General features: G+C 69.6%; 54 protein-coding genes, 1 pseudogene and 1 other annotated feature (2 of these 56 only partly in view). Of the genes and pseudogenes, 25 read left to right on the plus strand and 30 right to left on the minus strand.

The genetic code is table 11. The features are described from left to right. The 5 genes from ACWPN5_RS07645 to ACWPN5_RS07665 all read right to left on the minus strand — a co-directional run. Positions 1-8, minus strand: the start of a protein-coding gene (locus tag ACWPN5_RS07645; RefSeq protein ID WP_492295086.1) for a tripartite tricarboxylate transporter permease. It extends 1525 nt beyond the left edge of the window; only the first 8 of its 1533 coding nucleotides appear in the window; it begins with the start codon at positions 6-8; its stop codon lies beyond the left edge, outside the window. Between the two features lie 27 nt (positions 9-35). Further along, positions 36-524, minus strand: a complete 489-nt coding sequence (locus tag ACWPN5_RS07650; RefSeq protein ID WP_040138208.1) for a tripartite tricarboxylate transporter TctB family protein — start codon at positions 522-524, stop codon at positions 36-38. Positions 525-593: 69 nt separating this feature from the next. Beyond that, entirely contained in the window at positions 594-1571 is a 978-nt protein-coding gene (locus ACWPN5_RS07655; protein WP_247888387.1) for a Bug family tripartite tricarboxylate transporter substrate binding protein, read from the minus strand. Positions 1572-1641: 70 nt separating this feature from the next. Then, entirely contained in the window at positions 1642-2613 is a 972-nt protein-coding gene (locus tag ACWPN5_RS07660) for a Bug family tripartite tricarboxylate transporter substrate binding protein (RefSeq protein ID WP_492295087.1), read from the minus strand. Positions 2614-3141: 528 nt separating this feature from the next. Further along, the gene (locus ACWPN5_RS07665; RefSeq protein ID WP_247888987.1) at positions 3142-3894 is read right to left on the minus strand and encodes a TSUP family transporter; all 753 of its coding nucleotides are present in this window, start codon (positions 3892-3894) and stop codon (positions 3142-3144) included. Positions 3895-4018: 124 nt separating this feature from the next. On the opposite strand from ACWPN5_RS07665, the gene gcvA reads away from it, so the two are divergent. After that, the gene (gene gcvA, locus ACWPN5_RS07670) at positions 4019-4933 is read left to right on the plus strand and encodes a transcriptional regulator GcvA (RefSeq protein ID WP_145687344.1); all 915 of its coding nucleotides are present in this window, start codon (positions 4019-4021) and stop codon (positions 4931-4933) included. A gap of 128 nt (positions 4934-5061) precedes the next feature. On the opposite strand, the gene ACWPN5_RS07675 is transcribed toward gcvA, so the two are convergent. From ACWPN5_RS07675 to ACWPN5_RS07685, 3 genes are all read right to left on the minus strand, one after another. Continuing rightward, entirely contained in the window at positions 5062-6585 is a 1524-nt protein-coding gene (locus tag ACWPN5_RS07675) for a UxaA family hydrolase (RefSeq protein ID WP_145687342.1), read from the minus strand. A 152-nt stretch (positions 6586-6737) separates the two neighbouring features. Next, complete coding sequence (gene uxaC / locus ACWPN5_RS07680) at positions 6738-8141, minus strand: glucuronate isomerase (RefSeq protein ID WP_492295088.1); 1404 nt, start codon at positions 8139-8141, stop codon at positions 6738-6740. Positions 8142-8350: 209 nt separating this feature from the next. Next, positions 8351-8785, minus strand: a complete 435-nt coding sequence (locus ACWPN5_RS07685) for a methylglyoxal synthase (protein ID WP_145687336.1) — start codon at positions 8783-8785, stop codon at positions 8351-8353. A gap of 261 nt (positions 8786-9046) precedes the next feature. Between ACWPN5_RS07685 and ACWPN5_RS07690 the strand changes: the two genes are divergently transcribed. The 6 genes from ACWPN5_RS07690 to ACWPN5_RS07715 all read left to right on the plus strand — a co-directional run bounded on the left by ACWPN5_RS07690 (position 9047) and on the right by ACWPN5_RS07715 (position 15575). Then, positions 9047-9838, plus strand: a complete 792-nt coding sequence (locus ACWPN5_RS07690; RefSeq protein WP_145687334.1) for a GntR family transcriptional regulator — start codon at positions 9047-9049, stop codon at positions 9836-9838. A gap of 94 nt (positions 9839-9932) precedes the next feature. After that, entirely contained in the window at positions 9933-10973 is a 1041-nt protein-coding gene (gene mgrA / locus ACWPN5_RS07695) for an L-glyceraldehyde 3-phosphate reductase (protein WP_200479081.1), read from the plus strand. Positions 10974-11426: 453 nt separating this feature from the next. Beyond that, complete coding sequence (locus ACWPN5_RS07700; protein ID WP_492295089.1) at positions 11427-13589, plus strand: TonB-dependent receptor; 2163 nt, start codon at positions 11427-11429, stop codon at positions 13587-13589. After that, positions 13579-13788, plus strand: a complete 210-nt coding sequence (locus ACWPN5_RS07705; protein WP_200479079.1) for a hypothetical protein — start codon at positions 13579-13581, stop codon at positions 13786-13788. The genes ACWPN5_RS07700 and ACWPN5_RS07705 overlap by 11 nt, the downstream gene beginning before the upstream one ends. Beyond that, the gene (locus ACWPN5_RS07710; RefSeq protein ID WP_492295090.1) at positions 13785-14027 is read left to right on the plus strand and encodes a hypothetical protein; all 243 of its coding nucleotides are present in this window, start codon (positions 13785-13787) and stop codon (positions 14025-14027) included. Before ACWPN5_RS07705 ends, ACWPN5_RS07710 begins: the two co-directional genes overlap by 4 nt. Before the next feature lie 9 nt (positions 14028-14036). Next, entirely contained in the window at positions 14037-15575 is a 1539-nt protein-coding gene (locus tag ACWPN5_RS07715; RefSeq protein WP_492295091.1) for a PepSY-associated TM helix domain-containing protein, read from the plus strand. On the opposite strand, the gene ACWPN5_RS07720 is transcribed toward ACWPN5_RS07715, so the two are convergent. The 6 genes from ACWPN5_RS07720 to ACWPN5_RS07745 all read right to left on the minus strand — a co-directional run bounded on the left by ACWPN5_RS07720 (position 15565) and on the right by ACWPN5_RS07745 (position 20515). Beyond that, positions 15565-16848 (minus strand): TRAP transporter large permease, encoded by a 1284-nt coding sequence (locus ACWPN5_RS07720; RefSeq protein ID WP_059399705.1) that lies wholly within the window; start codon positions 16846-16848, stop codon positions 15565-15567. The two genes, ACWPN5_RS07715 and ACWPN5_RS07720, sit on opposite strands and share 11 nt — an antisense overlap. Then, complete coding sequence (locus ACWPN5_RS07725; RefSeq protein WP_492295092.1) at positions 16839-17357, minus strand: TRAP transporter small permease; 519 nt, start codon at positions 17355-17357, stop codon at positions 16839-16841. The genes ACWPN5_RS07720 and ACWPN5_RS07725 overlap by 10 nt, the downstream gene beginning before the upstream one ends. A gap of 94 nt (positions 17358-17451) precedes the next feature. Then, positions 17452-18441: a TRAP transporter substrate-binding protein gene (locus ACWPN5_RS07730; RefSeq protein ID WP_145687318.1), complete on the minus strand. Its 990-nt coding sequence runs from the start codon at positions 18439-18441 to the stop codon at positions 17452-17454. Positions 18442-18566: 125 nt separating this feature from the next. Next, positions 18567-18902 carry a cupin domain-containing protein gene (locus ACWPN5_RS07735; RefSeq protein WP_137142896.1) on the minus strand — a complete coding sequence of 112 codons (336 nt, stop codon included), beginning with the start codon at positions 18900-18902 and terminating at the stop codon, positions 18567-18569. A gap of 33 nt (positions 18903-18935) precedes the next feature. After that, entirely contained in the window at positions 18936-19694 is a 759-nt protein-coding gene (kduD, locus tag ACWPN5_RS07740) for a 2-dehydro-3-deoxy-D-gluconate 5-dehydrogenase KduD (RefSeq protein WP_200479638.1), read from the minus strand. After that, on the minus strand, positions 19691-20515 hold the full coding sequence (locus tag ACWPN5_RS07745) for a GntR family transcriptional regulator (protein ID WP_145687314.1): 825 nt from the start codon (positions 20513-20515) through the stop codon (positions 19691-19693). Before ACWPN5_RS07745 ends, kduD begins: the two co-directional genes overlap by 4 nt. A gap of 254 nt (positions 20516-20769) precedes the next feature. Between ACWPN5_RS07745 and ACWPN5_RS07750 the strand changes: the two genes are divergently transcribed. Then, a complete protein-coding gene (locus tag ACWPN5_RS07750; protein WP_492295093.1) occupies positions 20770-21615 on the plus strand; it encodes a class I SAM-dependent methyltransferase in 846 nt (281 codons plus the stop codon). Positions 21616-21748: 133 nt separating this feature from the next. Here the strand turns inward: ACWPN5_RS07750 and ACWPN5_RS07755 are convergent, their stop codons facing one another. The 8 genes and pseudogenes from ACWPN5_RS07755 to ACWPN5_RS07790 form a co-directional block, all read right to left on the minus strand. Beyond that, positions 21749-22816 carry a dihydroxy-acid dehydratase domain-containing protein gene (locus ACWPN5_RS07755; RefSeq protein WP_492296367.1) on the minus strand — a complete coding sequence of 356 codons (1068 nt, stop codon included), beginning with the start codon at positions 22814-22816 and terminating at the stop codon, positions 21749-21751. Positions 22817-22825: 9 nt separating this feature from the next. Further along, positions 22826-24057, minus strand: a protein-coding gene (locus ACWPN5_RS07760) for an IS3 family transposase (RefSeq protein ID WP_492295000.1) whose coding sequence is annotated in 2 segments (ribosomal slippage) — positions 22826-23766 and positions 23766-24057 — 1233 coding nt in all. Because the reading frame shifts where the segments join, the coding sequence is not laid out codon by codon here. Next, positions 23657-23773: a sequence feature (AL1L pseudoknot), on the minus strand. Its footprint overlaps the gene before it by 117 nt. 53 nt (positions 24058-24110) lie before the next feature. Then, positions 24111-24902, minus strand: a pseudogene (locus ACWPN5_RS07765) (dihydroxy-acid dehydratase domain-containing protein); the annotation flags it as partial. A gap of 111 nt (positions 24903-25013) precedes the next feature. After that, a complete protein-coding gene (locus ACWPN5_RS07770; protein ID WP_492295094.1) occupies positions 25014-25982 on the minus strand; it encodes a Gfo/Idh/MocA family protein in 969 nt (322 codons plus the stop codon). An 8-nt stretch (positions 25983-25990) separates the two neighbouring features. After that, entirely contained in the window at positions 25991-27202 is a 1212-nt protein-coding gene (mmsB, locus tag ACWPN5_RS07775; protein WP_492295095.1) for a multiple monosaccharide ABC transporter permease, read from the minus strand. After that, positions 27199-28782 carry a multiple monosaccharide ABC transporter ATP-binding protein gene (gene mmsA / locus ACWPN5_RS07780; protein ID WP_492295096.1) on the minus strand — a complete coding sequence of 528 codons (1584 nt, stop codon included), beginning with the start codon at positions 28780-28782 and terminating at the stop codon, positions 27199-27201. Before mmsA ends, mmsB begins: the two co-directional genes overlap by 4 nt. Before the next feature lie 77 nt (positions 28783-28859). Next, positions 28860-29936: a multiple monosaccharide ABC transporter substrate-binding protein gene (gene chvE / locus ACWPN5_RS07785; protein WP_492295097.1), complete on the minus strand. Its 1077-nt coding sequence runs from the start codon at positions 29934-29936 to the stop codon at positions 28860-28862. Between the two features lie 115 nt (positions 29937-30051). Further along, a complete protein-coding gene (locus tag ACWPN5_RS07790; RefSeq protein ID WP_492295098.1) occupies positions 30052-31080 on the minus strand; it encodes a LysR family transcriptional regulator in 1029 nt (342 codons plus the stop codon). 151 nt (positions 31081-31231) lie between these two features. On the opposite strand from ACWPN5_RS07790, the gene ACWPN5_RS07795 reads away from it, so the two are divergent. From ACWPN5_RS07795 to ACWPN5_RS07875, 17 genes are all read left to right on the plus strand, one after another. Then, positions 31232-32131 carry an SMP-30/gluconolactonase/LRE family protein gene (locus ACWPN5_RS07795; RefSeq protein ID WP_492295099.1) on the plus strand — a complete coding sequence of 300 codons (900 nt, stop codon included), beginning with the start codon at positions 31232-31234 and terminating at the stop codon, positions 32129-32131. A gap of 41 nt (positions 32132-32172) precedes the next feature. Next, positions 32173-33099 carry a dihydrodipicolinate synthase family protein gene (locus tag ACWPN5_RS07800; protein ID WP_492295100.1) on the plus strand — a complete coding sequence of 309 codons (927 nt, stop codon included), beginning with the start codon at positions 32173-32175 and terminating at the stop codon, positions 33097-33099. Between the two features lie 37 nt (positions 33100-33136). Then, positions 33137-34720 carry an aldehyde dehydrogenase (NADP(+)) gene (locus ACWPN5_RS07805; protein WP_492295101.1) on the plus strand — a complete coding sequence of 528 codons (1584 nt, stop codon included), beginning with the start codon at positions 33137-33139 and terminating at the stop codon, positions 34718-34720. A gap of 176 nt (positions 34721-34896) precedes the next feature. Continuing rightward, the gene (gene ytfQ / locus ACWPN5_RS07810) at positions 34897-35862 is read left to right on the plus strand and encodes a galactofuranose ABC transporter, galactofuranose-binding protein YtfQ (RefSeq protein ID WP_145687290.1); all 966 of its coding nucleotides are present in this window, start codon (positions 34897-34899) and stop codon (positions 35860-35862) included. 38 nt (positions 35863-35900) lie between these two features. Next, positions 35901-37463, plus strand: a complete 1563-nt coding sequence (gene ytfR, locus ACWPN5_RS07815) for a galactofuranose ABC transporter, ATP-binding protein YtfR (RefSeq protein ID WP_492295102.1) — start codon at positions 35901-35903, stop codon at positions 37461-37463. After that, positions 37460-38524: an ABC transporter permease gene (locus ACWPN5_RS07820; RefSeq protein ID WP_492295103.1), complete on the plus strand. Its 1065-nt coding sequence runs from the start codon at positions 37460-37462 to the stop codon at positions 38522-38524. Before ytfR ends, ACWPN5_RS07820 begins: the two co-directional genes overlap by 4 nt. 4 nt (positions 38525-38528) lie before the next feature. Next, positions 38529-38705 carry a hypothetical protein gene (locus ACWPN5_RS07825; RefSeq protein ID WP_492295104.1) on the plus strand — a complete coding sequence of 59 codons (177 nt, stop codon included), beginning with the start codon at positions 38529-38531 and terminating at the stop codon, positions 38703-38705. Further along, positions 38639-38929: a hypothetical protein gene (locus ACWPN5_RS07830; RefSeq protein ID WP_492295105.1), complete on the plus strand. Its 291-nt coding sequence runs from the start codon at positions 38639-38641 to the stop codon at positions 38927-38929. The genes ACWPN5_RS07825 and ACWPN5_RS07830 overlap by 67 nt, the downstream gene beginning before the upstream one ends. A 4-nt stretch (positions 38930-38933) precedes the next feature. Then, positions 38934-39911, plus strand: a complete 978-nt coding sequence (gene yjfF, locus ACWPN5_RS07835; protein ID WP_492295106.1) for a galactofuranose ABC transporter, permease protein YjfF — start codon at positions 38934-38936, stop codon at positions 39909-39911. Between the two features lie 196 nt (positions 39912-40107). Then, positions 40108-41256 carry a PepSY-associated TM helix domain-containing protein gene (locus tag ACWPN5_RS07840; protein ID WP_492295107.1) on the plus strand — a complete coding sequence of 383 codons (1149 nt, stop codon included), beginning with the start codon at positions 40108-40110 and terminating at the stop codon, positions 41254-41256. Beyond that, positions 41249-41722, plus strand: a complete 474-nt coding sequence (locus ACWPN5_RS07845; protein WP_247888384.1) for a PA2404 family protein — start codon at positions 41249-41251, stop codon at positions 41720-41722. Before ACWPN5_RS07840 ends, ACWPN5_RS07845 begins: the two co-directional genes overlap by 8 nt. Then, complete coding sequence (locus ACWPN5_RS07850) at positions 41719-42036, plus strand: hypothetical protein (RefSeq protein ID WP_035681963.1); 318 nt, start codon at positions 41719-41721, stop codon at positions 42034-42036. The genes ACWPN5_RS07845 and ACWPN5_RS07850 overlap by 4 nt, the downstream gene beginning before the upstream one ends. A 22-nt stretch (positions 42037-42058) precedes the next feature. Next, positions 42059-42622 carry a DUF6162 family protein gene (locus ACWPN5_RS07855; protein WP_492295108.1) on the plus strand — a complete coding sequence of 188 codons (564 nt, stop codon included), beginning with the start codon at positions 42059-42061 and terminating at the stop codon, positions 42620-42622. Next, positions 42619-43557: a metal ABC transporter solute-binding protein, Zn/Mn family gene (locus ACWPN5_RS07860; RefSeq protein WP_492295109.1), complete on the plus strand. Its 939-nt coding sequence runs from the start codon at positions 42619-42621 to the stop codon at positions 43555-43557. Before ACWPN5_RS07855 ends, ACWPN5_RS07860 begins: the two co-directional genes overlap by 4 nt. Beyond that, entirely contained in the window at positions 43554-44282 is a 729-nt protein-coding gene (locus ACWPN5_RS07865; RefSeq protein WP_145687275.1) for a metal ABC transporter ATP-binding protein, read from the plus strand. Before ACWPN5_RS07860 ends, ACWPN5_RS07865 begins: the two co-directional genes overlap by 4 nt. Further along, positions 44279-45169: a metal ABC transporter permease gene (locus ACWPN5_RS07870; RefSeq protein ID WP_114859267.1), complete on the plus strand. Its 891-nt coding sequence runs from the start codon at positions 44279-44281 to the stop codon at positions 45167-45169. Before ACWPN5_RS07865 ends, ACWPN5_RS07870 begins: the two co-directional genes overlap by 4 nt. Next, positions 45166-46035 carry a metal ABC transporter substrate-binding protein gene (locus tag ACWPN5_RS07875; protein ID WP_492295110.1) on the plus strand — a complete coding sequence of 290 codons (870 nt, stop codon included), beginning with the start codon at positions 45166-45168 and terminating at the stop codon, positions 46033-46035. Before ACWPN5_RS07870 ends, ACWPN5_RS07875 begins: the two co-directional genes overlap by 4 nt. 107 nt (positions 46036-46142) lie before the next feature. On the opposite strand, the gene ACWPN5_RS07880 is transcribed toward ACWPN5_RS07875, so the two are convergent. The 8 genes from ACWPN5_RS07880 to ACWPN5_RS07915 all read right to left on the minus strand — a co-directional run. Continuing rightward, a complete protein-coding gene (locus ACWPN5_RS07880) occupies positions 46143-48080 on the minus strand; it encodes a MacB family efflux pump subunit (protein WP_492295111.1) in 1938 nt (645 codons plus the stop codon). Continuing rightward, positions 48077-49297, minus strand: a complete 1221-nt coding sequence (locus tag ACWPN5_RS07885) for an efflux RND transporter periplasmic adaptor subunit (RefSeq protein WP_492295112.1) — start codon at positions 49295-49297, stop codon at positions 48077-48079. Before ACWPN5_RS07885 ends, ACWPN5_RS07880 begins: the two co-directional genes overlap by 4 nt. Continuing rightward, positions 49297-51807, minus strand: coding sequence for a TonB-dependent siderophore receptor (locus ACWPN5_RS07890; RefSeq protein WP_492295113.1), 2511 nt, complete (start codon positions 51805-51807; stop codon positions 49297-49299). The genes ACWPN5_RS07885 and ACWPN5_RS07890 overlap by 1 nt, the downstream gene beginning before the upstream one ends. A 111-nt stretch (positions 51808-51918) precedes the next feature. Beyond that, a complete protein-coding gene (locus ACWPN5_RS07895) occupies positions 51919-52866 on the minus strand; it encodes a FecR family protein (protein WP_200478170.1) in 948 nt (315 codons plus the stop codon). Continuing rightward, positions 52866-53372 (minus strand): sigma-70 family RNA polymerase sigma factor, encoded by a 507-nt coding sequence (locus ACWPN5_RS07900; protein ID WP_145687261.1) that lies wholly within the window; start codon positions 53370-53372, stop codon positions 52866-52868. The genes ACWPN5_RS07895 and ACWPN5_RS07900 overlap by 1 nt, the downstream gene beginning before the upstream one ends. A gap of 230 nt (positions 53373-53602) precedes the next feature. Continuing rightward, complete coding sequence (pth, locus tag ACWPN5_RS07905; protein ID WP_145677923.1) at positions 53603-54172, minus strand: aminoacyl-tRNA hydrolase; 570 nt, start codon at positions 54170-54172, stop codon at positions 53603-53605. Between the two features lie 91 nt (positions 54173-54263). Beyond that, the gene (locus ACWPN5_RS07910) at positions 54264-54875 is read right to left on the minus strand and encodes a 50S ribosomal protein L25/general stress protein Ctc (protein ID WP_145677922.1); all 612 of its coding nucleotides are present in this window, start codon (positions 54873-54875) and stop codon (positions 54264-54266) included. Positions 54876-55064: 189 nt separating this feature from the next. After that, on the minus strand, positions 55065-55204 hold the 3' end of the coding sequence (locus ACWPN5_RS07915; RefSeq protein ID WP_014199935.1) for a ribose-phosphate pyrophosphokinase. It continues 796 nt past the right edge of the window; the window shows 140 of its 936 coding nt (coding positions 797-936); its start codon lies beyond the right edge, outside the window; it ends in the stop codon at positions 55065-55067.

Here is a 55204-nt window from a genome sequence, read left to right on the forward strand (position 1 = left end):
GTGTCCATTGTGCAGTTTCCTTCCCGAGGCGGGGCTTATTCGGCGTCGGCTGACGTGAGCCGTTCGACGATGCTGCCCTCGGGCAGGTTCAGGCCGAGCCCGTAATTGAAGGCCACGAAGGTGAAGGCGGCGAGCGCCAGCCCGATGGCGAGATTGACCACCAGCCGCCGGCCGCCGAAGGCGCGGGAGACCGCGGCGAACAGAATGGTGGTGGAGGGGATCCAGCCCAGCGTGTCGAGCAGCAGGAACTGGACGGCCAGCCCGGCCGCGACCAGCGCCACCGCCCAGAGGTCCAGCTCCAGCCCTTCGGCGTGGGCGACGGCCCCGGCGAAGGCCTCGCGCAGCAGGGACAGGCCGACCAGGACGAGGCCGCCCGAGATCAGGTAGGGGAACAGGGCGGGGCCGACCACCGCCCGGCCGACGCTCGGGGTCAGCATGGTTTCGACCGCGATCAAGCCCCCCAGGGCGATCAGCCCGCCGCCCAGCACCGCCTCTCCGGCGCGCATGCTCCGACCGGTGGTCATTGGTTCATCCTCCCAGACTGTTTTTTGCGGACCGGTGGGCGCGGCGACCGCGCCCACCCCTTGCGGTCCTTACTTCACGAGGCCGATGTCCTTCAGCGTGCCTTCGATCTGCGCGCGCTCCTGCTTCAGGAAGGAGGCGAACTCGGCGGAGGGCTGGTAGAGGTCGATCCAGCCGCGCTGCTTCACGGCCTGCTTCCACTCGTCGCTGGCGACGGCCTTGGCGACGGCCTCCTGGAGTTCCTTCAGCTCGGCCGGCTTGGCGGAGGACTGGGCGAAGACGCCGCGCCAGTTCACGAACTCCAGGTCGACGCCCTGCTCCTTGAGGGTCGGCGTGTCGGAGCCCGGAAGGCGTTGCGGAGCGGAGACGGCGATGGCGCGCAGCTTGCCCGCCTGGAACTGCGGGGCGAACTCGCTGTAGCCGCCCATGCCCAGCGTCACATGGCCGCCGAGCGCCGAGGCCAGCAGCTCGCCGCCGCCCGCGGTGGCGACGTAGTTGACCTTGTTGGGATCGACGCCGACCGCCTTGGCGATCAGCCCCGCCAGGATCTGGTCGCTGCCCCCCGCCGAGCCGCCGCCCCAGGAGACCGAGCCGGGGTCCGCCTTGAACTTCTTGATCAGGTCGTCGAAGGTCTTGATGGGCGAGTCCGGCGGGACGACGATGGCGGTGTACTCACCGGTCAGCCGGGCCAGCGGGGTCACCTGATCGAGCGTCACCGCCGACTTGTTGGTGACGATGGCGCCCAGCATGATCTGGCCGCCGACCAGGATCGTCGGCGAGCGCTTCTTGGCGGTGACGAACTGGGCGAGGCCGACCGTGCCGCCGGCGCCGGGGATGTTCACGACCTGGATGCCCGACGCCAGCTTCTGATCCTGCAGAACCTGCTGGAGGGTGCGGGCGTGCTGGTCCCAGCCGCCGCCAGGGCTGGCCGGGGCGATGATCTCCAGCCCCTTGATCTCGGCCAGCGACGGGGTGGCGGCGAGGGCGGCCGTGGCGAGGACGGCGGCGGTCAGGACGCCCTTCACGGCGCCCGGCATGCGGATGGTCATGACGCTTCGCTCCATGTGTGTGCTTATTGTTGCGGCGATAGAGGGCCGGCGGATCACCACCGGCTGTCGGTCACTTGACGAGGCCGAGGTCCGTCAGGACGCCTTCGATCCGGGTCTGCTCGTCCTTCACGAAGGCGGCGAACCGGTCGGGCGGCAGGTAGAGGTCGATCCAGCCGCGCTCCGCGGCGATGCGCTTCCACTCGTCGGTGCGGACCATGGCGCCGACCGCGTCGTCAAGAACCTGCTTCTCCGACGCCTTCAGGTTGCCCGGCGCCATCACGGCGCGCCAGTTCACCAGCTCGACATCCACGCCCTGCTCCTTGAAGGTCGGGACGTCGATGCCGGGAAGGCGCTGCGGGGCGGAGATCGCCAGCGCGCGCAGCTTTCCGGCCTGGAGCTGCGAGGCCATCTCGTTGTAGCCGCCGGTCGCCACGGTGATGTGGCCGCCCAGCACCGAGGCCATCATCTCGCCCCCCGCACCGGCGGCGATGTAGTTCATCTTGGAGACGTCGCCGCCGATCGCCTTGACCAGCAGGCCGTAGAGGATGTGGTCGGGGCTGCCGACGGCGAAGCCGCCCCAGGAGACCGAGCCGGGGTCGGCCTTGAACTTCTTCACGAGGTCGTCGAGCGTCTTCAGCGGCGAATCCGCGGCCACGACGATGGGCTGGTACTCGCCGGTCAGGCGGGCCAGCGGGGTCACCTGATCGAGCGACACCGGCGACTTGTTGATCAAGATCGCCCCGATCATGCCGAGGCCGGAGATCATCAGGCCGGGGTTGCGCTTCTTGGCGGTGACGAACTGGCTGAGGCCGATGGTGCCGCCGGCCCCCGGGATGTTGACCACCTGGACGCTGGAGGCCAGCTTGTGCTCCTGCAAAACCTGCTGCATGGCGCGCGCGTGCTGGTCATAGCCGCCGCCGGCGTTGGCGGGGGCGATGATTTCCAGATTTTTGATCTCCGCGGACGCGGGGGCGGCGAACAGGGCGGAAGCGGCCAACACGGCCGCCGCCAGCATCCCCTTGGCGGGGTTGCCGAGGCTCATGGTGTTTCCTCCGATTGGGCTTTTTTGCTTTTTGGACGGCGCTTGCTGCGCCTTACGGTGCCTTGGCGGTGGGGCGCTGCGGGCGCGCCTCGTAGAGGAGGACGGAGCCGCCGGCCCCCGCGCCGCAGGCGGCGCCATAAAAAAGCGGGGTTCGCTGGTCCGCCGATGCGGTCTTCGCCGTGGGTTCCGCCGGCTTTCGGGCTGCGGATTCGGTCGCCATGGTGGAGGTTCCGGAAACGGTGGTTGGTTGCTCCAACTGTTTAGCAGGCGAACCTGTCATGAACCTGTCAACCACCACCCAGGCACGCAAAATTTCGGCGCTCCACCCGGAAGAGGCGGAGACCGGTGCGGATGTTTTTCCCTCTCCCGCCCCGGGAGAGGGTGCCCGCGAAGCGGGCGGGTGAGGGTCGTACGAGGATCAAGACTTCTGATCCTTGGCCTTACCCTCACCCTCCCACCGCTTCGCGATGGGTCCCTCCCTCTCCCAGGGCGGGAGAGGGAATTTAAAGTGTGTCGACCCCCCGGAACCTACCGCACCACCAGCAGGAACAGGCCCTGGCCGAGATAGACGGTGCCGGTCAGGGCGACCAGACGCTGGCTCCAGCTGCGGAACTGGGCGTCGCTCATGGCGTCGAGCACGCGGCGCGACAGGTTTGTCCCCAGAACCGCCATGCCGATGCACAGGGCCGTCACCGTGATGTCCAGCGCCTCCGCCTCCGACGCCGCGACGAGGGAGCCGAAATAGACCGTCTTGAACAGGTGGCCGAAGACCTGCATCGTTGCCTTGGTCGCGACGACGCTCTGCCGCGACAGGCTGGACTTCACGAAGAAGACGTCGAGCAGCGGTCCCGAGATGCCGGCGATCAGCTGCACCCCCATGCACAGCAGGCCGGCCAGCGCGCTGTGGCCGCGCCGCGACACGTTCGGCGACCAGTGCGACGGAACCGCCATCGCCATGAAGGGCGACAGCCCCAGCAGGATCAGCGATTCCGCCTTGCCGGGCACGTAGCGGATCAGGGTGAAGACGCCGACCGCCACCGCCCCGCCCAGCAGGAACCGGGCGACGATGCCCCATTGCACATGCCGCCGCCACAGCCACGCCCGCCAGCCGTTGGCGGTCATCTGCGTGATCCCGTGCAGCAGCATCGCCGAGGACACCGGCAGCAGCACCAGCAGCAGCCCCATCAGCACCATGCCGCCGGCCATGCCGAACAGGCCCGACAGGAACGAGGTCACCAGCGCCGCAAGGCCGAGTCCGAGGGTCAGGGGAACCGTCAGCATCCCGCTCATCCGAAAGTTTTCTTTGGCTGTGGACGGCATGATGGCCCTGTCGGGCTTGCGCCGCAAACGGGATTGTCTGATGCTGACCCCCAGGAAATGTTGGGGTGCGTGAGGGAGGGATCGGATGCGGCGCCTGCCATCGCTGAACGCCTTGCGGGCGTTCGAAGCCGCGGCCCGGCACGGCAGCTTCACCGGAGCGGCGGGCGAGCTGAACGTCTCGCAGGCCGCGGTCAGCCGCATGGTGCGGCTGCTGGAGGAGCGGATGGGCTTCCCGCTGTTCGAGCGGCGGGCCAACGCGCTGGAGCTGACCGACCGCGGGCGGGCGTTGCAGCCCGGCCTGACCGGCGCCTTCGACGCGATCGCGGACAGTGTGGAACGGGTCGCCACCATGCGCGACGGCCCGGTGCTGACGCTCGGGGTGGGCGCCACCTTTGCGGTGCGCTGGCTGATCCCGCGCCTGTCGGCCTTCCACGAGAGCCACCCCGACGTGGAGGTGCGCATCGCCACCGGCGGCGCCGGTGCGCCGATCCGCGAGGACTGGACCTGCGCCCTGCTGCTGGGCGACGGGCATTGGCCGGGCTACGAGGTGGAGGAGCTGTTCACCGCCGACATGCTGCCGGTCTGCGCGCCGGCCCTGGCGCGGAGCCTGCGCCGTCCGGAGGATCTGCTGTCGGCGACGCTGCTCTCGGTGTCGCACTGGGCGGACGACTGGCCGCACTGGTTCGCCTCGGCCGGGCTGACGCCGCCGGCCGCGAAGGGGCTGTCCTTCGGCAGCTACGCCATGACCTTGCAGGCGGCGGCGGACGGGGTGGGGGTGGCGCTGGGGGCGCGGCTCTACATCGCCGACGATCTGGCGGCGGGCCGGCTGGTCACGCCCTTCGCGCTGGCCGTGCCGATGGGGCGGGCGTGGTATCTGGTCTCGCGGCCGGCGCGGCACCGGGAGCCAGGCTTCACCGTTTTCCGCGACTGGCTGCGCGCCGCCGCCGGATCGCCGGAGCCCGAAAAGAAAAGACCGCCGGAGCGTGCCCCGGCGGTCTGAAGTCGCACTTTGGAGAAACGTCACTCGGCGGAACCACGCGCATGGTGCGGCCTGCCAACTGGGTTTCAAAGGATAACCGAACGAAAACACTTATACTAGTATATCACTCAGAGCGCAAGCCCTTTCGCTCACATGACGGCGCCCATCTGCCAGGGTGTGAACTCGTCGGAGCCGAAGCCCAGCTCCTCGCTCTTGGTCTTCCGACCCGACGCGGTGTCGAGGATGAGCTGGAAGATCGCCCGCCCGACCTCCTCGATGGTGGCGTCGCCGGTGGCGATGGGGCCGCAGTCGATGTCCATGTCGTCGGGCATCTTGCGGAACAGCGCCGTGTTGGTGGCGAGCTTCAGCGACGGCGTCGGCTTGCAGCCGAAGACGGAGCCACGGCCCGTGGTGAAGCACAGCACGTTGGCGCCGCCCGCCACCTGTCCCGTGGCCGACACCGGGTCGTAGCCCGGCGTGTCCATGAAGACGAGGCCCGGCCCGGTGATCGGCTCGGCGTAGCGCACCACCTCGACGAGGTTGGTCGTGCCGGCCTTGGCGACGGCGCCCAGCGACTTCTCCAGGATGGTGGTCAGGCCGCCCTTCTTGTTGCCGGGGGACGGGTTGTTGTTCATCTCGCCGCCGGTGCGGCTGGTGTAGTCCTCCCACCAGCGGATGCGCTCGACCAGCGCCCCGCCGACCGCCGGGCTGACGGCGCGGCGGGTCAGCAGATGCTCGGCGCCATAGACCTCCGGCGTCTCGCTCAGCACCGCGGTGCCGCCGTTGCGGATCAGCAGGTCCACGGCGTGGCCCAGCGCCGGGTTGGCGGTGATTCCCGAATAGCCGTCCGACCCGCCGCATTGCAGGGCCAGGATCAGGTGGCTGGCCGGCACGGTCTCGCGCGTCACGTCGTTGACGCGGGGCAGCAGGGCGCGGATGCGCTCCACGCTCGCCCGCACGGTGGCGGCGGTGCCGCCGCTCTCCTGGATCGCCAGCGTCTGCAGCGTGTCGCCGACGGTCAGCCCCTCGACCTCGACCAGCTTGTCGATCTGGTTCACCTCGCAGCCGAGGCCGAGCACGAGCACGGCGGCGAAGTTGGGGTGGCGGGCGTAGCCGGCGATGGTCCGGCGCAGCGCGTCGATGGCGTCGCCCTGCGAGCCCATGCCGCAGCCGTAGGAATGGGTCAGCGCGACCACCCCGTCGATGTTGGGGTAGGCGGCCAGCGCGTCGCCGCGGAACTGGTCGGCGATCATCCGCGCGGCGGTGGCCGAGCAGTTCACCGTGGTCAGGATGCCGATGTAGTTGCGGGTCGCCACGCGCCCGTCCGGGCGGACGATGCCCTGGAAGGTGGCGCGCTCCGCCTCCGGCACGAGGTCGGTGGGATGGACGTCGGCGCCGAAGGCGTAGTCGCGCTCGAAGCTGTCGCCGATGCCGATGTTGTGGACATGGACATGGTCGCCCGGCGCGATGGGGGCGGTCGCGAAACCGATGACTTGGTTGTACTTGCGCACCGGCTCGCCGACCGCGATGGCCTGCACCGCGACCTTGTGGCCGGAGGGGATCGTGGTCCGGGCGACGACGTCGGTGTCGGGCAGGGGGGTGCCCTCCGGCAGGTCGGCGCCGGCAACGACGACGTTGTCCGCGGGGTGCAGGCGGATGGTCAGCGATGCCATGGTGATGGTCCTCTCATGGAGATTCCCTCTCCCCCCTGGGGAGAGGGGCAGGGTGAGGGGGATGCGCGTGGCGGGATGTCCGGCAAAAGCGCAACCCCCTCACCCGGCGCCGTTGGCGCCACCCTCTCCCCGGAGGGGAGAGGGGCTTCACGTCAGAGCTTGTAGGCCTTCTTCGCCAGCGTGTAGGCGAGATCCACCGCCACCTCCGCGGCCTCGTCCTCCTCCAGCCGGTGCTCGGCGACGAGGCGGGCCAGGAAGGCGCAGTCCACGCGGCGGGCCACATCGTGGCGGGCCGGGATGGAGCAGAAGGCGCGCGTGTCGTCGTTGAAGCCGACCGTGTTGTAGAAGCCGGCCGTCTCCGTGATCATCTCGCGGTAGCGGCGCATTCCCTCGGGGCTGTCGTGGAACCACCAGGCCGGGCCGACGCGCAGCGCCGGGTAATGGCCGGCCAGCGGCGCCAGCTCGCGGGCGTAGCTGGTCTCGTCCAGGGTGAACAGGATGATGGTCAGGTCGCGCTCGTTGCCGACGCGGTCCAGCAGCGGCTTCAGCGCCCGCACATACTCGGTGCCGGTCGGGATGTCGGCGCCCTTGTCGCGGCCGAAGCGCTCGAAGAGGTTCGGGTTGTGGTTGCGGAAGCTGCCGGGGTGGATCTGCATGACCAGCCCGTCGTCTAGGCTCATCTTGGCCATCTCGGTCAGCATCTGGCCGCGGAAGAGCTCCGCCTCGGCCGCCGTGATGGTGCCGCGCAGCGCCTTTTCGAAGAGCCGCTCGGCGTCGGCGTCCGACAGGTCCGCGGTGGTCGCCGTGGCGTGGCCGTGGTCGGTCGAGGTGGCGCCGCCGACCTCCTTGAAATACTGGCGGCGGTTGCGCAGGGCGGCGAGGTAGCCGGCCCAGGTGCCGGTGTTCTCACCGGACAGCGCGCCCAGCGTTTCCACATTGGCCTGGAAGCCCTCGAACTCCGGATCGACGACCGGGTCCGGGCGGAAGGCGGTGATGACGCGGCCCTTCCAGCCGCTCTCGCGGATGGCGCGGTGATGCTCCAGCGTGTCGAGCGGCGACTCCGTGGTCGCCAGCAGCTCGATGTTGAAGCGCTCGAACAGGGCGCGCGGCAGGAACTCCGGCTTCTGCAGGCAGGCGTCGATCTGGTCGAAGATGCGGTCGGCGCTGGCCCCGCTCAGCCGCTCCGTCACGCCGAACACCGTCTCAAAGGCGTGGTCGAGCCACATCCGCGTCGGGGTGCCGCGGAACAGGTGCCAGTTCTGGGCGAGCTGGCGCCAGATCTTGCGCGGGTCGCTCTCCACCACCCCGCCGTCCGTGCGCGGCACGCCCAGGCCTTCCAACGCCACGCCCTGGCTGTAGAGCATGCGGAAGGCGTAATGGTCGGGCACCACGAACAGCGACGCCGGGTTCGGGAACGCCTCGTTCTTGGCGAACCAGGACGGGTCCGTGTGGCCGTGCGGACTGATGATCGGCAGGTGGCCCACCTCCGCGTACAGCCGGCGCGCGATGTCGCGCTGCGTGGGATCGCTGGGGAAGAGGCGGTCGGGGTGGAGCATCGTTCATCTCCGGAAAGAGGGATGCCGGACGGGGGTCCGGTGCCCATTTGAATGGGTGGTTCGGGTGCGGCGCGTGGTGCTGCGCCGGTGGCGCCCCGCATGTCGGAATATATTAATATATCAGTTCCGAATGCAAGGACTTTGTGCGTCCCGCCCACAATTCAGTCGGCGCGCCGCGCAATTCAAGGGGGCCGGCTCGGCGGGGCCGGTCAGAGGCGGCGCGAATCGTGGGCGGCGAAGTCCACAGCCCGCGGGCGGTAGCCGCTGGTGAAGAGGGGGGAGGAGATCACCATGTCGGCGGTCGCCTCGTTGCAGGCCATCGGGATGTTGTAGAGCGTGGCGAGGCGGGTCAGCGCCTTCACGTCCACGTCGTGGGGCTGGGCGGTCATCGGGTCGACGAAGAAGACGAGCAGGTCGATCCGGCCCTCCGCGATCATCGCGCCGATCTGCTGGTCGCCGCCCAGCGGACCGCTCTTCAGCGAGGTGATGTCCAGCTGGGGATGGGCCTCCCGGACCAGCCGTCCGGTGGTGCCGGTGGACCAGAAGACGTTGCCCTCCAGCGCGCGGATGTTGGCGCCGAGCCAGCCGATCAGGTCGGGCTTGCGGGCGTCGTGGGCGACGAGGGCGATGCGTTTGCGGTCCACGGTGAAAGTCCTTGCGGCTGTGCGCTCCGCGGTGGAGCTTCTTTCAATATACTAGTATACTTCCGGACGGTGCAACGCGCTTCCCGGTGGGACAAACTGGCGCGGAACCGGGGCGCCCCGCCGGGCCAAGGCGTTTGACCCACCGCGCCGGGTATTAGTATATTGCGATGAAGGGCGGACCGTCTGCGGCGTGAACCAGCGGGTTCGGCGCCGGCATCCCGGAGCACCGGCGCCCTTGAATCGTCCTGGCAGGAGCGGGTGTTGAAAAAGGCGGCGCAGACATCGACGGCGGATTCGGAACAGGCGGCGGGCGTCAAGGCGCGGACCCGGCGCCGCACGGCGGCGGCGGTCGCCCGCCCGGCCCAGCGCGGCACCACCGTGGCCGCGACGATCTACCGCGACCTGCGCAACGAGATCGTCTCGCTCCGCCGCAAGCCGGGCGAGCCGGTCGCCGAGAAGGTGATCGCCCAGGACTACGGCGTCAGCCGCACCCCGGTGCGCGAGGCCGTGCTGCGTCTGGCGGACGAGGGGCTGATCGAGATCTTCCCGCAATCGGGCACCTTCGTCTCCCGCATCCCGCTGGGCGCCCTGCCGGAAGCCATCGCCATCCGCAAGGCACTGGAGGAGGCGACCGTCCGCTACGCCGCCAAGCGCGCCACCCGCAGCCAGATCGCCAAGCTGCGCGCCAATCTGGAACTCCAGCGCGAGATGGAGGCCGCCCAGAATTTCGAAGGCTTCCACCAGGCCGACGAGACCTTCCACGCGCTGCTGGCGGAAACCGCCGGCTATCCGGGATTCTGGAACCTGACGCAGCAGGTGAAGGTGCAGGTGGACCGCTACCGCCTGTTGACCCTGCCGGTTCTGGGGCGTGTGCCGGACGTGATCGCCGAGCATTCGGTCATCATTGAGGCCATCGCCAACAACGACCCGGAGGCGGCGGCCAAGGCCATCGACCTGCATCTGGACTATCTCCAGGTCACCATCGCCGACGCGCAGAAGGCCAACCCGCTCTACTTCACCGCCCCCTCGGAGGACGAGGCCGAGCCGGTCTGACGCCGTTGTGCGCTCTTGGCTTTGGATTGCGGCTGATTTCTAATATATCAGTCACGTTCCTCCCAACACCGCGCAAGACAGCCAGGAGACCGCGATGCAATCGCTCTACCGCGCCGATCCGGCCCGCTACACGGGCATGACCTACCGCCGCAGCGGGCGGAGCGGGCTCGACCTGCCGGCCATTTCGCTGGGGCTGTGGCAGAATTTCGGCGGCACCGACGTGTTCGAGACCGGGCGCGCCGTGCTGCGCCGGGCCTTCGACCGCGGCGTCACCCATTTCGACCTCGCCAACAACTATGGCCCGCCGCCCGGGTCGGCCGAGGAGAATTTCGGGCGCGTCCTGGCGACCGACTTCAAGGCCCACCGCGACGAGATGATCGTTTCCACCAAGGCCGGCTACGACATGTGGCCTGGCCCCTATGGAAGCTGGGGCTCGCGCAAGTACCTGACGGCCAGCCTGGACCAGAGCCTCACGCGCATGGGGCTCGACTATGTGGACATCTTCTACTCGCACCGCGTCGATCCGCGCACCCCGCTGGAGGAGACGATGGGGGCGCTCGACCACGCCGTGCGGCAGGGCAAGGCGCTCTATGTCGGCATCTCCTCCTACTCGCCGGAGATGACCCGGCGGGCGGCGGCGATCCTCAAGGAGCTGGGAACGCCCTGCCTGATCCACCAGCCGTCCTACTCGATGCTGAACCGCTGGATCGAGGGCGGGTTGCTCGACACGCTGGAGGAGACCGGAATCGGCTGCATCGCCTTCTCGCCGCTGGCGCAGGGCATGCTGACCACCAAGTATCTGAACGGCCAGCCCACCGACGCCCGCGCCGCCAAGGGCGGCACGCTGAAGGCGCATTTCCTGTCGCCGGAGAATCTGGAGCGCGTGCGCGCCCTGGACGCCATCGCCACACGGCGCGGCCAGACGCTGGCCCAGATGGCCATCGCCTGGGTGCTGCGCGACCCGCGGGTGACCTCCGCCCTGATCGGCGCCCGCAATGTGGAGCAGCTCGACAACTCGCTCGATGCGCTGAAGAACACCGCTTTCACGCCGGAGGAACTGGCCGAGATCGACCGCCACGCCGTCGATGGCGGTCTGAACCTGTGGCAGAACTCGTCGAACGCCGAAGCCGGCTGATCCATCGAAGGCAGACGTCATGAAAAAGGGCCGCGCCGGCATCCCGGCGCGGCCCTTTTTCATGACCCTCGGGACGTCGCTTCGCCGCATGGCGTGTCCGGTGTCGCCGATCCGGGGCCGTGCGGGCAACCTCGGCCCAGCCGTGGCGCGAGCCCTTAAAGCAAATGAGAATCATTTTCATTTTCAAAATTTGAGCGTGCCTGTGTATGTTCACAAACAACCTTCGCGCACCGCTTTTTGGGAGCTGGTCCCTTATCGGAGTCGTGAAGGCCGATGAGCGCAAGGACCGGTGGGGTGATAACCGCTCCGCCGACCGGGGGTCTTGGGCGCACAAAACGAGAATGACTATTAATATTATTTGATGCCTGCGATCGATGCGGCGTGCCTGTGGGGGGCTTTATGAAGACGTGGAGTGGGCAGGGGCGTGCATGCCCGGCGAATCGGGGGTCGGTCTTGGACGGATTGAAACACGGGGCATCGCGGGCCGTCCTGCTTTGGGCGATCGCCCTGGCCGGACCGGGAATGCTGGCCGGCGACGCCGTGGCCCAGGATAGGGCTCCGGAGGCGAGCCCGCCCAAGGCGGAAGGACCGGCCGTCCTCGACGCCCTGATGGTCGAGGGAACGCCGCAAGCCCGCTACGACAGCCGCCTGTCCGACGTCGGCAGCCGGCTGAACAACGACATCACCGAGATCCCCCGCACGATCGACGTGATCCCCGAGCAGCTGTTGCAGGACCAGCATGCCCGCGAGATGGAGGAGGTTTACCGGTACTTCCCCAACGTCGTGAACAACGATGGTTACGGCGGAACGCGCGAAGACTACATCATCCGCGGCTTTCGTCGCCGTGACGATGTCTACCGCAACGGCGTGCGTTTGAAGAGCAACAGCCGCATCGATCCCAGCACGATCGAAAGCATCCAGATCATCAAGGGGCCGGTGTCCGACATCGGCCAGATGACGCCGGGCGGTCTGGTCAACATCACCACGAAGAAGCCGAGCTGGACCGCGCGCAACCACCTGGAGACCAATTTCGATTCGTATGGCGAGCGGCAGGCCATGTTCGACAGCACGGGCCCGCTGTCGGAGTCCTTCGCGTACCGCATCGTCGGCAGCGCCGAATCGAGCGACAGCTTCCGTGACGACACGCTGGTCCAGCGCCAGTTCCTCGCCCCGACCCTGAGCTGGATCGGCGCCGACGGAGCCAGCGTGACGATGGGCTACGAGTTCAGCAAGGACAAGCGGCCGCTCGACCGCGGCTTCATCACCTATCCGACCGGCGGCGGCCGCCGCGCCGTCGCCGACGTCGCGCGCTCGACCCGCTACGACGCCGGCTTCACCAAGCGGGATTCCACCTACCATCAGGGCGAGGTCGACGTCGCGATCCCGCTGCGGTCCGACCGTTGGATGCTCGAAGGCAAGCTGTTCTACAACCATGAGCGCACCGACGAGATCCACACCGAGGTGCGCAGCATCCAGTCGAACGGGCTGCTGGTCCGCCGGGTCGAAGGCAACGACGACCGCAACCTGGACACGTTCTTCGGCCGGCTGCAGACCCGGGGCGAGTTCGAGGCCCTGCTGCCGGTCAAGGTCGCGACGGGCATCGAGTACCGCCGCCAGAAGGAAAGCTGGATCAATTACACCGGCGCCGACCAGGTGGGCGGGACCGTGGCCAACCCGGCGAGCTGGCGGCTGATCGACAACAGCGCGCGGCCGACGGCGCGGACGGCGCGCCGGGTCGAACAGACCGACTTCGGTCCCTTCGTCCAGGCCGACATCGCCCTGCTGCCGACGGTGACCCTGACGCTGGGCGGCCGTTACGAACTCTCCAAGGGCAGCGCGCGCGTCGAGAATCTGCTGGGCCGCGGCACCACGGTCGGCTCCTATCCGGTCGACCGCAACCTGACCAAGACCGCCGGGGTGATGTGGAAGGCGATGGAGGACGTCTCCTTCTTCGCCAACTACGCCGACACCTTCCAGCCGCACAATTTCTACAACGGCGACACCCAGGTCTTCCCGGCGGAGAAGGGGCGCCAGTACGAGGTCGGCTCCAAGATCAACCTGATGGGCGAGCGGCTGTTCATGACCGCGGCCCTGTTCGACATCAAGCAGAGCAACGTCGTCGAATCGTCCAACGGCGTCGCCGTGCTGACCGGGGGCCAAAGGTCGCGCGGCGCCGAACTGTCGGTGGTCGGCAACCCGGTCGAGGGCTGGAACATCCGCGCCGCCGTCGGCTATGTCGATGCCGAATTGGAGAGCGTCGACCGGACCATCGACGGCAACCGGCCGACCAACGTCCCGACCCACAACGCGAGCCTGTGGTCGAGCTACGAGTTCAAGGACCCGTCGAACCCGCTGGTCGGCCTTGGCCTGGGGGCAGGCGTGACGCTGGTCGGCAACCGTTACGGCGATGCCCAGCACAGCTTCGAACTGGGCAGCTACACGCTGGTCGACACCGGCGTCTGGTACTACATCCCGATCGGCGAGAAGAAGGTCCGCCTGGACCTCGGCGTCAAGAACCTCACCGACAAGTCCTACCTGACCGCGTCGGGCGGCACCTACCGGGTGTCGGCGGGGGCGCCGCGCACCGTCTATGGCGGCGTCAGCTTTGACTTCTAGGCGGCATCCGCTCGACCGGCGCGACCGCCGCCGGCTGTGGGGCGTCCTCTGGGCGCTCCAGGCCGTGCTGCTCGTCCTGGCGGTCGTCAGCCTGGGGTGGGAGGCCGGCCTGTTGCTCGGGGTGATGGAGGCGGGGCTGATCGGCAGCGCGCTGACCGCCCTCCTGCGCGAGCCGCCCCGGCCGGAGCGGCGGCGATGACACGGGATGCCCTCCGCGTCCTCCTGGTCTCGCTGGTCGGCCTGCTGGTCGGTCTGCCGTTGTCGCTGGCGGCCGTCTCCGGCCTGTGCGCCGCGGCCGGGGTCGCCGGGGTCGATCGTGTCCACATCGTGATGGTGGCCGGGCCCGTCGTCTGGACATGCCTATGGTTCGGCATGCTGTGGATTGCCGGTCCGCCGCCTGCCAAGCCGCAGGGCAGCCGCAAGGACGCCAGCCGTTAGGGAAGTTTCATGCTCAGCCAGTCAGCCTCCGCGCGCCTGTTGTCGATCCACCGCCTGATCAGCCTGCTGTTCTGCCTGTTGATCTCGTGGTCGCTGTGGACCGGGGTGCTGGCGTTCTACGCCGATTTCGTGCGTCCGTGGATGATGCCGGCTCTGGCGGAGGCCGCCGGACGGCCGCTTCCCACCGCGGCCGAGGCGTTGCGCGCGGTGGCGGCGCGCCACGCCGTCGGTCTCGACTGGACCATGATGGCACCGACGCCGTTGCGCGACTTCTTCATTTTTTCAGGCCGCTTCGGGGAGGGGGCGCCGCTGACGAACCTGATGGTGAATCCCGCCGCCGACGTCATGGCGCCGTGGAACGGCGTGCTGGCCGATTCCCTGTTCCGCCGCATCCACACCGACCTGCTGCTGCCCAAGCCCTACGGGCGCTTCCTGATGGGCGTGGCGGGCGTTCTGATCGTCCTGCTCGTCGGGACGGGCCTGTTCATCCACGGCAAGGTGATCGCCGAGGCGTGGAGCTGGCGCCGCCGGTCCCGCCTGATCGACCTCAGCGACGCGCACAAGCGGTTTGGTTTCTGGCTGATCCCGTACCTGTTCCTCATGGGATTGAGCGGCGGCATTCTCGGGCTGAAGGTGGCGAGCCAGCCGCTCGACGCGGTGCTGCAGGCCGGTGGAAGCCCGCAGGCGGCCCGCGCCCTGCTGAGCGATGACGGCGACGCTCCCGCAGCCCCGGGGCGAAGCGTGACCGACGTGGTGCCGGACGGGCTGGCTTTGTGCCTCGACGGTTTCGCGGAGCGCTTTCCCGACAGCCGCATCGGGCGCCTGCAGCGGCAGGGGGACCGGCTGATGGTCGAGGGCATCCCCCGTGGACGGCTCACCTGGGCGGGCGAGGGGGCCGGCAGCCTGCGCGCCATGTGCAGCCTTGCCGACGGGACGATCGGCACCGTGCGCGATTCCCGTGACGGCGGCTGGGGGGGCGTGGTGGAAAGCGCGCTGCGGCCACTGCACTACGCCCGCTTCGGCGGTGCCGGCACGGCGCTGATCTATTGCCTGCTCGGCGTTCTGTGCCTGTGGATCGTGGATTCCGGCATGAAGCTGCTCTGGTTGCGGGCGGCGAAGGAGGAACGGCGGCCGCAGGACCAACTCACCCTGTCCCGCCGCTTGTTCAATGCCAACAACGCGCTCTATCTGCTGCTGCCGTTGCTGCTGCTGGCCGACAATCTGCTGACCGGCGCGACCCATGGCGGAATTCTGTTCGCCGCGTCGGCGTCGGTGATCCTGTTTTATCTGCTGCCCTGGCTGGATCGCCGGCGCGCGTCGCTGGAGCGGGTGGCCCTGCCCATGCTCGCCCTGGCCTACGCCGGTTTGCCGCTTTTGCGGCTGGGGCTCTCTCCGGCCGCACCCTGGTTCGGGGTGACGGCGGTGATGGTAGTGGATGGGACGGCCCTGCTGATCGGAGCCTGGCTTGCCGCCGTCGCCTTCCGGCGACAGCGGCAGGGAAGCGTCCTTCCAGAGCGGGAGCGGGCGGACCGTCGCCTCAGCGCATGAGGAGATGGGGGAGCCAGAGGGAGAAGGCCGGGACGTAGGTGACGAGGAGGAGGGTGACGAACAGGGCGCCGTAGAAGGGGAGGATGGAGCGCATGACCTGCCCGACGGAGATCTCGCCGATGGCGCAGCCGATGAACTGGGTGGTGCCGACCGGCGGCGTGTTGAGGCCGAGCGCGCAGTTGATCAGCATGACGATGCCGAACTGCACCGGGTCCATGCCGTACTGCATGGCGATGGGCAGGAAGATCGGCGTGCAGATCAGGATCGTGCTCGCCATGTCCATGAAGGTGCCGAGCAGGAACAGGATGATGTTGATCAGCAGGAAGATGACCAGCGGGTTGGTCGAGATGCCGGCCATCAGCTCGCCGGTGATCTCGGCCACCTGATACAGCCCCATGATGTACTGGAACATCGTCGAGACGCCGATCAGCAGCAGGACCACGCCGGTCGTTTTGACCGTCTTGGCGGCCGCCGCCAGGAAATGGTCCCAGGTCAGCGTGCGGTAGACGAAGGTGGTGAGCAGCAGCGCGTAGATCACCGCGATGGAGGCGGACTCGGTGGCGGTGAAGACGCCCGACGTGATGCCGGCCAGGATGATGACGACGATGAGCAGGCCCGGCGCGGCGGCGGCGAAGGAGCGGCCCAGGATGGACCAGCCGGGGAAGGTGCCGGGGGGATAGCCGCGCTTGACCGCGACGTAGTAGGCGGCACCCAGGTTGCAGACCATCAGCAGCAGGGCGGGGACGATGCCAGCCGCGATCAGCGCGCCGATGGAGGCTTTGCCGCCGGCGGCCAGGGCGTAGATGATCATGTTGTGGCTGGTCGGCATCAGCGCGCCGACGAGAGCGGCGTGGGTGGTGACGTTGACGGCGTAGTCGGCGTGGTAGCCCTCGCGCTTCATCATCGGGATCATCACCGCGCCCATGGCCGAGACGTCGGCGACGGGGGAGCCGGCGACGCCGCCGAACAGCGTGCAGGCGACGACGTTGGACATGCCCAGGCCGCCGCGGATGTGGCCGACCATGTTCTTGGCGGTGGCGACGATCTTGTCGGCGACGCCGCCGTGGAGCATCAGCTCGCCGGAGAAGACGAAGAAGGGGATGGCGAGGAAGGAGAAGACGTTCATGCCGGACATCATCTGCTGGAAGATGACGGCGACGGGGAGGCCCTCGTAGAGGATGGTGCAGAGCGCCGACAGGCCGATGGCGAAGGCGACCGGGATGCCCAGGACGAGGAAGCCGAAGAAGCTGATGGAAAGGATGGTCAGTTCCATGACGGCGCGACCTCCTCGCCGCGGATGATGGCGACGACGTGTTCGATGGCGAAGAGCACGATCAGGACGCCGGAGAGCACGAGCGGGATGTAGCGGACGGCTTCGGAGACGTGCAGGTTGGGGATGTAGTAGGCGGCGACGGAGGTGCCGAGGACCCAGCCGTTGTAGGCCATGCAGGCGCCGAAGACGCCGACGAGGGCGTAGATGACGATCTCGACCTTGCGGCGGATGGCGTCGGGCAGCATGACGAGGAAGGATTCCAGGCCGATGTGCCCGGCGTCGCGGACGCCGACGGCGGCGCCGATGAGGGTGACGTAGAGGACCAGCACGATGGCCAGGCTCTCCGCCCAGGTCGGCGAGTTGTTCAGCACGTAGCGGCCGAAGACCTGATAGAACACCACACAGACGATGGCCATCAGGCCGACCATCGCCACGCACATCCCCGACCACGCCAGACGCGCGTTCACCCGCGTCAGCAGGCCCGCGCTCTGCGGGGGGCTGTGATCCATTGCTTGCAGCTCGATTTCCATGCCGCCGGCTCCCCTCAAAGGACGCGGCGCCGCCCTTCGGTCCGCCGAAGGGAAGCGCCGCGTTCGACTGTGCTTACTTCGTGTCCTGGATGCGCTTCACGAGGCCGTCCAGCTTCGGCGTGCTCGCGAACTGCTTGTAGACGGGAGCCATCGCGTCGATGAACTCCTGCTTGTTTGCGACCTCGACGATCTGGGCGCCGGCCTTCACGACGACTTCCTTGGACTTCATCTCACGCTCGTCCCACAGCTTGCGCATGTAGGGCACAGAGTCCTTGGCGGCCTTGCGGATGGCGGCCTGGTCGTCCTTCGACAGGCGGTCCCACGAGACCTTGGAGAAGACCAGCACTTCCGGCGCCATCGCGTGCTCGGTCAAGGTGAAGTACTTGGCGGCCTCGAAGTGGCGCGAGGACTCGTAGGACGGGTAGTTGTTCTCCGCCGCGTCGACGATGCCGGTCTTCAGCGCGGTGTAGACCTCGCCGAAGGGCATCGGCGTGGCGTTGGCGCCCAGCGCCTGGATCATGGCGACGAACAGGTCGGACTGCTGGACGCGGATCTTGGCGCCCTTCATGTCGGCCAGCGTCTTGTAAGGCTTGGCGGCCGAATACATGCTGCGCGAGCCGCTGTCGTAGAAGGCGAGGCCGACCATGCCCTGGCTTTCCATGGCGGCCAGGATCTCGTCGCCGATCGGGCCGTCCAGCACGGCGCGCATGTGCTCGGTGGAGCGGAAGATGAAGGGCAGGGCGGTGACCATCGTCTCCGGGACGACGTTGTTCAGCGGCGCCACGTTGATGCGCATCATGTCGAGCCCGCCGATCTTCAGCTGCTCGATGGTGTCCTTCTCGGTGCCGAGCGCGCCGTTCGGGTAGACCTTCACGCCGAGCTTGCCGCCGGTCCGCTCCTTCAGGAGCTTGTCGACGTACTTCACGGCCTCGACGGTCGGGTAGTCGGCCGGGTGGATGTCCGCAGAGCGGAAATCGCGGGCCACGACCGGGGTGGCGAGCAGGGTGCAGGCCGCGCAGGCGGCGAGAAGGGCGGCGCGGATACCGCGGGTCGAAAGATGCATAGCGTGTCCTCCTGGCGATTGTTCGGCAGCTTCAGGCTGGTTCTTTGGTTTGGACGGTTGGGTCCGGGAGCCGTCCGGCGCGTGTTCCCGCGCGCCGGACGGCGGGTGATGTCAGGGGTGATCCGTCAGGCGAGGAAGTCCTCGCGCGGGGGTGTGAAGATGTCGAGCAGGACTCCCGGCTCCAGCGCCACGACGCCGTGCAGGGCGTTGGACGGCACCATGTAGCCGTCGCCGGTGCCCAGCCGCCGGGTGACGCCCTCGATGGTGACGTCGAAGGCGCCCTTCTCGACCACGGCGCACTGGACGTGCGGGTGGCGGTGCTGCGGCCCGATGGCGCCGGTCTCGAACTCCACGCGCACCATCATCATGGCGTCGTTGTGGCCGAGGATCTTGCGGCGCACCCCGGCGCCCAGGTCCTGCCACGCCACCGCCTCGTCGATCACGAAAACGTCCGTGCTCATCCTCGTCTTCCCTTTACTGCTACCGGCGACTCGTCAGCGGGCGAGCCAGCCGCCATCCACCGGCAGGATCGTGCCGTGGACGTAATCGGACGCATCGGACGCCAGGAACACCGCGGGACCGCCCATATCGGCGGGCTCGCTCCAGCGTCCGGCGGGGATGCGGGCCAGAATTTCGGCGTTGCGGCGCTCGTCGGCGCGCAGCGCGGTGGTGACGCTGGTCGCGACGTAGCCCGGCGCGATGGCGTTCACGTTGATGCCCTTGCCGGCCCATTCGTTGGCGAGCAGCCGGGTGATCCCGGCGATGCCGCTCTTCGACGCCGCGTAGGAGGGCACGCGGATGCCGCCCTGGAAGGACAGCATGGACGCGATGTTGATGATCTTGCCCTTCCGCCCGTTGCCCAGCGCGTAGCGCCCGAAGGCCTGGCAGAGGAAGAAGACCGACTTCAGGTTCACGTCCATCACCGCGTCCCAGTCGGCCTCGGTGAAGTCCAGCGGGTCGTCGCGGCGGATCAGCCCGGCGTTGTTGACCAGGATGTCCAGCCCGCCGAGCGTACCGACCGTCTCCTCCATCAGTGCGGGGATCGGGGCGATGCTCGACAGGTCGGCGGGGATGGCGGCGAAGCGGCGGCCCAGCCCCTCGACCAGCGCCCGCGTCTCATCCGGCGGGGTGCGCCCGGCCACGGCGACGTCGGCGCCGGCCCGCGCCAGGGCGACCGCGATGGCTTGCCCGATGCCGCCGTTGCCGCCGGTGACCAGGGCGGTCTTGCCGGTGAGGTCGAAGGGGTTGGTCATGACGGGGTGCTTTCTTTCTTCGTCTTCGACGGGTCGTCCGGCTGCGCACCGGAGAAGAAGAAGGGGTTGGCCCCCTGGGTGTTCGGAACGGACTCCAGCAGGGCGCCGAGATGGATCGTCATCAGCCGCTCCGCCTCGGCCGGGTCGCGCGCGGCGATGGCGTCGACGATGCCGCCATGCTCAGCCAGCACATGCGGGATGCGTCCGGGCTCCGGCAGGGTCAGGCGGCGGTAGCGGTCCACCTGCATCTTCACCTGCTGGGCCATGTTCCACAGGCCGGGGAAGCCGGCGATCTCGGAAATCAGGCTGTGGAACGCCTCGTCCGCCTCGTGGAAGCCGTCGAGGTCGCCCGCCGCCATCGTCTCCTGTTGGAGCAGGATGTTGGCCCGCAGCGCTGCGATCTGGCTGCGCGCGGCACGGACGGCGGCGTAGCGGACCGCGGTGCATTCCAACGAGGTGCGGATCACCACCGCTTCGGGCAGGGCGTTGACCGGGATGCGGGCAACGAAGGTGCCGGACTGCGGGAAGATCTCGACCAGCCCGTCGTCGGCCAGCCGCAGCAGAGCCTCACGCACCGGTGTGCGGCTGACGCCGAAGGACTCCGCGACGTGCTTCTCCACAATGGGCTCCCCCGGCTTGCGCCGCATGGCCACGATGTCCCCGCGCAGCGACCGGTAGATCTCCGCGGTGGCCGTGGCGCGGGCGGACAGGCGCGGTTCCTTCGCGGTTCCCAAAACGGTTTTGGGCGCCTTGCCGGGCACGGTCCCCGGAGCGGTTCCGGGCGGTTGGGCGTCCAGGGCGGGCCTGGAGGTCGAAGCCATTGCAGTCCTCCCCATGCGCCGGCCCGTGCCCCATCCGAGGCCGTTCCGTGCTGTTCCTTGAGAAAGAGCATATTAATATATCAGCGCGTCGCGCAAGCCGATTTTGAGGAAGGGGCGAACATTTTTTCAGGGAGGAGGGGAGGCGGCGATGCCGGAGAGTTCCGCCAGCGCAAGCGGCCTCCGGGCGTTCCGATGTTGCGGCTGGAGCCGGTGTGTGTTTGCGTGGCGTTCGCCCGGAGATTGCGAGGATATCCATGCCGCATGAGATGCACGAGGCCAATCGCAGGTCCTGGAACGCAGCAACCGTTGCGCACAACAGCCACAAAGGCGATCAGGCCGATTTCTTTCGGAAGGGCGGCAGCACGCTTTACGATGAAGAGTTGACTCTGCTTGGTGACATTGCCGGCATGGATCTCCTGCACCTTCAGTGCAACGCCGGGCAGGACAGCGTGAGTCTCGCGAATCTTGGCGCCAGGGTGACCGGTGTCGACATCTCCGACGAGGCCATCGATTTCGCCTCCCGGCTTTCCGATGAAAGCGGCATTCCCGCCCGCTTCGAGCGTGAGGACCTGTTCGAATGGTTCGAGCGGGCGACCAGGGACGGGCGGACGTTCGATCGCGTCTTCGCCTCCTATGGAACCATCTGCTGGCTGTCCGACATCGACACATGGGCGCGGGGCATCTCTTCTGTGCTCAGGCCGGGGGGACGCTTCGTCCTTGTGGAATTTCACCCCTATGCCATGGTTTTCGATGAGCAATGGCAGCCGCACTACGATTACTTCCGAACCGAGCCCATCAGGGAGTCCGGGGTCGGCGATTACGTGGCGGAGTCGGGCGGCGGCTTGGCTCTTGACGGTTATCAGGCCGGAGTTGAGAACTTCGTCAATCCGCACCCTTGTTTTGAGTTCTACTGGGGGATCGGCGACGTGGTGTCGGCGCTCATCCGTGCCGGACTGACTCTCGACCGGTTGGTCGAGTATCCCTACTCGAACGGTTGGCGCGGTTTCGAGGGCATGCGTGCGCTTGACGGCAAGCGCTGGAAGCCGCCGGAGACGATGCCCAGCATTCCGCTCATGTATGGGGTGGCAGCACACAAATGAAGCGTCGCCCGCGCTCTCTGCCTGCGTGCGAGCGCCTCTTGACAGCGCCTCGCTCCACCCGCTCGGCGGCACGCCCGGCCATCCCGCTGGCCAGTCCGTTCGGCGGGATGGCGCACTTCCGGTCCTCCTGGAGTCAGTGATTGTCGCGCGGGATGCCCATGGTCTGGGCGACGCGCTGGTACTTGACGGCGGGCTTCAGCACCATGCCCTCGTCGAGCTGGTCGACGATGCCGCGCTGGATCTCCTGCCAGGGGGTCTGCGACGGCGGGATCGGGTAGCCGCCCGCGGCCTCCAGCGCGGCGCGGCGGTCGGCCAGCTCGCCCTCGGAAATCAGGATGTCGGCGCTGCCGCGGCGCAGGTCGATGCGCACCCGGTCGCCGCTGCGCAGCAGGGCCAGCCCGCCGCCCGCCGCCGCCTCCGGCGACGCGTTGAGGATGGAGGGCGATCCCGACGTGCCGGACTGGCGGCCGTCGCCGATGCAGGGAAGGGAATGGACACCCTGTTTGATCAGCGTGGCGGGGGGCCGCATGTTGACCACCTCCGCCGCCCCTGGATAGCCGATGGGGCCGGTGCCGCGGATGACCAGGATGGTGTAGGCGTCGATGCCCAGGTCGGGGTCGTCGATGCGGTGATGGTAGTCCTCCGGCCCGTCGAAGACGACGACCTTGCCCTCGAACGCCTCCGGGTCCTGGGGGTTGGACAGGTAGCGTTCGCGGAACTCGTCGGAGATGACGCTGGTCTTCATGATGGCGGCGCCGAACAGGTTGCCACGCAGCACCACGAAGCCGGCGTTGGGCATCAGCGGCTCGTCGATGGGGTGGATCACCCGCGTGTCGAGGATCGGCTGGTGGCGGCAGTTCTCGCCGATGGTCCGGCCGTTGACGGTGGGCGCCCCCTCGCGGATCAGCCCCTTGCCCATCAGCTGGGCGACGACCGCGGGCACCCCGCCGGCGCGGTGGAAGTCCTCGCCCAGATACTCGCCGGCCGGCTGGAGGTTGACCAGCAGCGGCACGTCGTGCCCGTGGGTCTGCCAATCCTCCACCGTCAGCGGCACGCCGATGTGCTTGGCGATGGCGTTGATGTGGATCGGAGCGTTGGTCGAGCCGCCGATGGCGGAGTTGACGACGATGGCGTTGAGGAAGGCGTCGTGGGTCAGGATGTCGGAGGGCTTTGAACCGCGCCGGGTTTCCCAGAGGCCGATTTGGTTGAGTCACGCCGCCATGGCGACGTCCTCGGTTTGAGCATAGTAGCGCGCTTCGGCCTCAGCGGGGGGAATGTTGCCGATGGGTTCGAGCAGACGCCGGTGGTTGAACCAGTCCACCCATTCCAGGGTGGCGAACTCGACGGCTTCCAGGGTGCGCCAGGGTCCGCGGCGGCGGATCACCTCGGTCTTGTAGAGGCCGTTGATGGTCTCGGCCAAGGCGTTGTCGTAGGAATCGCCGACGCTGCCCACGGAGGGCTCGACGCCGACGTCGGTGAGACGCTCGGTGTACTTGATGGCCACATATTGCGCCCCACGGTCGCTATGGTGGATGAGGCCGCTGCCCTTGGCCGGCCGGCGATCGTGGAGTGCCTGCTCCAGGGCATCCAGCACGAAGCCGGTGTGGGCGGTGCGCGACACCCGCCAGCCCACGATGCGGCGGGCAAACGTGTCGATGACGAAGGCCACGTAGACGAAGCCCTGCCATGTGGCAACGTACGTAAAATCAGCCACCCACAAGGCATTCGGGCGGGGCGCCTGGAACTGGCGGTTCACCCGGTCAAGCGGACAGGGAGTCGCCCGGTCGCTGAGCGTCGTCCGCACCGCCTTGCCGCGCGTAACGCCCCGCAGCCCCATGCGCCGCATCAGGCGAGCCACCGTGCAGCGTGCCACGTCGAGGCCCTCCCGCCGCAACTGCCGCCAGACTTTGCGTACCCCATAGACCTGGAAGTTCGCATCCCAGACCCGTCGGATAGCCACGCTCAGCTCCGCGTCGCTTCGCGAGCGGGCCGGCGCCTTGGCCGGATCGACCGTCCGGGCGGCATGGGCGTAGTAGGTGGACGGGGCGATCGGCAATACCTTGCAGATCGGCTCGACCCCGTGGACGGCGCGGTGCGCGTCGATGAAGGCGATCATTTCTTGAACGGGCGGTCGAGCTCCGCCTGGGCAAAATAGGCCGACGCCTTGCGCAGGATCTCGTTCGCCTGGCGCAGTTCCCGGTTCTCGCGCTCCAGCGCCTTGATCCGCTCCTGTTCGTCCGTCGTCGGCCCCGGCCGCTTGCCCTGGTCACGCTCGGCCTGCCGGACCCAGCCGCGCAGTGTCTCCGCCGTGCAGCCGATCTTCGCCGCGATCGAACTGATCGCCGCCCACTGCGAGGCGTGATCCCCCGCGTGCTCGAACACCATCCGCACCGCGCGTTCGCGGACTTCAGGAGCGTATTTGCGTGATGCCGCTTTCGTCATGATGACCCCAGTCTCTCAAGAAACGGGGCCTCTGGGAAACCCGGCGCGGTTCACTTGAGGTCTTCGCGGACCATCTCGACGATGCGCTTGCCGGTCTCGTAGGCGGCCTGCTGGCGCTCGCGGTAGGGGGCGGGGATGGCGGCGGAGCCGGGAAGCTGCATGCCCAGCACCTCGGCCAGCGAGTTCATCGTGGAGGCCGTGCCCATCGTGTTGCAGTAGCCGGTCGAGGGGGCCGACGACGCCACCAGCTCGATGAAGCCCTGATAGTCGATCTCGCCGGCCGCCATCATCTGGCGCGCTTTCCACACGATGGTGCCCGAGCCGGTGCGCTCGCCGCGGAACCAGCCGTTCAGCATCGGGCCGACCGACAGGGCGATGGCCGGGATGTTCACGGTGGCCGCCGCCATCAGGCAGGCGGGGGTGGTCTTGTCGCAGCCGATGGTCAGCACCACCCCGTCGAGCGGGTAGCCGTGCAGCACCTCGACCAAGCCGAGATAGGCGAGGTTGCGGTCGATCGAGGCGGTCGGCCGCTTGCCGGTCTCCTGGATCGGGTGGACGGGGAACTCGATGGCGATGCCGCCGGCGGTGCGGATGCCCTCGCGCAGCCGTTCGGCCAGGACCAGATGGTGCCGGTTGCAGGGGCTGAGGTCGGAGCCGGTCTGGGCGATCCCGATGATCGGCGCGCCCGACTGCAGCTCTTCCCGCGTCAGCCCGAAATTCAGGTAACGCTCCAGATAGAGCGCGGTCATGTCGGGGTTGTCGGGGTTGTCGAACCACGCGCGCGACCGCAGCCGCCGGCCGGAGCCGATTTCCGGGTGCTGGGGAGAGGGCTTCGTATCGGACATGTCGGCACCAATTCGGGTTGGGGGCGCGGACCGGGGTCGGCCGGCGCCGGGGTCGTTCGGAGCCTCGTTTGGGGCGTCGTCGGGAGTCGGCCGGGCGGTGCGCCCGGCGCTTTACCAGTGAAAGGCGTCGGCGGTGCGCCAGCGCCCGACCAGACAGGCGTCGGCGACCAGTTGCAGCGGACGGGCGTCGACGTCGCCGGCCGCGTCCGCGATCAGATGGTGGAAGCGGCGGTAGATGCCCTGGTACTCGGCGTCGGGTTCGGCCAGCACGGGCACGCCGTTCACGCTCAGCCGCGTCCCGCCGTGGGTCAGGTCGAGCCGTCCATTCTCCGTCTCGATGGCGATGGTCCAGGTCTGCTCGCCCTCCTGGAGGAAGTCGAAGGCGGCGGTGACCGTTCCGACGGCGGAGCCCGCAACGCCTTCCATCCTCAGCGTCGCGGCGATGGGCGTGTCGCGGTTGGCGGGGACCCGCAGCTCGGCGTCGCGGACGACGACGGGGGCCGGCAGGATCTCGGTCAGGATCGACAGGGCGTTGATGCCCGGATCGAAGACGCCGAAGCCCCCCGCCGCGAAGATCCAGTCCTGGCCGGGGTGCCAGCGCCGCACGTCCTCCTTCCAGGTGATGGCGGCGTGACGGACGGTGGCGCCGGCCAGCCGCCGCCGCGTCTCCTCCACCGCCGCGTTGAAGCGGGAGTGCCACGCGGCGAACAGCGTGCGCCCAGCGGTGTCCGCCGCGTCGAGCAGCAGGCGCAGCTCTGTGAGGGTGGCGGCCGGCGGCTTCTCGATCAGGACATGCTTGCCGGCGCGCAGCGCCTCCACCGTCAGGGCGTGGCGGACGGCGGGCGGCGTGCAGATCGCCACGGCGTCGAGGCCGGGCAGGGCGGCCAGCATCTCCGCCTGGCTGCGGAAGACCGGCACGTCGCCGAGCCCGGTTTCCTCCGCTGGGTCGCTGTGCGGGCTGACCACCGCGGCGAGGCGGAACAGGCCGGTGGCGGCGATGGCCGGGACATGCTGGTCGCGGGCGATCTTGCCGAAGCCGACGATGCCGAGGGAGAACGGGGCGGGGGTGGAACGGGTCATGACGGCCCTCACGTCTTGTTCTTGTTGTAGACGTCGATGGTGACGGCGGCGAGCAGCACCATGCCCTTGATGACCTGCTGCCAGTCGATGCCGATGCCCAGGATCGACATGCCGTTGTTCATCACGCCCATGATGAAGGCGCCGATCACCGCCCCGGTCACCCGGCCCACGCCGCCCGACGCCGAGGCGCCGCCGATGAAGCAGGCGGCGATCACGTCCAGCTCGAACGAGACGCCGGCCTTCGGCGTGGCGGTGTTCAGCCTTGCGGCGAAGATCAGCCCGGCCAGCGCCGCCAGCACCCCCATGTTGACGAAGGTGTAGAAGCTGAGCCGCCGGGTGTCGATGCCGGACAGCTTGGCCGCCTTCTCGTTGCCGCCCAGCGCGTAGACGCGCCGCCCCACCGTGGTGTTGCGGGTGACGAAGCTGTAGAGCGCGATCAGCACGCTCATGATGATCAGCACGTTGGGCAGGCCGCGGTAGGAGGCCATCAACTGCCCGACATAGATCAGCACGGCGGCCAGCGCGACGTTCTTCGCCACGAACAGCGGCAGCGGCTCCTGCTCGATGGCGACGCTCTGCCGGCGCAGGCGCGCCCTGGTGTTCATTGCCACCAGCGCGGCGGCCACGGCCGCGCAGAGCAGCAGGCTGGTCAGGTGGAACTTGCCCAGGTTGAGGGCGTCCACCGCCAGGACGTCCGGGATGAAGCCGGAGCTGAGGCGCTGGAACTCCACCGGGAAGGGACCGACCGACTGGCCGGCCAGCAGGATCAGGCACAGGCCGCGGAAGACCAGCATGCCGGCCAGAGTCACGATGAAGGAGGGGATGCGCAGATAGGCGACCCAGAAGCCCTGCACCGCCCCGATCGCCGCCCCGGCCATCAGGCACAGCAGCGTCGTGGTGACGAAGTCCAGGTGGAGCCGCACCATCAGCGTCGCCGCCAGCGCGCCGATGAGGGCGACGACCGAGCCCACCGACAGGTCGATGTGCCCGGCGACGATCACCAGCAGCATGCCCAGCGCCATGATGACGATGTAGCTGTTCTGCAGCACGAGGTTGGTCAGGTTCAGCGGCTGCAGCAGCGTGCCGTCGGTCATGTACTGGAAGAACAGGACGATGGCGACCAGCGACAGCAGCATGCCGTACTCGCGCATGTGCGCCTTCACGAACCGTCCCATGGACACCCGCGGGCCGCGCGCCGGAAGGTTGAGTTCGGCACTCATGGCAGAGCCTCCCCGGACATCAGCGTCTCGCCGGAGCGCATGATCGCTCCCATGATTTTCTCCTGGCTGGCCTCGGTCGCCGGCATCTCGGCGACCATTTCACCGGCGTTCATCACATAGATGCGGTCGGCGACGCCCAGCAGCTCCGGCATCTCCGAGGAGATCAGCACGACGCCCCGGCCCTCGGCGACCAGCTGGTTGATGATGGTGTAGATCTCGTACTTGGCGCCGACGTCGATGCCGCGGGTCGGCTCGTCGAGGATCAGCACCTGCGGGTCGGCGAACAGCCACTTGCTGAGCACGACCTTCTGCTGGTTGCCGCCCGACAGGTTGACCGTCTCCTGGAACACGTCGGCGCAGCGGATGCGCAGCCGGCGCCGGAACTCCTCGGCCACCTGGACCTCCTGCTCATGGTCGATGACCCAGCGCTTCGCCACCCCCTTGAGGTTCGCCAGCGTGACGTTGTGGCGGATGTCGTTGTCGAGCACGAGGCCGAGATGCTTGCGGTCCTCCGTCGCGTAGGCGAGGCCGCTCGCCATGGCCCGGCTGATGGTGGAGACGTCGATCTCCCGCCCGTCGAGGAAGGCCTGCCCGCGGATGTTGCGGCCGTAGGAGCGGCCGAACAGGCTCATCGCGAACTCGGTGCGGCCGGCGCCCATCAGCCCGGCGATGCCCACCACCTCGCCGCGGCGGACGGTCAGGTTCACGTCGCGGACGACGCGCCGGCCGGGATGGGCCGGGTGGTCGGCGCTCCACCCCTTCACCTCGAACAGCACCTCGCCGGGTACGGTGGTCCGTTTGGGGTAACGGTCGGACAGGGCGCGCCCGACCATGCCGCGGATGATGCGGTCCTGGCTGACCACGGCCTCGCGGCAGTCCAGCGTCTCCACCGTCGTGCCGTCGCGCAGGATGGTCACCCGGTCGGCGACCTTGGCGATCTCGTTCAGCTTGTGCGAGATGAGGATGGAGGCGATGCCGCGCGCCTTGAATTGCAGCAGCAATTCCAGCAGGGCGTCGCTGTCGCTCTCGTTCAGGCTGGCGGTCGGCTCGTCCAGGATCAGCAGCTTGACCTCCTTGGACAGCGCCTTGGCGATCTCCACGAGCTGCTGCTTGCCGACGCCGATGTCGGTGATCAGGGTCTCCGGCGGGTCGTGCAGCCCGACGAGGCGCAGCAGCTCCCGCGCCCGCAGCGTGGCGGCGTCCCAGTCGATCACTCCACGGCTCGCCTGCTCGTTGCCGAGGAACAGGTTCTCGGTGATCGACAGCAGGGGAACCAGGGCGAGTTCCTGGTGGATGATGATGATGCCTTGCCGCTCGCTGTCGGCGATGCCGCGGAAGGCCTGAGGCTGGCCGCGGAAGCGGATCTCGCCGTCGAAGCTGCCTTGCGGGTAGACCCCGCTCAGCACCTTCATCAGCGTCGACTTGCCGGCGCCGTTCTCGCCGATCAATGCGTGGATCTCGCCCTCGCGGACCGACAGGTTGACGTCGTCCAGCGCCTTCACGCCGGGAAACGTCTTGGTGATGCCCTTCATCTCCAGGATCGGCATCGCCAGACTGGACCGCTCCAGGATGGAGTCCATGAACACCTCCGATCGCCCGATCGAACCTCAGACGGGTGGCGGGGCGCACCGCATGGCGTCCGCCCCGCGCCGCCGCGTCATTTGAACTGCGCTTCGGTGTAGTAGCCGCTGTCGACCAGCGTGCTCTTCCAGTTCGACGCGTCCACGCTGACCGGCTTCAGCAGGTAGGCCGGGACGACCTTCTTGCCGTTGTCGTAGGACTTGGTGTCGTTGACCGGCGGCGTGCCGCCGCCCAGAACCGCGTCGACCATCTCGACCGTGATCCGGGCCAGTTCGCGGGTGTCCTTGAAGACGGTGGCGCGCTGCTCGCCCGCCAGGATCGACTTGATCGAGGGCACCTCGGCGTCTTGCCCGGTCACCACCGGCATCGGCTGCGACGGCGAGCCGTAGCCGACCCCCTTCAGCGAGGAGATGATGCCGATGCTGATCCCGTCGTAGGGCGACAGCACGGCGTCGACGCGGCGGTTGCCGTAGAAGGCGCTCAGCAGGTTGTCCATGCGGGCCTGGGCGGTGGCGCCGTCCCAGCGCAGGGTGGACACCTTGTCCATGCCCACCTGACCGCTGCCCACCGTCAGCTTGCCGCTGTCAATGTAGGGCTGCAGCACCGACATGGCGCCGTTGTAGAAGAAATAGGCGTTGTTGTCGTCGGGAGAGCCGCCGAACAGCTCGATATTGAAGGGACCTTTGCCGTCCTTCAGGCCCAGCGCGTCGACGATGTAGCTGCCCTGCAGCACGCCGACCTGGAAATTGTCGAAGGTCGCGTAATAGTCCACATTCTCCGACCCGCGGATCAGCCGGTCGTAGGCGATGACCTTCACGCCGCGGTCCTTGGCCTGCTGGAGCACGTCGGTCAGCGTCGTGCCGTCGATGGCGGCAATCACCAGGACCTTGCTGTTCTTGGCGACCATCGTCTCGATCTGGGCGAGCTGGTTGGGGATGTCGTCCTCGGCGTATTGCAGGTCGGTCTTGTAGCCCTTGGCTTGGAACTGCTTGACCATGTTGTTGCCGTCGTCGATCCAGCGGGCCGAGGACTTGGTGGGCATCGCGATGCCGACGGTGGGCTTGTCCTGCGCCAGAGTCGGATTGGTGCCGGTGGCGAGGACCAGCATACCGACGGCCATCCCGGCCAGTGCGGTCGTGAACGAAGAAGACATGGGCCGATTTCCTCCCCCTTCTGCGGCACCGGGTTGGCCACACCCGCGGCACTTGAACGGGTGTCGGGTGGCGCAATGTTTGTAAGGCTAGCAATCGGCCGAAAAACCATAACTGTCAAATACGATTATTGGCGGAATCCATACACATTTCGATATCACTTGAAGAGCCCGGCTGCGGCATTTCCAGCGCGCGGCGCATCTTGGCGTCGGACGCCGCGCGCAGAGCGGCCAGGGCGGTGCGGGCGCCCGGCGACAGCGGGCGGTCCTTCAGCCAGAAAATGCCGTAGGGCTCGACGCTGAAGCGCTTGTGGAAGGGCACGATGGTGCAGCTGCCGGTGGGCGAGAACACCTGGGCGAGGGCGCGGGCGAAGACGGTGACCGAATCGTTCTCGGCGACCATCGCCAGGGAGATGACGGGGGAAGCGCTTTCGATCACCTTGCGCGGCGGCGGAACCCCCTCGGCGCGGAACAGCGCCTCGACCCGGCTGCGCAGCAGGCTGCCCAAGGGTTGGAGAATCCAGGTGGCGTCCACAAGATCCGCGGCGGTCAGCGGGCGGCCGAGCCGCAGCAGCGGGTGGCCGTCGCGGCAGACAAAGCACAGCTCTTCGCTGCTGATCTCCTGATAGTCGAAGCACGCGGCGTCGGCATGGTCGGGCAGGCGGCCGATTGCGAAATCCATCACGCCCTGCCGGACCCGCTCGGCCAGCACGTCGCTGGTCTCCACCGCCACGGCGATTTTCAGGTCGGGGTGATCGCGGGTCAGCGTGGTGATCACCGGCACCACCAGCTCCACCGCCGGGGCCATCACCGTGCCGATGGAGACGCTGCCGCTGTGGCCGGCCAGCAGGTCGTTCAGCTCCTCCCCCGCCTCCTGCAAGCCGCTGAGGATCGTCCGCGCGTGGCGGATCATCAGGCCGCCGTACCAGTTCGGCTCGACGCCGCGGCCATGGCGCTCGAACAGGGTGACGCCCAGCGACTCCTCCAGGTCGCCCAGCAGCTTCGAGGCGGCCGGCTGCGACATGGTCAGGCTGGCGGCGGCGCGGTGCAGGTTGCGGTGCTCGTCCAGCGCCACGAAGAGCTGGAGATGGCGCAGCTTCAGCCGGGCCTTGAGGAACCAGTTGGCCGGGAAACGGTGCGGGGTCACGGGCGGGGCCTCCGGTCTGGCGACGACGCCGATATACGCAATCTCGTATCGCCGGCGCCGATATTCGTATTGGACGAGTATCAGAACGCCCTCTATTGTTCGCATGGTCAACAAAATTCGGAACGGGACCGCGAGGGGGAGGCGACACGGCATGCCGCAGGAGGTTCGTTGCGTCTGGCCCGCCCGGGCGCTCCTGGGCGAGGGCCCGCTGTGGTCGCCGGGGCAGGGCGCCGTCTTCTTCGTCGACATCCACGGGTCGCGGATTTTGCGACACGAGCTGGACGACGGGACTCGAATGGAATGGGCGCTGGAGGACGCCGCCTGCTGGCTGGTGGAGTGCGCCGATGGCAACGGCTTTATCGCCGGGCTGCGCTCGCGCCGGGTGGTGCGGTTGCGGCTGGAGCCGGGCCGAGCGGTCATCGCCGGGGAACTGGCGCGGATCGACCCCGACCGGCCGGGCAACCGGCTGAACGACGCCAAGGCCGACGCGCAGGGGCGCCTGTGGATCGGCAGCATGGACGACGGGGAGGAAACGCCGTCCGGCGCCTTCCACCGGCTCGACCCCGACGGGTCGATCGCGCGCGTGGACGAGGGCTACACCGTCGCCAACGGCCCGGCGCTGGCGCCGGACGGGCGGACGCTCTACCACACCGACAGTGCGGCGCGGACGATCCACGCCTTCGACCTGGACGGCGCGGGGCGGCTGTCCGGCAAGCGCGCCCACATCCGCTTCGCCGAGGCCGACGGCTATCCCGACGGCATGACCTGCGACGCCGAGGGCGGCCTGTGGGTGGCCCATTGGGACGGCGGGCGGGTCAGCCGCTTCCGGCCCGACGGCACGCTCGACCGCGCGATCGCGCTGCCGGTGTCGCGGGTCACCTCCTGCGTTTTCGCCGGCGCCGCCCTCGACCGGCTGTTCGTGACCACCGCAGCGCACGGCATCGGGCGCGACGGCCGGCCGGACGAACCGCTGGCCGGCGCGCTGTTCGCGTGCGATCCCGGCGGTGTGCGCGGCCTGCCGCCCGGCCGGTTCGGGCATCCGCCCGGCTGACCCGGCCTGCAAATCCACCCGACAGAAGGACCTCAACGGCCATGGCCACCAGCGCCCGCCCCTACCGGGGAGTGTTCCCCGTCGTTCCCACCATCTTCACCGAGACGGGGGACCTCGACCTCGCCGGGCAGACGCGCTGCGTCGATTTCATGATCGACGCCGGCTCCGACGGCCTGTGCATCCTCGCCAACTTCTCCGAGCAGTTCGTGCTGACCGACGCCGAGCGCGAGCTGCTGATGGAGACGATCCTCGGCCACGTCGCCGGGCGGGTGCCGGTCATCGTCACCACCACCCATTTCAGCACCGCCGCCTGCGCCGCGCGCAGCCGCCGTGCCCAGGATCTCGGGGCCGCCATGGTGATGGTCATGCCGCCCTACCACGGCGCCACCATCCGCGTGCCCGAGGCGGGCATCACCGCCTTCTTCCAGCGGGTGTCCGACGCCATCGACATCCCGATCATGATCCAGGACGCCCCGGTCAGCGGCACCGCGCTGTCGGCGGAGCTGCTGGCCCGCATGGCGCGGGAGATCGCCAACGTCGCCTATTTCAAGGTCGAGGTGCCGCAGGCCGCCGCCAAGCTGCGCCGGCTGATCGAACTGGGCGGCGACGCCATCGAAGGGCCGTGGGACGGCGAGGAGGCGATCACCCTGCTGGCCGACCTCGACGCCGGGGCGACCGGCGCCATGACCGGCGGCGGCTATCCCGACGGCATCCGCCAGATCATCGACCCCTTCCAGGCCGGCGACCGCGAGGCGGCGGTGGTGGCCTACGGGCGCTGGCTGCCGCTGATCAACCACGAGAACCGCCAATGCGGGCTCGCCACCGCCAAGATCCTGATGAAGGAGGGCGGCATCATCGCCTGCGACGCCGTGCGCCACCCGCTGGCGGACCCGCAACCGGCCAGCCGCGCCGGCCTGCTCGACGCCGCCCGCCGCCTCGACCCGCTGGTCCTGCGCTGGGCCCGCTGAGGACGGCGCCACCCTTCGCCCAACCGGGAGACCCCTGATGACGACCATCACCGGCGCGATGCTGATCGGCGCCGAGAGCCACCGCGGTTCCGACGGCGCGTTCCGCGCCGTCGATCCCGCCACCGGCGCGGCGCTGGAGCCGGTCTTCGGCGGCGGCGGGGCGGCGGAGGTCGAGCGCGCCTGCGCGCTGGCCTGGGCCGCCTTCGACGCCTTCCGCGAGACTGGGCTGGAGGCGCGGGCCGCCTTCCTGGAAACCATCGCCGCGAACATCCTCGACCTCGGCGACGCGCTGATCGTCCGCGCCATGGCCGAGAGCGGCCTGCCGCGCCCCCGGCTGGAGGGGGAGAGGGGCCGCACCGTCGGCCAGCTCCGCCTGTTCGCCCAGACGGTGCGCGAGGGCGGCTGGCTGGAGGCCCGCATCGACCCGGCCCAGCCGGAGCGTACGCCGCTGCCGCGCCCCGACGTCCGGCAGCGCCACATCCCGCTCGGGCCGGTTGCGGTGTTCGGCGCGTCGAATTTCCCGTTGGCCTTCTCGGTGGCCGGCGGCGACACCGCGTCGGCGCTGGCCGCCGGCTGCCCGGTGGTGGTCAAGGGCCATTCCGCCCACCCCGGCACGTCGGAGCTGGTCGGCCGGGCCATCCAGGCGGCGGTGGCGTCCTGCGGTCTGCCCGAGGGCGTCTTCTCGCTGCTGTTCGGCGTCGGCAACCCCATCGGAACGGCGCTGGTCACCGACCCGCGCATCAAAGCGGTGGGCTTCACCGGCTCGCGCGGCGGCGGCTTGGCCTTGATGGAAGCGGCGGCCCGCCGGCCCGAGCCGATCCCGGTCTATGCGGAGATGAGCAGCATCAACCCGGTATTCCTGATGCCGGCAGCATTGGCCGCGCGGGCCGAGGCGCTGGGCAAGGGCTTCGTGGCCTCGCTGACCATGGGCGCCGGCCAGTTCTGCACCAACCCCGGCATCCTGCTGGGCGTCGACGGGCCGGACCTGGACCGGTTCGTGGCCGTGGCGGTGGATGCGCTGGGCGGCAGCGCCGCCTCGACCATGCTGACCCCGGCCATCCAGGCCGCCTACGATTCGGGGGTGGCGCGGCTTTCCGGCAGCGCCGCCGTGGCGACGCTCGCCCGCGGGATGGCCTGCAGCGGCCCCAACCAGGCGCAGGCCGCCCTGTTCGGCACGACGGCCGACGCCTTCCTCGCCGACCCGGCTTTGCAGGACGAGGTGTTCGGGGCGGCGTCGCTGCTGATCCGCTGCCCGGACGCGGCGGCGATGCGGACCGTCGCCGAGCGGCTGGAGGGACAGCTCACCGCGACCGTGCAGATGGAGCCGGCGGACGGCGACGCCGTGGCCGCGCTGCTGCCGACGCTGGAGCGCAAGGCGGGCCGCATCCTGGCCAACGGCTGGCCGACCGGCGTCGAGGTCTGCCACGCCATGGTCCATGGCGGCCCCTTCCCGGCGACCTCGAACAGCCGGACCACCTCGGTCGGCACCTTGGCGATCCGGCGCTTTCTGCGCCCGGTCTGCTACCAGGACATTCCCGCCGCCCTGCTGCCGGAGGCGCTGCGCGACGGCAATCCGCTCCGCCTGTCGCGACGGATCGATGGCGTGCCCGGACAAGGGTGAGGGAAGGACCGGCAAGGCTTTGCCCGCATCGGGCGATCATGCCGGTTTCGGTATCGCTTCGGTCGAGAATCGTATTGGACAGATATGGTTTTCGATGCCTAAAGTTGGCACAACGAACAGATACGAGCGGGCGCCGCCCGGATCGATGACAAGACACCCCAGGGGAGTGAAACGGTATGTCCAGGACATGGCTGATCTCCGCCGCTGCCGCCGCGGCCTTGTTGATCGGGCTCGGCGGCGCGCAGGCCGCCGACAAGAAGCTGGTGGTCGGCTTCTCGCAGATCGGCTCGGAATCGGGCTGGCGCGCCGCCGAGACCAAGACCGCCAAGACGGAGGCGGAGAAGCGCGGGATCGACCTGAAGATTTCCGACGCCCAGCAGAAGCAGGAGAACCAGATCAAGGCCGTCCGCTCCTTCGTCGCCCAGGGCGTGGACGCCATCTTCATCGCGCCTGTGGTGGCGACCGGGTGGGATTCGGTGCTGAAGGAGGCGAAGGAGGCGAAGATCCCCGTCGTCCTGCTCGACCGCCAGATCGAGACCCGGGACCCCGGCCTCTACATGACCGCCGTCACCTCCGACACGGTGCTGGAGGGCCGGGTCGCCGGCGAATGGCTGGCCAAGCAGACCGGCGGCACCTGCAACGTGGTCGAACTCCAGGGCACCGTCGGCTCCTCCCCGGCCATCAACCGCAAGAAGGGCTTCGACGAGGTCGTCGCCAAGACTCCCGGCATGAAGATCGTCCGCACCCAGTCCGGCGACTTCACCCGCGCCAAGGGCAAGGAGGTGATGGAGAGCTTCATCAAGGCGGAGAACGGCGGCAAGGGCATCTGCGCGGTCTACGCCCACAACGACGACATGGCGGTCGGCGCCATCCAGGCGATCAAGGAGGCCGGGCTGAAGCCGGGCAAGGACATCCTGGTCGTGTCCATCGACGGCGTGCCCGACATCTTCAAGGCGATGGCCGAGGGCGAGGCCAACGCGACCGTGGAGCTGACGCCGAACATGGCCGGCCCGGCCTTCGACGCGCTGATCGCCTTCAAGAAGGACGGCAAGGCGCCGCCGAAGTGGATTCAGACGGAGTCGGCGCTGTTCACCCCCGACACCGCCAAGGCCGAGTACGAACGCCGCAAGGACGCCTACTGACCCGGCCGTCCCACGGCACCGCCGGCGAGGCCCCCCGCATGACGGACCCCACCCCCACCGCGTCGTCGCCGCTACTGGCGGTGCGCGGCTTGTCCAAGGCCTTCCTAGGCGTCCAGGCGCTGGACGGCGTCGACTTCACCGTGCGCCACGGCGAGATCCATGCCCTGCTCGGCGAGAACGGTGCCGGCAAGTCGACGCTGATCAAGACGCTGACCGGCGTCTACCAGCGCGACGCCGGCACCGTGACGCTGGAGGGGCGGACCATAGCCCCCCGCGGCGTGGAGGAAGCGCAGCGCCTGCACATCGGCACCGTCTATCAGGAGGTGAACCTGCTGCCGAACCTGTCGGTGGCGGAGAACCTGTTCCTCGGCCGGCAGCCGATGCGTTTCGGGATGCGCTTCGGCTTGGTCGACCGCGGCGCCATGCGGCGGCGGGCGCGGGCGGTGCTGATCCCCTATGGCCTGACCCTCGACGTGACGGCGCCGCTCGGCCGCTTCTCGGTGGCGACCCAGCAGATCGTCGCCATCGCCCGCGCGGTGGACATGTCGGCCAAGGTGCTGATCCTCGACGAGCCGACCGCCAGCCTCGACGCGCAGGAGGTGGCGGTCCTCTTCAAGGTGATGCGGACCCTGCGCTCGCGCGGCATCGGCATCGTCTTCGTCACCCATTTCCTCGATCAGGTCTACGCGCTGTGCGATCGCATCACCGTGCTGCGCAACGGCCGTCTGGTGGGGGAGCGGCGCACCGCGGAGCTGCCGCGCCTCGACCTCGTCGCCATGATGCTGGGGCGGGAGCTGGAGGCGGCGGCCCACCGCATCGCCCCGCCGGTCGACGACGCCGAGGAGGACGCCCGGCCGCCGCTGGTCCGCTTCCGCGGCTACGGCAAGGCGCGCAGCGTCGAGCCCTTCGACCTCGCCATCCGCCCCGGCGAGGTGGTCGGGCTCGCCGGTCTGCTCGGCTCCGGACGGACGGAGACGGCGCGGCTGGTCTTCGGTATGGACCGCGCCGACCGCGGCGAGGCGGCGGTGGACGGCCAAGCGGTGCGGCTGCGCGGGCCGCGCGACGCCATCCGGCTCGGCTTCGGCTTCTGCCCGGAGGACCGCAAGAAGGAGGGCATCGTCGGCGCGCTGTCGGTGCGCGAGAACATCATCCTGGCGCTCCAGGCGCGGCAGGGCTGGCTGCGGCCAATCCCGCGCCGCCGCCAGGAGGAGATCGCCGACCGCTTCATCCGCCTGCTCGACATCCGCACGCCGCACGCCGAGCAGCCGATCCAGCTCCTGTCCGGCGGCAACCAGCAGAAGGCGCTGCTCGCCCGCTGGCTGGCGACCGAGCCGCGCCTGCTGATCCTCGACGAGCCGACGCGCGGCATCGACGTCGGCGCCCACGCCGAGATCATCCGCCTGATCGAGCGGCTGTGCGCCGACGGCATGGCCCTGCTGGTCGTCTCGTCGGAGCTGGAGGAGATCGTCGCCTACAGCCGCCGCGTCGTCGTGCTGCGCGACCGCCGCCATGTCGCGGAGCTGAGGGGAGGGGAGGTCGCCGTGGACCGCATCGTCGCCGCCATCGCGTCGGAGCCCGTTCCCGTGGAGCCCCGCCCATGACGCGGTCCGTCCCCGGCCCGTCGCGCAACCTGCCGCAATACGGCGCGCTGGCCGCCGTGCTGCTGGCCAACTGGCTGCTCTTCCCCGACTTCTTCGCCATCCGCCTGCAGGACGGCCGGCTGTTCGGCAGCCTGATCGACGTGCTGAACCGCGGCGCCCCGGTGGCGCTGCTCGCCATCGGCATGACCATGGTCATCGCCACCCGCGGCGTCGACCTGTCGGTCGGCGCGGTGATGGCGATCTCCGGCGCGGTCGCCGCCACCCTGACCCAGGCGGGCTGGGGCTTGGCCCCGGTGCTGGCGGCGTCGCTGGGCGCCGGCCTGCTCTGCGGGCTGTGGAACGGTCTTCTGGTGGCGGTCCTGCGCATCCAGCCGATCGTCGCCACCCTGATCCTGATGGTCGCCGGCCGCGGCATCGCCCAGCTGGTCACCGAAGGGCAGATCGTCACCTTCACCAGCCCCGGTCTGGCCTTCCTCGGCAGCGGGTCGTTCCTGACCGTGCCGATGCCGGTGGTCATCACCGCCGTCCTGCTGGGGGTGACCGCGCTGCTGGTCCGGATGACCGCGCTGGGGCTGATGATCGAGGCGGTCGGCGTGAACCGGCTGTCCAGCGCCGGGGCGGGCGTCAACACGCCGGTCGTGCTGATCGCCGTCTATGTCTGGTGCGGCCTGTGCGCCGCGGTTGCCGGTCTGGTGGTCGCCGCCGACATCCGCGGTGCCGACGCCAACAACGCCGGCCTGTGGCTGGAGCTGGACGCCATCCTGGCGGTGGTGGTCGGCGGCACGTCCCTGCTCGGCGGTCGGTTCGGGCTGCTGCTGTCGGTGGTCGGTGCGCTGATCCTCCAGGCGATGAACACCGGCATCCTGCTGAGCGGCTTCAAGCCGGAGTTCAACCTGATCGTCAAGGCGGGCGTCCTGATGGTGGTCCTGCTTCTGCAGTCGCCGACCCTGACCCTGTTCCTGCCGCGCCCGGCCGGCCCCCGGCCCGCCCAGCCGCCGGTCCGGCCGCCGACCCCGCCACGGGCCAAGCCCGAGAGCCCAAGCCCGAGCGCGGGAGCGTGACGCCATGATCCACCGTTTCCTTCCCCTGCTGGTGACCAGCGCCGTCCTGGTGGTCGGCTTCCTGCTCTGCGCCGCGCAGTTCCCCGCTTTCGCCTCGCTGCGGGTCGTCGGGTGGTGGTCGGCGGCACGTCCCTGCTCGGCGGTCGGTTCGGGCTGCTGCTGTCGGTGGTCGGTGCGCTGATCCTCCAGGCGATGAACACCGGCATCCTGCTGAGCGGCTTCAAGCCGGAGTTCAACCTGATCGTCAAGGCGGGCGTCCTGATGGTGGTCCTGCTTCTGCAGTCGCCGACCCTGACCCTGTTCCTGCCGCGCCCGGCCGGCCCCCGGCCCGCCCAGCCGCCGGTCCGGCCGCCGACCCCGCCACGGGCCAAGCCCGAGAGCCCAAGCCCGAGCGCGGGAGCGTGACGCCATGATCCACCGTTTCCTTCCCCTGCTGGTGACCAGCGCCGTCCTGGTGGTCGGCTTCCTGCTCTGCGCCGCGCAGTTCCCCGCTTTCGCCTCGCTGCGGGTCGTCGGCAACCTGCTGACCGACAACGCCTTCCTCGGCATCACGGCGGTCGGCATGACGTTCGTGATCCTGTCGGGCGGCATCGACCTGTCGGTGGGGGCGGTGATCGGCTTCACCACCGTCCTGCTGGCGGTGCTGATCGAGCAGGGCGGCTGGCACCCCGTCTCCGCCTTCGCCGCGGCGCTGGCGGTGGCGGGCGGCTTCGGCGCGGCGATGGGTGCCGTCATCCACGTCTTCCAGATGCCGCCCTTCATCGTCACTCTGGCCGGCATGTTCGTCGCCCGCGGCCTCGGCTTCGTGCTGAGCACCGATTCCATCCCGATCAACCACCCGCTCTACGCCGAGCTGGGCGATCTGGCGCTGCGTTTCGACGGCGGCGGCAAGCTGACCCTGCCGGCGCTGCTGATGCTGGGGGTGGTTGCTGCCGCGGTGGTCTGCGCCCACTGGACCCGCTTCGGCGCCAACCTCTACGCGCTGGGCGGCAACCGCCAGTCGGCGGAGCTGATGGGCGTGCCGGTCGGCCGCACCACGGTGGCGGTCTACGCCCTGTCGGGGCTGCTGGCCGGGCTGGCCGGGATCGTCTTCTCGCTCTACACCGGGGCCGGCTATTCGCTGGCGGCGACGGGGGTGGAGCTGGACACCATCACCGCGGTGGTGATCGGTGGCACCCAGCTGACCGGCGGCTACGGCTACGTGATCGGCACCTTCATCGGCGTGCTGATCCAGGGCCTGATCCAGACCTACATCACCTTCGACGGCAGTCTGAGCAGCTGGTGGACGAAGATTGCCATCGGCGTCCTGCTGTTCGTCTTCATCCTGCTGCAGAAGGGCCTGCTGGCCGTCTGGACCGGCCGCGGCGGCACCCCGGCGGAGGCGTGACCCCTCCGGTTTGGTGACCGTGGCGACCAACGTTTCCAATTCTCGAGCGTAAGGCCCGCCAGATCGGGCTTTACGCCCGCCTTCCGTTCCTTGCCGCAAAACGAAAATGAGAATTCTTCGCATTTGACCGTGAGGCGACGGGTCGGTCCGGTCGTCTGGAGAGTCGGAGCGGTGGTTCCTTGCGGATGAGGACGAGATGAGCGTTGGCAAGTCGCGCACGCGGCTGTGGTTCCTGTGGCACTCCTGGCTGGCCATGCCCCTGTGGGCCTTCCTGTTCTTCGTCTGCCTGACCGGGACCGTCGCCGTGGTCAGCACCGAGATCATGTGGCTGGTCAACCCGGCCATGCGGGCGTCGGGCGCCGGGGAGCCGCTGCCGGCCAGCGCGCTGATCGCCGCCGCCGAGGCCGCCGCGCCGGGCGGGCGGGTGAGTTCGCTGAGCTGGGGCGGCTCCCACATGGCGGTGAGCGCCCGCATGGCGATGCCCGACGGCACCTCCACCACCGCCTGGGTCAACCCGGTCAGCGGGGCGGTGCAGGGGCTGTCCACCGGCAACTCGTTCCAAGCCTTCGTCCGCGCCCTGCACGGCTGGCTGATGACCTTCCCCGTGGGCTGGTACCTCGTGACCCTGCTGGCCATCCCCCTCGTCGGGTCGCTGGTCACCGGGCTGGTGGTCTACAAGCGCTTCTGGAAGTCCTTCTACCAGCCGCGCATCCGCTGGCGGCAGGCGCCGCGCGTGATGTGGGGCGACCTGCACCGCGTCGCCGGCACATGGTCGATCTGGTTCATCGCGGTGATCTCGGTCACCAGCCTGTGGTTCCTGATCTACATGATGCTGTTCCATCTCGGGATGGGGCTGGGCGGCGGGAAGGCGCCGGTGCTGCTGGCCCGCGACCAGATTCCGGTGAGCGCGACCGCGCCGAGGCCGGACGTCGACGCCGTCCTGGCCAGCGCCCAGGCGGCCCTGCCGGACATGCGGCTGCGCTACCTGTCGCTGCCCGGCACCGCCTATGATCCGGCCACGGTGGCGGGGTCCAGCGGGCAGGTGCCGCTTCTGCCCGACTATGTCCGGGTGAATCCCTTCACCGCCGAGGTGATCCTCATCGAGGGCGGGATGGAAGCGGCCTCGGGCATCGAGCTGACCCGGACCATCATGCGCGCCCTGCACACCGGCGATTTCGGCGGCCTGCCGGTCAAGCTGGTGTGGTTCGCCTTCGGCCTGCTGATGACCACGCTGGTCTTCAGCGGCATGCTGATCTGGATGAAGCGCACCGCCCGCGCCACGGTCGAGGCGGTGCGCGGCGTCCGGCGCGGGGCGCGGCTGGCGGAGGGCCCGTCCAATGCGTAATGACTCGATGCGGCATTACTGGCAACGCGGCAAGTTCCATCTCAGCGCCCTGATGATGCTGGTGCCGCTGCCCTTCCTGCCCGACTATTTCAGCCCGAAGCCGATTTTCGTCCCGCCCGAGATCCGGCGGGACATCGCCGTCGGCCCCTTTCCGGTGACGCTGGCGACCTACGACGAGGCGCCCGCCCGCATGCCGACGGGGGAGCGGATGAAGGAATACCGCATCCACATCCGTCCCGCCGACATCGACCGGGTGCGCGGCGTGTTCCTGCGCGTCGGCAAGCCGCGCAGTCTGCGCACCGCCGGCGCGCTCGCCTTCGGCAATCCCTATGAGCGGGAGGCCGACGTGACGGTTCCGGACGAGCTTGGCGGCCGGGAGGAGCTGTGGGTGACCATGGAGGATTGGAGCGGCGGGGTGCATCAGGCGTCCCTGCCGCTGGGCGAGATTTTCGGAGGAAAGCGATGAAGACCCACCGCCTGTTCGCCCTGGCGGGGCTGTTCGCCCTGTGCGCCGCCGGTGCGGCGCAGGCCCACTACCCGATCTGCGAATGCCGGATGGTGGAGGGTGAGACCGTGCAATGCACCGGCGGCTTCTCCGACGGCTCGAAGGCGCCCGGCGTCGTTCTGGACGTCATCGCCTACGACGAGCAGGTGCTGGTCAAGGGCAAGCTGGGACCGGATTCCACGCTGTCCTTCCAGCGTCCCGCGCAGGACTTCTACGTCCTGTTCGACGCCGGCCCCGGCCACACGGTCGAGATCGAGCACACGGCGATCAAGTAGCGCCCCCAGCGAAGCCGGAACCATGCATCACCAGATCGTCCGCCGCGCCGGGGCCGAGCGCGAGACCCTATGGGTCGCGTTGGCCGCCGGGGCCATTCTCGTGTCCGCCGTCCTGGCGGTCGGGCTGCGCGCCGTTCCGGAGGCGGAAGCCCCGCTGGCCGCCCACCTCATCGACTCCCGCACCGGCCTGACCGCCGCCGAGCAGGGCCTCTACGCCGACCTGAAGGCGGCGGGGGAGGAGATCGCCGCTCTGCGGGAGGCGGAGGGTCGGGCGCCGACGCCGGAGGAGCTGGCCGCCGAGGCGCTGCCGCCCTTCGCCGCCGATCCCAGCGCGGCGGCGCGCGGCGGCCACGCCTGGACCTTTGCCGGGCCCTTCGCCGAAACCGGCGACGGGATCGCCTACGCCGGCGTTTCCGCCGCGCCGGAGCTGGCCGGCTCCCTGGTCCTGCGGCTGGACGGCCATGGCGCCGACATCTGGCTGAAGCGCGCCGCCGAAGCCCCGCCCGCCCCACCGGAGGACGCGGCCCTGGCCGCCGCCGGCTGGAAGCGGATCGTCTCCACCTTCACCGCCGGGGTGACCCGATGACCAGCACTCTTCCGAGCCGCCGCCTGATCCTAGCCGGCGCCCTGGCCGCCGCGGCCATGCCCGCCGCGACCATGCCCGCTCGCGCCGTCGCGGCTCCCGCCGGGCGCCGCCGCTTCGGGGTCACCCTGCACCCCTACTATTCCTACGTCACCAACATCGTCGGCGACGCGGCCGAGGTGGTGCCGATCATCCCCGCCGGCTTCAACCCGCACGCCTACGAGCCGCGCCCGGAGGACATCCAGCGCATCGGCGGGCTGGACGCCATCGTGCTGAACGGCATCGGGCACGACGATTTCGCCGGGCGGATGATCGCCGCTTCGGCGAAGCCGTCGCTGCCGGTGGTCGAAGCCAACGCCGACGTGCCGCTGCTGCCCGCCGCGGGACTGGCGGCACGGGCGGCGGGGAAGGTGGTCAACCCGCACAGCTTCCTGTCGATCACCAATTCGGTCCTCCAGGTTTCGACCATCGCCCGCGAGCTGGGGCGGCTCGACCCGGACAACGCCGCCGCCTATGCCGCCAACGCCCGCGTTTATTCCCGCCGCCTGCGCCAGTTGCGGGCCGACGCGCTGGCGAAGCTGGCGACGGCGGGCACCGCCAGCCTGCGCGTCGCCACCATCCACGGCGCCTACGATTACCTGCTGCGCGAGTTCGGGCTGGAGGTCTCCGCCGTCGTCGAGCCCGCCCACGGCATCGAGCCCAGCCCGGCCCAGCTCGCCGAGACCATCGCGACGATGCGCAAGCTCGACGTGCAGGTGATCTTCTCGGAGCTGAACTTCCCCAGCGCCTATGTGGAGACGATCCGGCGCGAGACCGGCATCCGGCTCTACGCCTTCTCCCACATCGCGCACGGCGACTACGCGCCCGACCTGTTCGAGCGCGAGATGGCCCGCAACCTCGACACGCTGGTTCTGGCGATGGTCGAGGCGGCGCCGTGACGGGTCCCGCCATCCTGTTCGACGCGGTGGGCCTGACGCTGGGCCGCACGGTGATCCTCGACGAGGTGTCCCTGCGCGTCGCGGCGGGCACCGTCCACGCGCTGGTCGGTCCCAACGGCGGCGGCAAGTCGTCGCTGATCCGCGCCCTGCTCGGTCAGGCGCCGCACCGCGGGACGATCCGGCTCGACTGGCCGGGCAACGGGCCGGGCACCGTCGCCTACGTGCCGCAATCGGTGGAGTTCGACCGCGGCCTGCCGCTGACGGTGGAGGACTTCCTGGCCGTGCTGTGCCAGCGCCGCCCCGCCTTCCTCGGGCCGGACCGCCGCATCGACTACGGCGCGGCGCTGGACCGCGTCGGCATGGCCGGCAAGGCCCGCCGCCGCTTCGGCGCCCTGTCGGGAGGCGAGCGGCAGCGCGTCCTGCTCGCCCAGGCGCTGATCCCGGCGCCGGACCTGATCGTTCTGGACGAGCCGATGACCGCGCTCGACGAGGCCGGGATCGCCATCTTCGAAACCCTGCTGGCCGAGCTGTCGGCCGCCGGAACCACCGTCCTGTGGGTGGAGCACGATCTGGCCCAGGTGCGCCGGCTGGCGACGCGGGTGACCGGCCTGAACCGGCGCGTGCTGTTCGACGGCGCCCCGCTGGAGATGCTGTCGCCGGAGCGGGTGTTCGACCTGTTCTCGGCGGTTCCGCGCCGCGCCGGAGCCGAGAGGATCGCGTCATGAGCTTCGAGGCGTTGCGCGCCCTGATCCAGGGCTGGGCCGGGGCCGGGCTGCTGCCCGCCGGCCTGACCCACGGCTTTCTCGTCAACGCGCTGCTGTCCGGGCTGGTCATCGGTCCGGTGCTTGGCGGGCTCGGCACGCTGGTGGTGACCAAGCGGCTGGCCTTCTTTTCCGAAGCGGTCGGCCACGCCGCGCTGACCGGCGTCGCCATCGGCATCCTGGTGGGGGAGCCCTACACCGGCCCCTACGCCAGCCTGTTCGGCTACTGCCTGCTGTTCGCGCTGCTGGTCAACTACACGCGCAACCGCAGCAACCTGACCGCCGACACGCTGATCGGCGTCTTCCTGTCGGTGTCGCTGGCGCTGGGCGCCAGCCTGCTGCTGATCCTGGCGAGCCGGGTCAACATCCACATCCTGGAGAATGTGCTGTTCGGCTCGGTCCTGACGGTGGACGACCGCGACCTGACCGTGCTGCTGGTGGTGGCCCTCGGGGTGACCGCGCTGATGCTGCCGCTGTTCAACCGGCTGCTGCTGGCCAGCTTCAACCCGGCGCTGGCGCGGGTGCGCGGCGTGCCGGTGAAGGGGCTGGACTATCTGTTCATCGTGCTGGTGACCGTGGTCACCGTCGCGTCGGTCAAGATCATCGGCGCCATCCTGGTGGGGGCGCTGCTGGTCATTCCCGCCGCCGCGGCGCGGGTCGTCGCCTCGTCGCTGCGCGGCTTCTTCCTGCTGTCGGTCGCCTTCGCCAGCGTGGCGGCGGTGGCCGGGATCCTGCTGCCCGTGCAACTCGCCCTGCCGGTGCCGTCGGGCGGCGCCATCATCCTGGCGGCGGGGCTGCTGTTTTTGGGCGCGCTGCTGGCGCGCCTGTTCATGAAAGGGGAAGAGGGATGAAGCGCGTCACGCTCGCGGCGCTCCTGCTGCTGTCCACGGTGGCGGGCGCCTCCGCCGAGACGGTGCTGGCCGGGCACCCGGTCACCGCCGGGCTGGCCCAGGCGCTGACGAAGGGCACGCCGGTGGCGGTGGAATCGGTGGTTCCGCCGGCCATCCCCATGGGGCGCCAGCACGCCTTCCTGAGCGGGCGCGGGGAAGCGAAGCTGGCGGAGGCCGCCCGCAAGGCCGACGCGGTGCTGACCCTGCGCTCCGCCTGGGGCGAGGACCCGCTCTACCCGCTGGCGCGGCGCGCCAACATCCGCCTCGTCGAGATCGACGCCGCCCGGCCGGTGGACGGCGCCTTGCCGGGGATCGCGGTCAGCGGCGGCGCGGCCTTCCCCTGGCTGGGCATCGCCAACGCCGGGCGGATGGCCGACATCCTCGCCGCCGACCTGCGGCGCCTCTATCCCGCTTCCAAGGATGCCATCGACGCGAATCTCGCCGCCCTGAAGCGCGGGTTGCTGACTGTGTCCTCCCGGTCGGCGCAGGCGTTCGCCGCGTTGCCGGACCCGTCGGCGGCGGCGCTGTCCGACCGCTTCGCCACGCTGGCCGCCGACCTCGGGCTCGACCTGCGCCGGGTCTGGACCCGCGACGACCGTGACTGGACGCCGGAGCGTCTGGCCGAGCTGACCGCTACCCTGAAGGCCGAGGCGATTCCCGTCGTGCTGCACCACCGTCCGCCGGCACCGGAGATCGCCCGGGCGGTGGCGGACGGCGGCGCCCGGCTGATCGTGCTGGACAGTCTGGAGAGCGGTCCGCCGGCGGCGATGGACACGGCGCTGGCACGGATGGCGGAGCAGGTGGAGGCGGGGTTGCTCCCTCCCTGAAACTCATTGCCCCCTCCCTAACCCTCCCCCGCTGGCGCAGGGGAGGGGACTTTTTTTCTCCCTCCCCTGCGAAGCGGGGGAGGGTTAGGGAGGGGGCAACACCCCGATCACTCGCTCGCCAGCGCCGCCACCGGGTCGAGCCGCGCGGCGCGGCGGGCGGGGATCAGGCCGAAGACCATGCCGGTCAGCACGGCGGACGCCACCGCCCCGGCGATCGCCGTCGCGGTGAAGACCACCGGCATCGCCAGCAGCCCGATCACCGCGCCGCCGGCCAGCCCCAGCGCCACCCCGGCCAGCCCGCCCAGCCCGGCGACCAGCGCCGCTTCCATCAGGAACTGCCGCTCGATGTCGGCGGCGCGGGCGCCGACGGCCATGCGGATGCCGATCTCGCGGGTCCGCTCGGTCACGCTGACCAGCATGATGTTCATGACCCCGATGCCGCCGACCAGCAGCGTGATGACCGCGGCGCAGCCGAGCAGCAGCGTCATGGTGTCCTGCGTCTCCGCCGCCGCCTGGATGCGCGCGGTCCCGTCGTGGATCTGGAAATCCTCCTGGCCGTGACGCCCGGCGATCAGGGCGTGGATGGCGTCGCGGGTCTGCGCGATCCGCCCCACGTCGTGCACCGAGACGAGGATCAACTCCAGGTCCGGCTTGCCGATCAGCCGTTGCACGCCGGTGGACAGCGGCACGAACACCCAGTCGTCGGTGCTCTGGTTGCCGGTCAGGTCGCCCTTCTGCGCCATCACGCCGGTGACCAGGAAGGGAATGTTGTTGACCAGCACATGCTTGCCCAGCGGCGACTCCCCGCGCGGGAACAGCCGTTCGGCGACGCGGTGGCCGAGAACCGCCACCGCCGCCCCGGCCCGCTCGTCGGCGCGGGTGAAGAAGACCCCCTGGGCGACCGGCCAGCGGTGGGTCAGCGGCAGCGACGCCGAGGTCGCCAGGACTTCGGTGCGGTGGTCGATGTTGCCGTGGCGGGCCATCACCGGCGCGGCGAGGAAGGGCATCACGCTCTCGACGTTGGGCAAGTCCAGGATGGCCTCGCCGTCCGCCTCGGTCAGCGGCGTGGCCGGCAGGCGGGGATCGCCGCTGCCCGCCACGACATAGACCAGATTGACTCCCAGCGCGCCGACCCGCGCCATCACCGCCTGCTTAGCGCCCTCGCCGATGGCGAGCAGGGCGATCACGGACGCCACGCCGATGACGATGCCGAGCAGGGTCAGCGCCGTCCGGAAGCCGTTGGCTCCCAGCGACCGCAGCGCCGCCGACAGGGCTTCCCCTGCGTCGGTCCACAGGGAGGCGCCGACGTCCGGGCGTTCCGCCGGGGCGGGGGAGGGGGCCGCCGGCGACGGGGCCGGGCGGCCGCTGTCGGCGACGATGCGGCCGTCGCGCATTTCGATCACCCGGCCGGCGGCCTCCGCCACCTTGCGGTCGTGGGTGATGAGGATCACCGTGCGCCCGGCGGCGGACAGCTCGCGCAGCAGCGCCACCACCCCCGCCCCGCTGGCGCTGTCCAAGGCACCGGTCGGCTCGTCGGCCAGGATCACCGGGGCGTCGTTCATCAGTGCCCGTGCGATGGACACGCGCTGTTGCTGGCCGCCCGAAAGCTGGTTGGGGCGGTGATGGCGCCGCTCCTCCAGCCCCAGGCGGCCGAGCAACTCCACGGCGCGGCCTTCGCGCAGCGCGGCGGGCAGGCCCGCGTAGCGGCCCGGCATCTCGACATTCTCCTGCGCCGTCGTGCCGGGGATCAGATGGTAGTGCTGGAAGACGAAGCCGAAGCCGTCGCGCCGCAGCGCCGCCCGCTCGTCGCCCTCCAGCGCCGTCACGTCGCGCCCGTCGACGCGGTAGCGTCCGGAGGTCGGGCGGTCGAGCCCGCCGAGAATGTTCATTAGCGTCGATTTGCCGGAGCCGGAGCTGCCGACGATGGCGACGAACTCCCCCGCCTCGACGGTCAGCGAGACGCCGCGCAGCACCTCGACCGCCAAGCCGCCGCCGCTGGTGTAGGTCTTGCGGATGTCCTCCAGGACGAGTAGCGGGCCGCTCACAGCCGGAACCCGATCCTGGGCGGGCGGCCGTCGTCGGTTTTCCAGCCGACCACGATCCGCTCGCCTTCGGCCAGACCCTCCAGGATCTGGGCGTTGAAGCGGTCGCGCACCCCGACGCGGACCTCGCGCGTCTCGATGGCGCCGCCGCTGCCGATCAGCGTCACGCGGTGCCGCTCCGCCGCCGTGTCGGCGGGGTTCAGGGCGGCGACCGGAACGGTGACGGCGTCCCTGGCCGCGGCGGCCACGAAGAAGACCTGGGCGGTCATGTCCGGGCGCAGCTCCCCCCGGTCGTTGGCGATTTCGAACAGCGCGGTGTAGAGCACGACGCTGTTGGCCGCCCCGCCGCCGCCGGACGCGGACGAGCCGCCGTTCCCCGAGGCCGGCGGCTTCGGCGGGGCGGGCAGAATCTCATGCAGGCGCGCGGTCCAGCGCCGTCCCGGATGGCCGAGCGTCGTGAAGTAGAGCGGCATGCCGTCGGTCAGCCGCGTCACGTCGGCTTCCGACACCTGGGTCCACACGGTCATCGCCGACAGGTCGGCGATCCGCATCAGCACCGGCGCCTCGTAGGCGGAATTGATGGTCTGGCCCTGGCGGGCGTCCACCGCGATCAGCGTGCCGCTCATCGGCGCGTAGATGCGGGTGTAGCCGAGCTGCGCCTCGTCGGCCTGGAGCGTCGAGTCCGTCTGGCGGATCTGCGCCTGGGTGGCCTCGACCTGGGCGGCGGCGATGCGCGCCTCCATGCGGGCCTGGTCGAAGGCCTCGCCGCGCCCCGACCCGCTGCGCCGCAGCGCCGCCTGGCGGGCGAGCTGGGCCTCGGCGAAGTCGGCGCGCGCCCGCTGCTCGGCCAGCAGGGCGGTCAGGCGGGCGCGCTCGGCCCGCCCGGCCTCGACCTTGGCCTGTTGCAGGGCGGGGTCGATCTCGGCCAGCAGATCGCCCTCGCGGACCATCTGCCCGACCGTCACGTGCAGCCGGGTCAACTGGCCGGACACCTGGGCGCCGACGTCGACGTAGGCGCGCGGCTGGATCTTGCCGAGCGCCGTCACCGTGTCCTCGACCGTGCCGCGGCCGACCACCGCCACCTCCGCCGAGGCGGCGGGATCGGCCGGGCGCAGCAGGGCGGCGGAGGCCAGCCCGCCGAGCACCAGCGCGGCGGCGGCGAGGCCGCGGCGGACACCGCGCCGGGAACCGGAAGCCGCCGCCGACCGCCGCGCCGCCATCACCACGTCGCCCGCAGGGACAGCAGGACGTTGCGCGGCTCGCCGTAGTAGCCGGAGACGTCAATGTTGCTCAGATACTTCTTGTCGAACAGGTTGTTGACGTTCAGCGTGGCCGACACCTTGTCGGTGATCTGATAGCGGGTCATCAGATCGACCACCGCGTAGCCGTTGCGGTCGTAGCGTTCGGCGCCGGTCCCGGCGTAGACGTCCCCTTCCCACCGGAGATTGCCGCCCACCGTCAGGCGGTCCCAGGCGCCCGGCAGGCGGTAGGTGGTGAACAGCTTGACGCTGTCGCGCGGCACATAGGTCATGATCCGCTGGCCGTCGGCGTTCTTGACCGAGGTGTGGCTGTAGCCGCCGCCGACCTGCCAGCCGGCCATCACCTCACCGGCAATCTCCAGGTCGAAGCCCTTGCTTTCCGCACCCTTCACCGCCCGGTAGGCCTGCGTGCCGTCCGGGGCGAAGCGGCCGGGATCGACCTCGCCCAGGTTGTTCTGCTGGATCAGGAACACGGCGGCGCTGGCGTTCAGGGCGCCGCCGAAGAACTCGGCCTTCACGCCGGCCTCGTAGGCGTCGCCGTCCAGCGGGTCGAGGGACTGGCCGCTGGCGTCCTTGTAGTTCTGCGGTTTGAAGATGCTGGTGTAGCTGGCGTAAACCGACCAGATGTCGGTCAGGTCGAGCACGACACCGGCGTAGGGCGTGAGCACGCCGTTCTCCGCCCGCTTGGTGTAGCTTCCCGCCCCCGCGTTCGGGCTGCTCTTCTCGATCTGCTCCCACCGGCTGATGCGGCTGCCGAGGATGATCGACAGGGGGTCGAGCGGGCGCAGGCGGGTCGCGGCGTAGGCGGCCATCTGGCGCTCGTCGGTCTGCGACCGGCCGGTCGGGTTGAGCGTCGGCTGGGCGATGCTGCCGTTCCAGGTGAAGTAGTTGGAGATCGAAGGATCGTAGCCGGGAATGTACCAGAGCGGATGGCTGAGCCCCTCGCGCTTGGCGTAATAGCCGCTGACGCCGGCCATCAGGTCGTGCCGCCGCCCGAACAGGTCGAAGCCGCCGTTCAGGTCGGCGCTGACCGAAGTCTGCTCCAGGTCCGAATTCCAGCGGCCCGCCCAGACGCCCAAGCCGGTGCCGTCCCGGTTCAGGTCGCCGCGGGTGCCGAAGCCGAGCAGGCTGTCGTATTCGCGGTTGTTGCGCTCCACGTTCAGCGTCGCCGTCCAGCCGTCCCCGAAGCGATGCTTCAGCTCGCTGAAGACCGTCAGGTTGTCGTGCATGTGGTAGGCCCAGCGGGCGCCGCTGTTGTAGGAGCGGGGAAAGTCCGTCTTCGTCCCGTCGCTGTAGAACAGGGGGAAACCGGAGTTGGAGGCGTTGTCGGAGCGGTGCTTCTGGTACTCGACGCCGACCGTCCAGGTGGTGTCGTCGGTGACGTCGGCCTCCAGGACTCCGTAGAGCACCTTCTTGCGCCCGTGCAGGCGGTCGATGAAGCTCTCGTTGTCCTGATAGGCGCCGACGACGCGCCCGCGCAGGCGGCCGTTCTCGGCCAGCGGACCCGACAGGTCGGCCTCGCCGCGGTAGCGCTCCCAGGACCCGATCTGCCCCTCGGCGTAGCCCTGGAGGGTCGGGGTCGGGCGCTTGCGGACCAGATTGACCGAGGCCGATGGCTCGCCGATGCCGTTCAGCAGGCCGGACGCGCCGCGCACCACCTCGACCCGGTCGAACACCGCCATGTCGGAGATGGAGTCGTCGAACCCGTACACGGTCGAGCGCGGGATTCCGTTGACCTGATAGTTCGTTACCGGGAAGCCGCGGGCGTAGACCTCGTCCCCGTCGCTGCCCATCGCGCCGCGCTGCATCCGCGTCACGCCCACCGTCTGGTTGAGCACGTCGCGGATCTCGTTCAGGCCCTGGTCCTCCATGCGCTGGCGGGTCATCACGCTGACCGACTGCGGCGTCTCGCGCGGGGACAGGTTCAGCTTGGTGGCGCTGTCGGTCGATCCGATGGTGTAGGAGCCGGTGCCCTCGCTGCGGCCGGGATCGCCGGACAGCCCGCCCTGGACGGTCACCGGGTCGAGCACCGCCGCTCCCCCGGCCTGGGTCGGCAGCTTCTCCAGCGTCACCGTGTCGGGATCGACGAAGCGCGCGATCAGGCCGGTGCCGGCCAGCAGCCGGATCAGCGCGTCCTGCGGCGCCAATGTGCCCGTCACCCCCGGCGAGGAAACGCCCTGCGCGATCTCGGAGGGGTAAAGCACTTGGAAGCCGGTGGCCTGCCCATAGGCGGCGAGCACCCCCGGCAGCGGTCCGGCGGCGATGGCGAAGGCGACGGTCCGGCCCTGCTGGGCCACCTGCACGGGCGCCTCATGGGTCGTCGCGGGCGCCGCCAGCGCGCCGTGCAGCGCGGTCGACGCCAGCAGCATGCCCAACAACGCCGGAGTCCAACCGCCCCGCAGCCTGGTTCCCCACACCGTGTTCACGCGCGCCGTCTGCCCCCGCAGCCGGCGCCCCCCGCCATCGATCATCACCAGATCCCGCCTTTTTGCGAATGAGTTGCATTTTCGTGTATGCAGCTCATGACGATGGTCGGTGGCGTCTCCCTCACCTCGATTTGGAAAAAATTCGACGCGAACCGGCTAAACGGAACGGATGATGACCAAGCCGGGAACGGGACGCAGCGTGCGCAAGGGAAGCGTGCGGAGAATGGCGTTCAGGGCGGCGTCCGGCCGGCTGATGTCCACGCTGCCGTCGAAGCGCAGGCCGGCGAGCGGGCGGTCCCACAGCACGATGCGGGCGGGGTGGTAGCGGTTGAGGTCCGCGATCACCGCGTCGAGCGGCTGTCCCTGGAAGACCAGCCGGCCGTGCCGCCACGCGTTCTCCACCGCCACGCCCTGGCTCAGCAGCGGGCCAGGGCCCTCGGGGCCGTAGGACCGGCTTTGTCCGGCGGCGATGGGAAGGGGGGGCTCCATCCCGGTGGTCAGGCTGGTCGTTCCGGACTCCACCGCCACCACCACGGAGTCCAGGCAGCGGTGCACCACGAAGCTGGCGTCGGCGGTGGCGATCCGTCCCTCGGCGCAGGTGACGACGAAGGGGCGCCCTGGGTCCGGAGCGGTCACGAAATGCGCCCGCCCCCCGGTCAGACGGACGCGCCGTTCGCCGGCGGTGAAGGCGACGGACAGCGCGCTGTCGGCGTCCAGGGTGAGGACCGAGCCGTCGTCCAGCGTCACCGTCCGCCGTTCGCCGATCCCGGTCGTCAGGTCGCCCGTCCAGCCGGTCAAGACCACCGCGCCGCCCAGCGCCGCGGCGCAGGCCGCCGCCCCGCCGACGGCGGCGCCGGCCAGGAAACGGCGGCGCGTCGGTGCGGCCCGTCGGGCCCGGCGCGGATCGGGCACCCGGTCCAGATCGCCCCACAGCCCGGCCAGCCGGTCATATTCGCGGCGGTGGGCCGGGTCCTGCGCCAACCAGGCGTGAAAGGCCCGGCGGTCCGCCGCGTCGGCGTCGCCCGACTCCAGGCGCACAAACCACGCCAGGGCCGCGTCCCGCGGGTCGTCCGGCAAGTCCGGCTGGTCGCGCTCGCGCTCCATCAGAGCGCCAGCCGGTCGCGGCAATGGGCCAGGGCCTTCATGACATGCTTCTCCACCATGCTGCGCGAGATGCCGAGGCGCGCGGCGATGTCGGCGTGGCTCAGCCCGTCGAATTTGTGCAGCAGGAACACCTCGCGGCAGCGCGGCGGCAGTTCCGCCAGCGCGTGGCTCAGCCGCTCCAGCCGCTGCTTGTGCTCCAGCGTCGCCTCGGCATCCGGTTCGTCGAGCGGCTGGTCGAGTCCAAGCTCCGCCGGGGCGAAGCGGCGCCCCCGGCGGGTTTCCGCGCGCAACCGGTCCAGCGCGATGTTGTCGGCCATGCGGTAGAGGTAGGAGCGCGGGTTGTCGATCTCCGGCAGCGCGGTCAGGCTGCGCAGGCGCAGGTAGGTGTCCTGCACGACGTCCTCGGCCAGGCACAGCGACCCCAGGCGCCGGGCCAGATGGCCCGTCATCTCCTCATAATGGTCGAGCAGCAAACCCAGCAGGGAAGACCGGTCTCGTTCAGCCATGACCTCGGCAACACCCGTTCCCAGACCCGTGAAAGCCACTCCTAACCATGAATGCGAATCATTCGCAATCGATAGATCGACCGGAGAAAAAATCTTTGCAGGGAGGGGGTGAGGGGGTGGCCGGCGGCGGACGTCCTGTCGTCGGGAGGTTTTGTCACGCGACCGGCCAGGGCCCGTCCGACCGGCGGGAGGCCCGCCTTTTCGCGGTCCGACACGGGCGGCACCCCGCCTCAGGGGGCCGTCGCCAGGGTGACCTTGTTCATGAAATTCTCGGGCTGCCCCTTCACGACCAGCGGAAAGGCGTCGGCGACGGCGTCGATCAGCGGGTCGAGCCAGCTCTGCTCGGCCTTGGCGAAGTCGTGGAGCACATAACCGCTGACCCGGTCCTTGTCGCCGGGATGGCCGATGCCCAGGCGGATGCGCCAGTATTCCTTGCCGAGATGCGCGTCGATGGAGCGCAGGCCGTTGTGCCCGCCGTGGCCGCCACCCTTCTTGACGCGGAGCTTGCCGGGCGGCAGGTCCAGCTCGTCATGGATGACGACAACGTCCTCGGGCTTCATCTTGAAGAACTGGACGGCTGCGGTGACCGACTGGCCCGACAGGTTCATGAAGGTCAGCGGCTCCAGCGCGATCACCTTCTCGCCGCCGATGGTGCCCTCGGCCGTCTGGCCCTGAAAGCGCTTGCGCCAGGGGCCGAAGCCGTGGCGGCGGGCGATCTCCTCCACCGCCATGAAGCCGATGTTGTGCCGGTTGCGCGCGTATTCGGCGCCAGGGTTGCCCAGTCCCACCAGCAGCAGCATGGCACAGTCTCCTCATCTCGGAACGGCGTGAGCCGGAAACGAAACAGGGGGCCGAAGCCCCCTGTCGCAAACACCCAAAGGTGGCTTCCGATCAGGAAGCGGCAGCCTCGGTGCCCTCGGCCTCTTCGGACTTCAGGCCCGACGGGGCGACGATCGTGGCGATCGTGAAGTCGCGGTCGGTGATGGTCGAGGCGACACCCTCCGGCAGCTTCACCGAAGAGATGTGGATCGAATCGCCGACGTCGTAGCCCTCGCAGGAGATCGTGATCTGCTCCGGGATGTTGCCGGCGGAGACGGTCACGTCCAGCTCGTGGCGGACGATGTTGAGCACGCCGCCGCGCTTCAGGCCCGGAGACTTCTCCTGGTCGACGAACTCGACCGGAACCTGCACGGTGGTGCGGGTTTCGGCGGAGACGCGCAGGAAGTCGACGTGCAGCGGGACGTCGGTGACCGGATGGAACTGCACGTCGCGCGGCAGGACCCGGTGGGTGGCGCCATCGACGGTGACGTCGAACAGGTGCGTGAAGAAGCCCGCCTGGTTCAGAACGCGGGTGAACGCGAACTTCTCCAGCGAAATCATGATGGGGGCCTGCTTGCCACCGTAGATCACGGCCGGGATACGGCCATCACGACGGGTCTGGCGGGCGGTCCCCTTGCCGGCCCGGTCGCGCGCTTCGGCGCTGAGCGGAACGATCTGCGTCATCGGAAAACTCCTTGAACGGAAAAAAGCGCCAGCCTCCAGGGGTGCTGACGCGTGGGCGCGGTGATTAAGCCATGCCGGGCGCGGCGTCAAGGACAGAGTCCGGAAACGCGCGGAGGACGGCCGGGAAGCCCAAGAAAAAAACCCTTCCCCCGCGAAGGGGAAGGGCTTTCCACGTGGGATGGAGCGCTGTTACGAGAACAGGCTCGACACCGAACGCTCTTCGCTGATGCGGGTGATCGCGTCGGCGAGCAGCGGGGCGATGGTGAGCTGGCGGATGTTGCGGGACACGCGCACGGCTTCGGTCGCCTGGATGCTGTCGGTGGTGACCA

This window comes from Azospirillum sp. UENF 211521 (assembly GCF_058780535.1).

What these genes read in the sequence shown, in the direction of transcription:
- mmsB (WP_492295095.1), bottom strand. Translation starts at nt 27,202, where the DNA reads ATGAGTGCCGAACTCAACCTTCCGGCGCGCGGCCCGCGGGTGTCCATG.
- ACWPN5_RS07885 (WP_492295112.1), bottom strand. Translation starts at nt 49,297, where the DNA reads ATGGCGGCGCGGCGGTCGGCGGCGGCTTCCGGTTCCCGGCGCGGTGTC.
- ACWPN5_RS07805 (WP_492295101.1), top strand. Translation starts at nt 33,137, where the DNA reads ATGACGACCATCACCGGCGCGATGCTGATCGGCGCCGAGAGCCACCGC.
- ACWPN5_RS07795 (WP_492295099.1), top strand. Translation starts at nt 31,232, where the DNA reads ATGCCGCAGGAGGTTCGTTGCGTCTGGCCCGCCCGGGCGCTCCTGGGC.
- ACWPN5_RS07840 (WP_492295107.1), top strand. Translation starts at nt 40,108, where the DNA reads ATGAGCGTTGGCAAGTCGCGCACGCGGCTGTGGTTCCTGTGGCACTCC.
- ACWPN5_RS07910 (WP_145677922.1), bottom strand. Translation starts at nt 54,875, where the DNA reads ATGACGCAGATCGTTCCGCTCAGCGCCGAAGCGCGCGACCGGGCCGGC.
- ACWPN5_RS07655 (WP_247888387.1), bottom strand. Translation starts at nt 1,571, where the DNA reads ATGACCATCCGCATGCCGGGCGCCGTGAAGGGCGTCCTGACCGCCGCC.
- mmsA (WP_492295096.1), bottom strand. Translation starts at nt 28,782, where the DNA reads ATGGACTCCATCCTGGAGCGGTCCAGTCTGGCGATGCCGATCCTGGAG.
- ACWPN5_RS07875 (WP_492295110.1), top strand. Translation starts at nt 45,166, where the DNA reads ATGAAGCGCGTCACGCTCGCGGCGCTCCTGCTGCTGTCCACGGTGGCG.
- yjfF (WP_492295106.1), top strand. Translation starts at nt 38,934, where the DNA reads ATGATCCACCGTTTCCTTCCCCTGCTGGTGACCAGCGCCGTCCTGGTG.
- ytfR (WP_492295102.1), top strand. Translation starts at nt 35,901, where the DNA reads ATGACGGACCCCACCCCCACCGCGTCGTCGCCGCTACTGGCGGTGCGC.
- ACWPN5_RS07745 (WP_145687314.1), bottom strand. Translation starts at nt 20,515, where the DNA reads ATGGCTTCGACCTCCAGGCCCGCCCTGGACGCCCAACCGCCCGGAACC.
- ACWPN5_RS07720 (WP_059399705.1), bottom strand. Translation starts at nt 16,848, where the DNA reads ATGGAACTGACCATCCTTTCCATCAGCTTCTTCGGCTTCCTCGTCCTG.
- ACWPN5_RS07800 (WP_492295100.1), top strand. Translation starts at nt 32,173, where the DNA reads ATGGCCACCAGCGCCCGCCCCTACCGGGGAGTGTTCCCCGTCGTTCCC.
- uxaC (WP_492295088.1), bottom strand. Translation starts at nt 8,141, where the DNA reads ATGCTCCACCCCGACCGCCTCTTCCCCAGCGATCCCACGCAGCGCGAC.
- ytfQ (WP_145687290.1), top strand. Translation starts at nt 34,897, where the DNA reads ATGTCCAGGACATGGCTGATCTCCGCCGCTGCCGCCGCGGCCTTGTTG.
- ACWPN5_RS07900 (WP_145687261.1), bottom strand. Translation starts at nt 53,372, where the DNA reads ATGGCTGAACGAGACCGGTCTTCCCTGCTGGGTTTGCTGCTCGACCAT.
- ACWPN5_RS07890 (WP_492295113.1), bottom strand. Translation starts at nt 51,807, where the DNA reads ATGATCGATGGCGGGGGGCGCCGGCTGCGGGGGCAGACGGCGCGCGTG.
- ACWPN5_RS07860 (WP_492295109.1), top strand. Translation starts at nt 42,619, where the DNA reads ATGACCAGCACTCTTCCGAGCCGCCGCCTGATCCTAGCCGGCGCCCTG.
- ACWPN5_RS07850 (WP_035681963.1), top strand. Translation starts at nt 41,719, where the DNA reads ATGAAGACCCACCGCCTGTTCGCCCTGGCGGGGCTGTTCGCCCTGTGC.
- ACWPN5_RS07750 (WP_492295093.1), top strand. Translation starts at nt 20,770, where the DNA reads ATGCCGCATGAGATGCACGAGGCCAATCGCAGGTCCTGGAACGCAGCA.
- ACWPN5_RS07660 (WP_492295087.1), bottom strand. Translation starts at nt 2,613, where the DNA reads ATGAGCCTCGGCAACCCCGCCAAGGGGATGCTGGCGGCGGCCGTGTTG.
- ACWPN5_RS07855 (WP_492295108.1), top strand. Translation starts at nt 42,059, where the DNA reads ATGCATCACCAGATCGTCCGCCGCGCCGGGGCCGAGCGCGAGACCCTA.
- ACWPN5_RS07665 (WP_247888987.1), bottom strand. Translation starts at nt 3,894, where the DNA reads ATGCTGACGGTTCCCCTGACCCTCGGACTCGGCCTTGCGGCGCTGGTG.
- ACWPN5_RS07725 (WP_492295092.1), bottom strand. Translation starts at nt 17,357, where the DNA reads ATGGATCACAGCCCCCCGCAGAGCGCGGGCCTGCTGACGCGGGTGAAC.
- ACWPN5_RS07825 (WP_492295104.1), top strand. Translation starts at nt 38,529, where the DNA reads ATGATCCACCGTTTCCTTCCCCTGCTGGTGACCAGCGCCGTCCTGGTG.
- ACWPN5_RS07650 (WP_040138208.1), bottom strand. Translation starts at nt 524, where the DNA reads ATGACCACCGGTCGGAGCATGCGCGCCGGAGAGGCGGTGCTGGGCGGC.
- pth (WP_145677923.1), bottom strand. Translation starts at nt 54,172, where the DNA reads ATGCTGCTGCTGGTGGGACTGGGCAACCCTGGCGCCGAATACGCGCGC.
- ACWPN5_RS07820 (WP_492295103.1), top strand. Translation starts at nt 37,460, where the DNA reads ATGACGCGGTCCGTCCCCGGCCCGTCGCGCAACCTGCCGCAATACGGC.
- ACWPN5_RS07845 (WP_247888384.1), top strand. Translation starts at nt 41,249, where the DNA reads ATGCGTAATGACTCGATGCGGCATTACTGGCAACGCGGCAAGTTCCAT.
- ACWPN5_RS07735 (WP_137142896.1), bottom strand. Translation starts at nt 18,902, where the DNA reads ATGAGCACGGACGTTTTCGTGATCGACGAGGCGGTGGCGTGGCAGGAC.
- ACWPN5_RS07710 (WP_492295090.1), top strand. Translation starts at nt 13,785, where the DNA reads ATGACACGGGATGCCCTCCGCGTCCTCCTGGTCTCGCTGGTCGGCCTG.
- ACWPN5_RS07770 (WP_492295094.1), bottom strand. Translation starts at nt 25,982, where the DNA reads ATGACCCGTTCCACCCCCGCCCCGTTCTCCCTCGGCATCGTCGGCTTC.
- kduD (WP_200479638.1), bottom strand. Translation starts at nt 19,694, where the DNA reads ATGACCAACCCCTTCGACCTCACCGGCAAGACCGCCCTGGTCACCGGC.
- ACWPN5_RS07870 (WP_114859267.1), top strand. Translation starts at nt 44,279, where the DNA reads ATGAGCTTCGAGGCGTTGCGCGCCCTGATCCAGGGCTGGGCCGGGGCC.
- ACWPN5_RS07675 (WP_145687342.1), bottom strand. Translation starts at nt 6,585, where the DNA reads ATGGCATCGCTGACCATCCGCCTGCACCCCGCGGACAACGTCGTCGTT.
- gcvA (WP_145687344.1), top strand. Translation starts at nt 4,019, where the DNA reads ATGCGGCGCCTGCCATCGCTGAACGCCTTGCGGGCGTTCGAAGCCGCG.
- chvE (WP_492295097.1), bottom strand. Translation starts at nt 29,936, where the DNA reads ATGTCTTCTTCGTTCACGACCGCACTGGCCGGGATGGCCGTCGGTATG.
- ACWPN5_RS07715 (WP_492295091.1), top strand. Translation starts at nt 14,037, where the DNA reads ATGCTCAGCCAGTCAGCCTCCGCGCGCCTGTTGTCGATCCACCGCCTG.
- ACWPN5_RS07730 (WP_145687318.1), bottom strand. Translation starts at nt 18,441, where the DNA reads ATGCATCTTTCGACCCGCGGTATCCGCGCCGCCCTTCTCGCCGCCTGC.
- ACWPN5_RS07895 (WP_200478170.1), bottom strand. Translation starts at nt 52,866, where the DNA reads ATGGAGCGCGAGCGCGACCAGCCGGACTTGCCGGACGACCCGCGGGAC.
- mgrA (WP_200479081.1), top strand. Translation starts at nt 9,933, where the DNA reads ATGCAATCGCTCTACCGCGCCGATCCGGCCCGCTACACGGGCATGACC.